Below are 55,464 nucleotides of genomic sequence, written 5' to 3' on the forward strand. Positions count from 1 at the left end.
ATCAGTTCCAGGTTTTCCATGCCCATCAGGAAAATCAGAGTATTTTGAGCCTCGGCCAGATTCTTCCAGGGAATATTTGAATTTTCCTTATCCGCTCTCTCATGGCCTGTAATTACGGTAAAGGAGGAAGTGAGGCCGCGATGGGTAACGGGAATCCCGGCATAGGCCGGTACGGCAACCGCTGAAGTGACACCGGGAACAATTTCAAAGGGAATCCCTGCTTCAGCTAAAGCTTCCGCTTCTTCTCCCCCGCGTCCGAACACAAAAGGGTCTCCTCCTTTAAGCCTGGTTACCGTCTTGCCTGCGAGCCCTTTTTCGACCAGCAAGGCATTGATTTCTTCCTGAGTCCTTACCTGAGCTTTTGGTGATTTACCTACATATATTTTCTCACACTCAGGCTTGGCTTGATTGAGCAGATGAGCGGAGATCAGGCGGTCATAAATCAGAACATCCGCTTTGGCTATACATTCCAAGCCCTTTATGGTGATCAATTTCGGATTGCCCGGTCCGGCGCCGACAAGATAAACATATCCTTTTTTCATCGTTATCCCTGGATCTCCTTTAATAGATTATTCGCGCCTAAACATTTGATTTGGGCGGCGGCGTCTGCTCCTGTCTGTTCAGGATCAAAGCCCTCTGCCGTCACCTTTAAAATATTTTTGCCGTCCATACCGGCAACCATACCGGTGACTTGTATCCTATCCTCCTGAACTTTAGCCAAAGCGGCAATCGGAGTCTGACATCCCCCTCCCAGGCTTCTCAAAAAAGAACGTTCTGCCCGTCCGGCCAATTCCGAAGGCCTGTGGTTAAGAGGCTGGAGTATTTGCCTGATCTCTGTTCTGTGCGATGCTGTCTCAATGGCAATGATCCCCTGGCCGACAGCAGGCAGGACAACATCTTCAGCCAGAAATTCCGTGATCCGGTCCTGCCAGCCCAAACGCAGCGCACCGGCTGCCGCCAGTACAATCCCGGCCATATCCCGGGAATTTTGCAGCTTGTCCCAGCGTGTATCCAGATTCCCCCGCAGATCGCAGAAATTGAGGTCCGCCCTCTGATATTTTAATTGACACTGCCGTCTTAAACTGCTGGTTCCGATCATCGACCCGGCGGGCAATTCAGCCAGAGGAAGCCCTTCTTTACCAAAGAATACGTCTCTGGGATCATGGCGTTCCCCGTAAGCGGCAATACTCAGGCCCTGGGGCAATTCAACAGGAAGATCTTTCAGGCTGTGCACCGCCAGGTCTATTTCTCCGGTCAATAAAGCCTGTTCCAGCTCCTCGGTAAAAAATCCCTTGTCCCCAATCTTGGGCAGCGGAATATCAGGAATTTTATCCCCTTTCGTTTTCTTCGGGACTAAGACGCAGTCTATCCCGGGATAAATCGATGTCAAGGAATCCTTGACCCACTCGGCCTGCCAGATGGCAAGCTTACTTTCTCTTGTGCCAATGCGAATGGTTTTCATTGTACCTTCTCCGCCGCTCGAATATTTGTCTGATTATCCGGTGACAATTCTTCCTCAGGATCAAGATCAAATAACTTCTGCAGGGTCTCGGTATATAAATATCCCTGCGGAGTATTGGCTGCCTCATGAAGCTTGCTCAAAGGAAAATGCAATAACTGCTTGACGATGGAATCAGCTAACCGGTGGATTACCTTCCCCTGTTTGGGAGTCAGTCCATCCAGTTTGGCCAGCGCTTTGGCCAGGTTAATCTTCTTGATTTCTTCCCCCCGCTGCTGCAGGGCGGTAAGGGTTGGCGCCACAAACAGGGCATTGTGCCATTCTTTATACCTGGCCATTTCTTCCCCAATCATTTTTTCAGCTTCGCCGGCGGCGATTTCCTTGATTTTATGATTGCTCTCCGCAACCTGGCGCAGGTCATCGATATCATAGAGACTGACCTGATGGACTGCCCGCACTTCCGGGTCAATATCCCTGGGAACCGCGATATCAATAAGAAGCAATGGCCGGTGTTTTCTTTTTTCCATAAGCATCTGTATTTTTTGCCTGTGTAGCCGGACAAAATTTTTGGCAAAAAGGGACAAGATTTTTGGCAAAAATTACACCGTTTCTCAGAAGTATTTCCGAGGTATCGTTCGCTTGCATCGACCGCCCCGGAGGGGGTGATTCATGCAAAAGAGCGAGGCCATTTAAGACATCCGGGAGGGAGCAGCCGCGAGGCCGCCCCTCCTTTTGTCTTGCCCGGTTTAAGCGGTCTATGCGCCTTCCACTTCAGCCGCCAGATACTCAGCCACCGGGACGATGTACTCTTCAGGGAGGGACTCGATGTCCCTTTTCTCCCTCTTAATGAGTGCAGCGTATACGGGAATCATGTAATTCTTGACTGCTGCCATTACTGCCCGCCTCCTTGTGTTAGTGTATTGACACGCTCTTCAAGCGCGGCAATCCTTGCATTTGCTTCAAGCAATTCCTCAAACAGTCCGGCCACGGCCTCATAGAGGTCGATATTTAGTTCTTGGGCCTTTTCTACCTTTTCCCTCTTGATTTCAGAGAGAGGCTTTGGATTTAACAATTCAGGCATTACTCAAACGCACCTCCAAATCCATTTATTGAGACTTCGCCTTCATATCCGGGGTTTTTGACAATATGGAAGCGGATGTTTACGCCCCATCTTGTCGCCGTTTTCTCCGCATTGATGAAGTTATAGACTCGGTTGATGAAGACCTGCGCTGTGATGTCTTCCCATGTCGGATTGTCGTCAAAAGCGTTATTACAAGCGTACACGTAGGCCTCCGCGCCCTCGATGTGCCATGTTGGAGTGACAAGGACTTTGGTTGCCATCGCATCGGTCTCGAACGGAGTCGGGAACTCGAACAGGATTTCCGTCTCGTTCTTGCTGAAGTTGAAGACTCTAATCGACGTCGCAAAATTGGTGTCTACAGCCTCAATCTTGAGGGAGTGTGACCCGTTTGTCAGCATGAGCCACTTTTCCTCCGTGAGGGTGATTGTGGCCTCTGTGCCGAGCTCTGCGGTGTATGCTCGGATGACAGTATCGTCAATTTTTTCGGTGATAATCACCGCATCGCCTTCGACGTCGTTCACAATGTAGGTCTTTGAGAAGGCTCCCGTCTGTTGACCGAGGTCTTCATCCACTCCCGAGATGCTCGGCGCGGCGTTTACGCGCTTGAAAGTGTATGTCCTGTACGCCGTGCCACCCTTGCCGTCGCTGACCTCAATCCGAGCCGTGTTGACCGAGTTGAGAGCTAAGCTGAAGAGCTTTTCGTTCGTGATTTCAAGCGTGAGCGTCTGTCCTTTCGGGGCGTTGTTTATCGTTCTGAGCGTTTCAGTATTGAGTTTCTCGACAACTGTCAGTGTGTCTCCGTCCGTGTCATTAACCGTGTACTCAATCTGAAAGCCGAGGTTTTTATCCCCGAGGTTTTGGTCACTTCCCGAGACGGTCGGAGCTGCGTTCACTCTTTGGAACGTCCATACTCTTGTAGCCGTGCCGCCCTTGCCGTCATTGACCGTTACGGAGACGGTATGAGTGCCGAGGCTGAGGCTTGTGACCGGGACGTTGATGCTGTATGTTTGCCCCCGGACTGCATTCGTGAAGGTGTTTGTCTGCACGCCGTCGCGGTATTCCGTTACTGTGAGCACGTCGGACGCATCGGTGTCATTGACCGTGTAGGTGATTACAAAGTCCGCGTTTTTGTCCCCGAGATTTCGGTCTATGTCAGAAATCAATGGGGCAGTATTCAGTACTTCAAGGACGGGCCGCCAGCCGACGATGTCGGTGCGATTCGACTGCCCATTGTTGTTCCAATAGCGGGCCGAAATGTAGCCGCGAAGCGCACGGGTAGCGGTGTTGCCTGTGTAGGTCTCTTGACACCATGAATACATACCCGCCCAATGCCAAAAATCGCCATGAGTGCTCGTGTAGTCAGCCGTTGCAAGGGTAGAGTCAAGGTCTGCCGAAGTGGGAGCAGGGAGCCCTGTGATGACCTCCTCGCGGGTGACGAATCTGTCCCACTCGTTTGTAGCCGGAGAACCGCCGGAGTAGGCGTCCGTTCCGCTCCTGTAGTTGCTGCCGCCCGTCAGAGCTCTCAGCTTGTACTCGGCCCCGTCAATAGTGATGGTTTTGCCAAAAATACGATTGTCGCCGTTGAGGTCGTCCCACGACACATTAGCCAGGATGACCCTGTCACAAATAAGAAGGGTCTTGTCTCCGTCCTTGATTTTGTGCCATTTGAGCTGATTCGCTTCAGTTCCCGGAGTGTTGCCGATAGTCCAGCTTGACATCGTGGTCAAGGTGTTAAAGTCGGCAATGTCTCCGACTGTACTCTGACCTGTCGGCGCGGAGCTGATGCGCCACGGTTTAGTGGGGCGAGGTTGGATTACTCCGCTCTTGTACAGGCCGCCGAGATTGATTGTTCCGAGATATTCTGCCAAAATAAATCTCTCCTTCCACTTTGATATAGGGGTATGGTGCGAAAATCTTCTTGCAGAGGTTGAAGCTGCATGACCAGCGTGCATATCCGAGCCATGAGCTCACGGCCTGAACGACTTCCTTCTTGGTCATTTCCCCGGCCTTTTGCTTTTCGTCCATACGCTTAATGCGTCGCTTCATCGCCTGTTTTGATTTATCCCTCAATAGGCGGTGAGTCGTCCAGATTTTGAAGCCATAGGCATTGACGCCCTGCTCCAACGGGAAAATCTTGGTCTTTTGGTTAGTCTCAAGCCCGAGTCGCTCCTCAAGGAACGTCTTGATTTTTTTGAGGTACTCCTGGGCCTGTTCCTTCGTTGGCGTCACGATGCAAACATCGTCCATGTACCGGGTGTAATACTTCACCTTGAGGAACCTCACGCAATACTGGTCGAGCTTGTCGAGGTAGATGTTCGCCATGTCCTGCGAGGTCACGTTCCCGAGCGGTATTCCTTTTTCTCCTTCCGGGCTTGAGTCAATGATTTTGTTAAGGAGCCGGAGAAGTTTTTCGTCCTTGATTTTCTTTTGAAGGATTCTCTTCAGGATGTCCCTGTCGATAGAGTAAAAGAACTTTTTGACATCTATTTTGAGAATCCATCCTCCGCCGTGCTTCCATTTGCACAACCTCATGTTATGCTGAAGGTGTTCGACCGCCCTGTGATTCCCTTTGTCCTCTTGGCAAGCAAACGAGCCTTTGATAAATACCGGCTTATAGACTTCCTTGAGAACGCTGTGAACCGCGAATTGCACGGTCTTGTCCCGAATATGAGGAGCGGAGATATTTCTCTCTTTCGGCTCGAAAACCTTGAATCGAATGTACTTCCCGACCTCATATTCTTCATCCTTGAGGTCTCGCCACAAGTGGACGAGATTCCTCTCCCTGCACATATCGAAGATGACGGCTTCCTTTTGGAATTTCCGCGCTCCTCGTTGTGTCTCACGGTATCCTTTCGCTATGTTGTCGTAGTCAACAACTGCGTCAAACAGCGGGCTTTTAGTAGTGTTCGTCATAATGGCATCCCTTTCATGAAGCGGCTTGGCAGTTATGACATTGTTCATGTGTTTACACCGTTTCCACAGTGAAGGATTGCCCCTCCCTTGAAGTATAACAAGGACTCGCCGATGAAGCCGTGACCGCATCGGACGAAAGACTTACAGGGCGGGCCGCCAGCCGACGTTGTCGTTGCGATTCGACTGCCCATTGTTGTTCCAATAGCGGGCCGAATTGTAGCCGCGAATCGCACGGTTAGCGGTCAAACAGGGACAACCCTGTGAGTAGTTACTTTTTCCCGTAGTGGGCCTTTATCAGACCCCCGCATATGCGCCCGAGCTCGGAGATTTTCTCTTGCAGCTCATAGGCTTTCTTTTGGGTGATGTACTTCTGATTCCTCGCCATCCCAAAATGAATGAGCAGGAGCTTCAGGTCTGCGTCCACCTCCCGGAGGTAATGGATGCGGTCATCCGTCTTGAGTGCGCTGTACATCATAGTGTTTCGGATGACCCTGTAACATGCCTGTTTTATCTCTTGGCAGAGGCAAAACTTCTCGGACTGCGGGAAGTTCCTCAAAAGGGGATAAATCCTGTCAAGGAAGATTTCAGCTTTCTTCTGAAGCATGGAAGGCTCCACGAATCAAACACCTCTTTTCCCGCAATCTCTCAAGTTCTTGGACGTCTCCGTAATACTCGCATCCGTAGTCGGTGAGCTTGATTGTCGCTTTCTTGTCTGTCCCTGTGATGATGCCGGAGATGATGAAGTCATCATCCTTGAGGCCGGAGCAATCACCGTCGCATAAAGGAACCAATTCACTGAACAAGTTCCCTATCATGCAGCTCAGCTCCCTCCTCGGGCACGCCACTTTATACATAGATTTTCCGCGCCACCGGGTCATAGATGCCGTTGCTGAGCTTGATGTTGCTGAGCGAGCTGAAGTTCTCAATAAACACGTTGTTGGTCATATTATTCAAGGTTGCATCCTTGACGACCTTGAGCTCAGCCTGAAGCTGTGCAATAGAGGCATCCTGAGTTATGGTCTGCGCGGTGACTGCCTGGATGCCGTCGTCCATATGACCGAGATTGTTCTCGCTCAGCGGCGTCCCGTTCTGGATGACTTCGCCCGTTTCCTCGTCGACGACATGGTCTTTCCATCCGACTTTGCTATAAGGATTCAACACTTTCAACCTCCATTTCTGTAAAGCGGTACTTAAAGGCTACATAGAGCCCCTTGCTTTGTGGTTTCGTAAAGACCCTGTCGGTCAGCGCGACCACATCGCCGTCATTGTCGACGAGCTGCACGTTTGAGACGCTGCCGACAACCGCATCGTCAAAGTAGACGTAAATCTTCACGACGTCTCCTTCAACGATAGACTTGAAAATCGGCCTTGTCTGCGGAGCTCCGTTGAGGCTGTACGCCGCATGATGGATAGAGCTCGCGAACCTTTGGGCCTGTTTGTTTAGGCCGATGCCCGTCAATGTCTTCATGGTCATTCATCTCCTTTCGTCATGGTTTTCTCTGATGCGAGAGGATAAGTCACTTCACCATCGCGGGCCGAAGACTTGACCTCCGAGACGGAATCAAAGCCATAATAAAGCGAACAATTCTCCTCGTGGTATATCCTCCGCGATGTCATTGTCCGGCCTGTCAGAGGATAATCCTTGATAGCTCCGCCGCTTTGGGACTGAGCCACGCCCGCCGAGGCGACCATATGGCCGACACACACCGCGATCGGGAAGACGCCGCACACGATAGTCCCGCAAAGGGGATAACGGGAAAATCCCGTCTGCTCCTTGGAACGGATTCCGATGACGTTTCCGCTGTCCACACCGTAGTTAGGCTTTGCACTCGCTTCCTTGACCTTCATCACCTCGGCGTCTATGATGCGGATGTCATTGACGCCACTCGGATTCTTGCCCCGGAGGAAGATGATAAACTCAGCCCATCTCTCCGGGTCTGTCTTATAAAACGGCTCTATGTAGGATTGTTCATATCCGAGAGCCTTGAGGGCAAGGAGGACGCCCGGCCTTGTCCCGGCCTGCTCCGCGATAATGGCCTTCATGGAAAGCCGTGTCCTGTAGGCTTCGGCATCCTCGCCCTTGAGCCGGGGCATTTCCCGGTCTTTACCGTGTTCCGGGAGCATGACCTCGCTTGCGCTGATGACCATTGACTCGGCCCGCACCCGGAAGATGTCCCTCTTGGTGTCGTCAAACAGCTTCCCGACGACCTTGAAAAAGATATAGAACTGATTCGCTGCCTTTTTCCCTTTCCTCAGCGGAGTAAAGAGGAGGCTGAACATGTACTCGCCGAACCTCTCAAATCTCGCCATCGCCTCACGTCCTTTCCACTGTCACCGATACCTCACCGAGGATGATGACCTTGTCGCTGTCAAGGAAGACGTCCTCACTTGGAACCGTAACCTTGACATTGCGGACGGATGCGACCTTGCTTTTGACAGCGTGGACGATGTCGGCGTGAGTGAGCTCGTTGAGCTCCCGGTTTTTCCGTATCTGAAGCAGCTCCGAGATAGCAGCCTTCACGCTGTCGGCGATGCCGTCATCCGAAACGGTGTCCGGGATGGTCACGGTTACGGAGACAGGCTGCTCTATGGTCGTAGAGCTCTTCACGAGCACGTCGTCATAGTTGCCGATAATCTTGTCGACCTCGGCCCGCACCTGTGCAAGGAGGCCCTCCGTCGCTTCTCCCGCCGTCCCTGTGACGATGATGTCGACCGTTCCTTGACCTCTCGGGTGCATATCGTTCACCTTGACAAAGAGCACGCCCGGAACCTGTTCACAAGCGTTTTGATACTTCTCGGCGATGGGCCTTGTGGCAAGCTCAGACCACGAGCGGAGGGTGCGCTCCCGGAGGCTCTCAACGTCCTCAATGTCGCTGCCTTCCCGGACTATCCAGTCAGAACCATTGGAGACCGTGCAGCCGCCCTCTAAATGCGTCAGGGAGCGCGTTATCTGCCCGGGTGGTACATTGTACCTTGAGCCCTCCCGTTCGGCCTCCACGAGGACGCCGACCGTCTCCGCGCCCTTCTGAAGGACGGTATCCTTCAGGACAAAGAATCGGAGCTCCTCGCCGTTGACGTCCTTGATGGTCTTGAAGACGTGCCCTTTGGCAATGCGAACGGCCTCCGCGCCTTCTCCCCTTGTCACAGTGACATAGCCTTGCGTTTTGAGGGCTTCCTTTTGTTTCTTGCCGAAGTCCGCCGCTTTGAGCTTGAGCCATATCCCCTCAGCATGAGCGACAAACATGTTATTGAGCACACGGCGGAGGAGGTTGATGAGCTCGATGCGGATGCGGAGGACTATCATCAAGAGGGTGTAAAAGATGCCGCCCGAGCTGAAGTTCGTTATTGAGAAGCCCTCGCTTTTAAGCTGCGCGACCGTCTCCTCCTTGAGCTTCTCGATGTCCGGGACGGGAAGAATCTCGTCAAGAACCTTTTCATCAATCAATTTCAATCACCTCCACATTTACCCTGTCGACCGTGACGCTCACGCTGTAGGTCTGAGAATCCCCGATAAAGCAAAAGGTAGTGAACACCTTGAGCGCGTCATCCTCAAGCTTTACCTCGGTTGAGATGGTCTCAGAGTCGACGATTTCTCTTCTTTCAAGCTTTTCTCTTATGCGCTCCCCGACCTCTATGATGGTGAGCTCGTCGTCCTCGCTCTGCACGAAGTCGAGAAGCGACCATCCCCACTCAGTATCATAGAAGAGCTCGCCCGCCTGTGTCATAGCCTCAAGCCGGATGTCCTGCATGATGCAGTCGAACCCGGACACAAGAGGCGCGTCGCCAGTGGCCGCCTGGGTGAGCTGCCACGAGGGGTCAAGCTTAATGTCTGTGTCGTTTAACCCTGCCATCAAACCACCTCCCCGATAATGCACGGATTGAGCTCACCGTACAGAAGGCCGACCGCGACGGTTTTCCCGAGCTCGACGTTTACCTTGGAAAGCACTCCGGGAATCTCCGGGAAGCGTTCGTCAATCTCGCCCGTTTTGTCAAGAATCTTGAGGCTGTATTCGTACCACTCGCCCGTGGACGCTGCTCTTGTGACCCTTGCACGCATAAGGCCGGGGAGCTGCAAGTGAGGGAAGTCGGCGGCGAGCTGCTTTGCTATTACACTTTTGACCATTTCCTCAAGCATTGCTCTCCCTCCTTCGGTTAAAAATAGATGTAGGTGCGGATGAACCCCGCCTCGTTGGTAGTAAAGACGACCTTCTTGACCTCGAACTCGCCGGACACCTGCGGGTGTGAAACGCTTATTTTGTGCGAGTGCTTGATGAACGGTGCGGAGACCGTTTCGAGTTCCCACACGCCCCCCGGCCTGTTGAGGGTGATGATGTTCGTCCCGTACTCAAACGAGAAAACCTTTGTTTGTTCGGGCTTCTCTCCCCAATAGAAGACTCCGCCCGAAAAGAAAAACTTCTCAGCGATTCCCCATGCGGCGTGTATCTCGTTAATGACCGAGACCACGTTCTTTTGAAAGATGGGGATTCGCGCCTTTGCCGGATGTGCCGCCGCCGAAAGCTTCATCTTCTGAACCCCGGCCTTTGCGAGGCAAAAGGAGATAATCTCCTGCGGCGTCGCATCTAAAAACGTGTTGTTAATGGCCGTTTCCTCAAGGAGAATCATGTCGTCCTTGAGGAGGATTTCGTTCATGTAACCGCCGCTGTCATACGGCTTGGTGATATATCCTTCGAAGACATCGTCGAAAACCCCGTTGTAACCGAGCTGGATGAGGGCCTTTTCTTTGACGTCGAGAGTGAGCTTCTCTTTGAACTGCCGGGTAAACCTCACCTTCGCCCAATCAAAGTAACTGTCTTTGCTTGAATAAACCTCGATTTCTACGCCTTCCCTGAAGGTGTATTTCCCGAGCTCTACGCTGATTTCGGGATAGAATAATTCAGCCGTTTCCACTCTTAGAATCACTTCCTTAGTACGGCATCATTGAGAGCCTGTTCGCATAGGCCGTCGTGCTTACGTCATCCACAGCGGGGGAGTTGTTGGTCTTGGGAGCCGTCCCCCGGCTGCCGCTCAAATAGCTTTGATATGCCGGGTCGAGCTTGCTTACCGCCGATGAGGTGCTCGTCTGCGAGCTGCCGCTCTTGGATTTTGTCGCCGTGATGGTCATTGGATTGTACGACCAGAACTCAAGGCTCACCGTGAGCTGCTCCTTTTTGCTTTCCTCCTTCGAGCTGAGGCTCTTGAAGATGACCTTCTTGACCCGGCGCGCTGCCGTGTGCTCGTTGATGATTTCATGAACGACAGGCTTCTCCTGTCCTGCCTTTTTGAAAAGGTTTTGTATCTTGTCGAGCTTCTCTTTCCTCGTGGCGTTGGGGCCGTCTTCTAGGATGAGCTCAATCGTCACCTTTGCGTCCTCGTACCCCTCTGCCTGTTTCGCCTTCGCGGAGCTCCCTTCGACTGTCTGCTCTTCGATGAGAGCGTCATCCCTGACCTCTATACTCTTGATGAGGCCGGGGAGGATAACCCCGCTCACTTTAATCGAACTGTCGTCGACAAATATCAAGATTATCCCTCCCCTTCAGCGACGAGCCCGTTGCTGTTGACGTAGTCCTCAATCTCCTTGAGGAGCTTGAGGAGCAGCGGGAGCTCTTTGATTTTGGAGAAGTCCACGTTTAGGAGCAGTTTCTCGATGATGATGCGCCTGTCTCTTTCCGTGGTCGTCTCCGATGTTTCTTTCTCCCGGGAGATTTCCTTGAGGTTGACCTTCTTGACAGGCTCCCGGCCTCCTGTCGTGTCAATTTTGCCGAGCCCCTTCTCCACGGCTTGAGCCGGGAGGTCTGCACCCTGTTCGATGCCCTGCGCCAGCGTGGACATTGTCCTGTGCCCCGAAAGCGTCAGCTCCGCGAGAGGCCCTTCCTTCGCATCCGAGAACGGAAGAAGCTTTCTAACCTTCTGGAAGATGCCTTTTACCGCCTCGACGGGCTTCATGGCCGCGCTCTTGATGCCTTCAACGAGGGTGTCGATGATTCTCGCGCCGCTTTCCCTGAAGAACGCCGGAACACCCATAAAGAATTCCTTGATTGCATTGATGCCGTTGACAAAGCCTTCCTTGATGCGGGTCCACATATTCGAGAAGAAGGCGACTATTGAGTCCCAATGCGTGATAATGAGCATCGGAATCCCTATGAACGGCAGGAATGCGGCGATTGCTATTTGCAGCCAGGTCGGCATCCCCGAGAAGAGATTCCGAATCCAGTCAAACCCGGCCTTTATGCCGTTGACGAAGCCGTTCCAAACGCCTTGTATCCACGAGACCACCGAGTCCCAATTCCGCCAGAGTAGAATAATCGCGGCCACTAAAGCGACGATGCCTATAATAATCCACGTGATAGGATTCGCGAGCAGGGCCGCCGTGAAGCTCCACACCGAGGCGATAAGCTCGGGCATCGCTGTCACCGCCGTCGTGATTGCTTGCTTTGCCATCCCCACAAGGCCGAGGGCCATGTTCTTTAATGCCGTGACCCCGTTAATGGCTGCCGTCCTCGCCATGCTTGCGATATTGACGGCGACGTTTCTGATGCCAGTAACCGCCGACGAGGCAAAGGTCTTAACCGCGCTGAAGCCTCTCTTTAGACCGTCCCCGGCATACAGGGCCTTTATTTGGATAGTTGTAAGCAGGTCGGGGATTCCCCGTATCGCCCGGTAAAAACCTGTCGCAAGTCCCGCCGTCTTGGTGAACACAAGCCCCACGCCGCCGACGACCGCGATTGTCGTCCCGGCCACCATCAGGAAGCCTCCCAGTGCGAGCACAATAATCATGATGACTTTGACGAGCTCCTGATTCTTCTCAATCCATGAGCCAACCTTTGTCAGGACTTCCTCGCCCCTGCCGAGCAGTTCGTTGACGGTGGGGAGGAGGCTGTTGCCGATGGACTCCTTGACGTTCTGGATGCGTTGCTGTAACCGCTGGTACTTCTCGGGCTCCGTGTCGTTGATAGCCGACGCCATTTCCCGGGCGGCCCCGACTCCTTCGCCCATCGACGAGTAAAGGCCGAGGATGTTGTTCTGCAAGTCTCCCGTCTTGGAGTACATGAGGTCAATGAGGGCGACCGCCTCCGTATCACCGAAAGCTTTTTGCAGTTGCATTTTTTCGGCTGCGTCCATCGTCTCTCCGAACTTGCCCCGGAGTTTACCGAGGATTTCCGGCATAGAGAGGAGCTGGTTGTTCGCGTCCGTGAACTTGAGGCCGAGCTCCTCGCCGCCTTTGACAGCCGAGCGGAGGAAAGCTTTGTATTTCGTTCCCGCCTCGGCTCCGCTCATTGTGGCCTGAAGCATACCCAATATAGAGAGCTGCTCCTCAAGGGGCACGTTGGCCGTCGTTGCCGAGGCCCCGAGGGTCTGAATCGCTTGTGCCATCCCTGAGCCCGTGGTCTTGAAGTTCTTGACCGAAGCCGCAATCCCCGCCGAGAACACTTCCCCGAACTCCATATCCGAAAGGTCGGAATAGAAGTTCTTGTATATGCCGTAACCCGTGGCGAAGAGGTTTGTCATCTCCGCGATGCTGGACTTTGTTCCCTTCGCGGTGATACCTGCAAGCTCCGTATACCCGGCGACGCCCGCATCCGTAAGGGAGGAGATGCCGCTCTTGATGTCATAGGCCGCCGTGATGAAGTCGGCTTTCGATGTCCCGGCCCACTGTTCGGAGAAGCTGCGCGCCGCATCCTCAAGGACGCCGAGGTCTTTGACGCCCACCGAGGCAAGCTCACCGAGAGCCCTTTTTGTCGCGAAGGTTGCCTCCACCGGGGCGAGAGCTGAGGCGGTTATCTGTGCGCCGATACCCGCCATCGCCGCCCCGGTCTTGGTCATGTCGCCGAAGGTCTGCTCCATGCTCTGAAGCTTCGAGACAGAGCCGCCGACCGAAGACTGCACACGGCCCATCGGGCCTGTCAGGTGGTCGACCATGTTCATAATGAGGGACAGCTTGAAAACGGATTCTAAGCTCACACTATTCCTCACCCCTTTCGTATGGTATAATTAGGCAAAGGAGGGATTACCATGACCTTGATAATCGTAATGCTCAAAGTTCTCATATTCGCCCTGTGCGCCGGAGCTGCCATCTCCGTCCTTGTATATGTTCCGCTTATGGTCTATACGATTCCCTATGCCTTATGGGTAGGCCATCAAAACACGATGGGAAGGCAGAAGGACAAGGACAAAGAGAGCATCTTCCAGGCCGGGAGGAACGCGACCAAACTATATAAAGCATGGATTACCAGACAAACACCGACCCTTTGATAAAGAGGTCGGTTTTTTATTCCGAGAACACCTTCGAGATAGCTCTCGCAACAATGTCCTCCTCAACCTCTTCGATGTACCTTGCCCGGGCGAGGAGCGCAAGGAATTCATCAAAATGCAGCTCCCCGATATTATCCGGCAGAAGAGCAGGGGGGACGAACCTGTAAATCTCAAGCGTCGCCGCCTCAACAAAGTCCGTCCTCACCCTCCCGAGCTGCTCTTCTACAGCTTCATTAAATTTGCGGTCTTAGACAGCCCGAGCATGGAGAGCAGCTTTTCGCCCGCGCTCAAGGTAAGGGCCGGGTATTCCTCAAGGTCGGCCTCCAATCTGTCGCGGTGCTCAGGGATGATGTTGTCAAACATGAAGGCCTTGAGCGCCTTCGTCATTCCGTTGGCCGCCGTCTTAACATAACGGTCATAGCTCGCCGTGGTCGGCTTCTTGAAGATATAGGAGACCTCAATCTCCGTGTCATCGTCCGGGGTGAGGGTTAAATCAAGCTGATAAACCTTGCCGTGTTTTGTCTTGAGCTCCTCGGTGTTAAGTGCTCCAGACCCGCCTTTTTTAACCTCGGCCTCGTTGGTTTTGATGCTCTTGTCTTCCATTGCATAATCCTCCTTTGACATTTATTTTGAGATATTACAGGGCTTTAACGCCGTCGCTCTCGATTCCGTCCACGATAAGCATGTCAAGGTCAACCTTGATGCTTTTGTCTCCCTGCGCCGCCTTGTTGCTGCGTTTGGTGAACGTGACGGTATTGAGCACATCGCTCCTTGTGCGGTCTCCCTCGTTGGCGTAGGAGACGACAATCTTCGGGATGACCAGCTTGAAGAGCGGTGTCCCTTTGCTTTTGCAGTAGTCAAGCAGCGCGTCATAATCGTCGCGGAGGAGGCTGACCTTGCCTTCGGCCTTGTAGTTGCCTTCTCCGTAGCCTCTCGGTTTCTGACCCTTGCCGTAGGCGAGCTCCTTTTCCAGCTCGTCGTCGTAGGAAATTTCCTGAAACTCAATCGTGAGACCCGGGAGCTTAATATCGACGTCGGCCCAATCGTATGTTTTGCCGTTTACTTTCAATGACATCCTAATCAAGCCTCCTTTCTTAGCTTGCGCTCGGCTTCGTTCTGCCGAGGTCGACTTCGATTTCCCTGATGTATCCTCTGGACACATAGCGGATGGTGACGGGCATTTTCTCGGTCGTGATGATGTCCTGTCCTTCCGGGACTGTGATTGTGGCCGAGGAGATTTCCTTCAGCTTGACCATCTCGTCGAGAGGAGTCTGCATGAACTTCGCCCTTGTTTCGAGCTCGTTTTGCATATCTTCAAGGTCGATGTCGTCCTGCAAGAGCTGAAGGCCCTCTTTGCGGACTTCCTTGATGATTTTGTTCTTGACCCGGACATCCTCGGCATAACGGTAATCCGAGCCGTCCGGGGACATCACGCGAGCATTGGTGACAAAGTAGTCCTCAAGCCCGTCGTATTCCCGGAAGGTGAGGTATTTTGCGGCATCAAGCAGCTCGATATATTCCTCAATCCCCGCGGGCCGGAGCTCTAGCATCTTGCTTTTAGAGATTCCCATGCCCGCCGTGTCCCGGGTCTTGCCGATACTCTGATGAACTTTGGTCTTGGAGTACAGGCCGCACACGATTCCGGCGTTGTTGATTTCCCTTGTGATGCCGTCCATGCCGACATAGAGGGAGCGCGCTGCCACGACCTGAATGTCGGTGTTCTTGATGTCCTTCTTGTCGGCCTCAAGCCTCAAGGCGTAGTCGGCGACATCCTCCTCGTTGTCCGGGACGTATGCCTCAAGCACAAAGAGGAGGGGCTTGTGATAGGTTGCCGCGAGCTCCCGCTGCTGCTCCGATACCGCCGACCATAATGCTTTCTGCGATTCCCCGACGATATGAACCAATTCATAGGGCTCGTTGAAGTTCTTGAGCTTGTCAATGGCCGCCAGCGCGTCGGCGTTGGTCATGGTGGGGGCCGTTGTCTTGAAACGGAAGACGTCGCCCACAAGGAAGGATGTCTCCTCATTCGGCTGCGCACCTTCCGTAAACGTCACAGTCAGGCCCGTCAGGGGGATTTCGAAGGCTCCCGTCAGCGGCACGGTGGACTCGTCGGAATAGCTGTACCCGCCATCAATCGAATACACGAACAGGGCGGTATTTCTGCGGCCTTGCCCGGTGATTCTGACAATTACGTCAAAGGCATTGTAAGGACTCCCGTCAGCGGTTAGGGAACCCGAGCCCGTGCCTGTCTTTTCGACCATTCCCCGGCTTCCTGCCGTGGATGCCGAGACCGGGATGCAGTAAATCCGGTTGGAACCGTTCTCCACCGAATCCATGACCTTGTCAGCAAGCGGGCTCAGGCCGAGGCGTTCCTTGATTTTCGCCGCCGTCATGTTGCCCGTAATGATGATAGGCGTGTCCGACGTAACGGGGGAGACACCGATTTTCACATGGACACCCTCGCCCTTTTCGGTTGCCAGTCCGAGCAATCCGTCAGTAATGTTTGTTGTGACATCTCTAAGCATTTACTTCACCTTCTTTCCGATGGGACTGCCGGAGAATTTTCCGACCGCTGCGTCGAAGTCTTCCTCCGTGACCATCTTGCCCGGCTTCCATCCGAGGGCGGCACACATACCGCTGAAGATGGGGGCGGGCGTTTTTTTCTTGTCTTTGAGCTCCTCAATGCTAAATAGCTTCGGAGCTGCTGTGTCAGCCGTTTCCGGCTGTTGGTTTTTACTCGCCATCTTGAGTCTCCTTTCCCTTGATAACTGATTCGACTTCGACGTCCGTGAGCTTCGCGAAGTCTGTGTCCTTATAAACGCCGCCCATGAATTTGACTTTGACATTGACGGCGACTTTTGCCTTCAGGATGCTGTCATCCTCGTCAACCCATTCCGCCTCCACGACCTCAATCGGGGTATAGTTCCCGTCGATATAGATGCCTTTGTCAAGGGCTCTGAGAAACGCTTCAAAGAACTCCTCCGTCTTCTTGGGGTCGGGGTCTCCGATTATCACGCTGAAGGTCGTCTCCCGGGAGAAAACCTTTCGCCTCTTGTGCTGCGCGCCTGTTTGGTCACTGTATAGTTTTTTTGCGCCGCTTCGGTCGAAGGTTTCCTCCTCGAAGAGCACGGCCCCGATATGGGCCTCCTGTGATGCCCGGAGCTTTTTCATGCTTGTGTAGGGCTTCGAGCGGATTCCTGCTCCCTTCAGCTTTTCGATGAGGTGTTCCCTGCATTCCGTAAACATTTCTAATCCTCCCTGAAGTAATCCTCAAGAGTGCCCTTGATTTCCTGCATGTCGTCATCGCTGAGGCCGAGGAAGGGACGGGCCGGGATGTTGATTCTGACGGTGACTTGCTTCTTCCGTATCCAGCGGCCATCCACTTGAAAGACAAGGCCCTTCGAGGTCTTGGCCCGGATGGTGATTCTCCTGTTCTTGGCCCCAAGCTGATGCGTCGATGCATATATTTTGTTCGTGCCGACCGCGAACCCGGAGGCGTCGGACGTAGTCTTGATGGAATTCTTAAGCCCTGCGCTTTTGACGAGCGTGACGCCGCCTTCCTGCGCCGCCCTGATGGATTGCTTCCATTTCTTCCCGTCCGGGCCTTTTTCCGTTCGGAACCGTTCGACGGTCGACTCGCGGATAGCCTCGGCAATGGAGGCGTTAATGCCTTTCTTGTCGATGTCCGCGAGCTGCCGGAGCCTTTTCATCAAGCTTCTTGTGTCGCCGTCAAGTCTGATGCTGTACATTTACATCCCCTTCAGCTTGTCGCGGGAGAAGAGGCGCGGACTTGATGCGACCGAGAAGCCTGTTCGCGCTGCGGTGGTGGTGTCGACGGCTCCGATTTCGACCTTACCCTCCGCCAGCAGTTCAAAGAACCGAATCGCCGCCTTGTAGCGGTTTAAGTAGTTCTTTTCTCTGTCACTCTCGTCGATACCGATGCGGGAATACAGGTTATAGACGGCGATGTCCTTTGCGAACTTATTGATAACCTGTGGGACAGGGGAGAGAGGGAGAGGGTATCTCTTAGCGAGGTATCCGTCAATCTCCGCCCCTGCGTCCGCGATTGCCCCTTCAATGATGGGGATGATTTTCGCCTCACGCTCGGCCTCGTCTTCTATGTAGTCGCTGCCGATGATGGTGTTGAGGGCATCATCCTTAATCATGGAGCGGACTTCTGCGGTCTCACAATATGCCACGCCGACTCACTCCTTTACTGTGCTGTACCGTCGCTGCCGTAGGCCATTTGCCAGAAGGCATACCCGGAATTTCCGCGAGAGTCGGCTCCGTAGAGGAATTCTTTTCTCATGAAGACGTTCTCGTCGGTCTCGTTGGTCAGGCTCACAAACTTCGGCTTCTGTCTCTCTTGGTAAATGAGAGGCTTGATGGGCTTCTTGGTGCAAAGCAGGAACCACATCGAATCATTTCCGGCCAGGTCGGGAACAACCAGCGGCTCCGCCGTTCCCTTCAGGATGTTGGTTGTGCCGTCAATCTGGTCGGCGAGAAGAATCTTCCTCGCTTCGGTCTCTAAGGCCGGGCCAACGACGAGAAGGTCGGGGACAATCTTGAGAGGCTTGCCGTGTTCGTCCGTTACCGACATGATTGCCGCCCTCGCCGCTGCATAGGATTCCGGCGAAAGTTTGGCCGTTCCCTTGTTGCTGAAGGTCTTTTTGCCGACCTTGTGGGCGTCCGAGAAAAACGGCAGCCCATCATAGCATTTGTTTGTGAATCCGCCCGGGAGCAGTACGAAGACAAGCTCGTCGGGATGCAGGGCCGCGCTCTGACCGAGGGACTGAATCGCCGGAGTGTAGAGCCCGACACGGTCGTCCTCGATGTCGTTGCGGGGAACGCCGACCGTTACCTCGAAGTCCTTGTTCTTGATGGTGTAATCGGATGCCGTCAAACTTTTAATCTGACGGTCTCCAATCCATTCCCGCATCATGGGGATAGTGCCGAGCCATTTGTAATTCTCTTCCCCTGTAACGGAAGGGACGACCGTCGCCACCCTGTCATAGAGGGGCTTTGTTTCGTCAAAGGCTTTGGCAAAGATGGTCTTGAACCCGGTAAAAATGCCCCGGAGTGCTTGCTGATTAACTATCATAGTGCTTTAATCCTCCTTTTCTCCCTGTTATAGGGTTTCGACGGCGACGCCGTCGTCTGTTACTGCGATGACTTTTCCTGCCCGGGAGCTGCCTGTCGCCAATGCGGTCACGGTGCAGTCGTCGACGATATAGCAGTCCTTGAGGACGTGTTCGGCTTTTATTTTGTTGGCTGCTACCGTGGTATTGTCCCAAACGAAGACGCCTCTTCTGACCTTGACGGTCTTGTCTCCGGCTGCGCCTCCCGTGTTGTCGACGTATTCCTCGGCGCGGCCCGCTGCCGTAAGGCCCTCGGCCTTGACAGCGGCCTTTGCGTTGCCGCTCGCATCGAGCACGACAAGCCCGCCGTCATAAATGACCGCACCTGCCGCCACCGGGAGGACGACAATTCTCCCGCCTTCTGCAAGCTCCGGCGTGTTCCTTCCTGCTGTGAGTGCCATGTTATCTCACATCCTTTCCGTACTTCTTGAGGTCGTCCTCGCTGACGCCAAGCTGCTTGCAAATGAGCAGCGTCGCCTCGTCGAAGGTTTCCTCTTTGTTCGCCTTGGTCTCGATGTCAAGCTCGCCCATCGGGACGCCCTGGGGGGCCTTCTCAACGAAGGACTTGAATCCCTCCGGGTCTTTGAGTGCGTACTGCGTCGCCCAATCCTTTTGAGCCGGAGTCAGTTTCCCGGCCTTCAGGGCCATGAGGACGGCGTCGTCTGCATCCCTGCGGGCGATTTTGTCCTTGAGCTCTTTGAACTCCTTCTCAGAAACAGAGCCCTCCGGCTTCTTGTTTGTGAGCGCCACGATTGCGGCGGCCACGTCTTCGGTCTTGGCTCCGGCCTTCAGCCCGAGCATCTCGCAAATCACCTTGTTTGAGACGACCTTGCCTTCATCCTCCGAACCGCCTTCAGGATTCTTGTTCTCTGTGCCCTCCTTGAACTTCTTGGCATCCGCGACGGCTGCCTTGAGGGCTTCCGTGACCTGCTCTTCGGTTGCGTCCTCACCGAGTCCGAGCAGAGCCGCGAGCTTTTTAATGATGTCCATGTCGTTACCTCCTTCATAATCATCAAGTTTGATGGAATTGATTATCGGAAACATCCCGTCAATGGCGGGTGTGTTCGTCAATGCTGCCGAGTGTAGGACTATTGCCTTGCCGTCCGACTTGCGGACGAGGACAACGGGCGAGAGATAGCGGTATTCCCGGTTTTCGAGATACTTCTTTCCCTGCGGAGTCCATTCCACTTTAGCCACAATCGCTCCGTCCTCAATGGATAGGTCTTTAATCCATCCGCCCGCCGGAGCCTGTACATCTTTGAGCGTCTGATGCTCATAGTCAATCACGATGTCGTTACCCCGTTCGAGAAAAGTCTGCTTCATCAAACGGAAGCTTTCCTCATCGACGTCGAAGTCGCCCTTTTGACTCTTGACGTGTCCGAGGGGGAGGAGCTTCACCTTCTCGGGTGCTCCGTTTACTTCTGACTGACCGCCTCTACAGGCGAATAATTTTGCCATTTGCTCACCTCGCTATCACCTTGCTTTTTAGAATCGCTTCTAACCCCGTTAGCACGCGTTATAACGCCCGTTAGAATTCTTTTAGGTATATTTTGCCTTACTCGATGGATAAACTACTAAATTGGGCCTTTTAACGCTTATTGTTTGTCTTTGGCTTTCACGCTCCTCTCAAATGCCTTCTTCAAGGTTTCCGGGTATCCCTTGAGGTCGGGTGTAAACTGCACCTTCGCGGGATTCGTCGAGAAGCTCGGGTCGGGCAGGATGTTCACGAAGCGTCCGTCCCGGAGCTCTGCCGCCTTCGGATTCTCTGTCTCCACCTTGAGCCCCCGCTGCTCGACCTGTCTTTTGGAGAGCGAGCGCACGGTGCAGCGGCATCGGAAGCCGTTCGGCGGATACCATGTGTCCCATACCGGGGAATCTGCCGGGAAGACCCTTCCGTCCATCGCAAGGTGTGAGGGACGGGTGCTCGTGTCGTTCACTGCGTCATATATCCAATAAGGCCGGAGCTTCAGGACATCCGGGTCGGTCATTTGCCTGTAGTGCCCGACTTGATACGCCGTTTGAATGTTCGTCCTGAAGATATTGTCCGCTTGGAAGTTCGTAATTCCTTCGTACCCTTGAGCCTCAAGGAACCCGTTCATTCTGTCCCGGAAGCTCCGCATCGTTTCTCCTTCCTCAATCGCCCGGAGGAGCTCGTCGTGAAACTTCTTGAGAACTTGAACCTTTGTATAGCCCGAGACGGTGAAGGCGAGGGACTGATACTCCGCCGCGATTTCCGAGAACTGCTTCGCTGTGACAGGGATTTTACCCCTGAAGTATTCGACCGCCTCCTCGAAGGTTATCTCCTTGTTCCGGGAGATAACGCTCTCAACTTCATTCATCCCGTATCACCCGCCCCTCAAGGTCTGCATATAGCATCGCCTTTTGAAGGAGCTCCTCAATGTCTTTGACATCCATTTCCCCGGCAAGCCGCTCGACGAGCTCCTCGTTTTCAAAGAGTTTCTTGACAGCGTCGAGGTCTTCGGTGTTGTCAAGCATCTTGAGAACGGGAGCGAAAAGCTTCTTGAACAGGCCCGAGCTCTGTTTGATTGCCGCTGCCGTGAGGCCGTCGATGCGCTGCTGCGTTCCCGGCTCTCCGGCTGCCTGTCCCTTGAGTTCGACCTTTTCGGCTCCGGCTGCCGTTGCTTCATTGGTGACGACCTCCGCCGTTTGCTCCTTCATCGGGATGGGTAGGGCGGAGCCTTTGCTCGGAGCTGCCACTTCCTCACCGTTTTCCGGCTTCGGGATGGAGAACTTCTTATATAGGTGAGAGGTCGGGACTTTGAGCCCAATACTGCAAATCAGTTTCTCATAGATGTCGACCGTTTCCTTGAGGTCTCCGGCCTCCTCGCAATCGTAACGGATGTACGGAATGCGCCTGTCCTCGCCAAAATTGAAGAGGACGAGGGGTCGGATAAGGTCACGGCGGAGCGTCGCGGCAAGAGCCTTGCAGTCTGCGACCGTGAGGTCGTGACGGACTTCGTTGTGCGTCTTGCTTTGTGCGTAGCTGCCGCCCCCGGAGTCGCTGGTGAGCGTCTGTCCAAGGATAGCTTTTGACATCTGCTCGTCACAGTACCGGGCGAGCCGTTCGTATATGTCGAGGCTTGATGTCTTGCTGGACTCCTTGAACTCGATTTCCGTCCCGTCCGGGATGATGCCCGCCGCATCGGAGCCGATCTGAACGAGGGCTCGCATGAGAGCGGCCTTGTCTTCCTCGCTTGCGCCCTGGGCGTACTTGCCGAGGCGAAGGGGCATCCCGAAGACCTCGCAAAAGCTGACCCAATCCTTCAGGTCGTAGTTTTTGAAGAGGTACATCCACGCGACGACCCTCAGAACGCCCGCCCTTGACGGGTGTCCGCTGCGGGCCTTGTAGCGGTGGATTATAAACTTGTTCTCAGGGACAATGATGCCGCTCGGGTATTCCTTGGTGACGACTTTGAAGTTGTCCTCCGCATCCCAAAAGAAACGCTTCTGATGTCTGTTCTTGATTTCCTTGACAACGACTCGGCCATCGTCATAGTCCCATATGATTTCAGAGACCGCGATGCCTTTGCCGATTGCGTCAAGCAAGTCCATCGCCATGTCCTCGAAGTTTTCGAGGCTCTCGATTTCCTGCGCCACGAACTCGGCGATTTCCTTGTCCCGCTCGTCATCCGCATCAAAGGGGATAACTTCAAAGTCGAGGCCCGTGACGGCGTTCTTGCGGGTCTGAAGCTGCGAGAAGAGATGCGGGTCTTTTTCCTCCATCTCCTCGAAGAGCTCCATCTGCCGGAGGACATCCCCGGCGTCCGCTTCCTTGAAGATGGTTGCCAGCTTGACGGGCGTGAGGCCGTTGCTCGGGTAGTCCGAATATTTGTCCTGTACCTGTGCGACCGCGATTTCCGTGAGGTCGGGCCTTCTCAGGGCCGGAGCTTTCGTCTGCTGCTGCCTTTGTTTCTTTTTGCTCAATCCGTCTCACCTCCTTAATACGAGCCGTTTCTGAATTTGAGAGCCCGGCTGATGACGGACTTGTAATCGACCTTTGTCCCGACCTTCAGCTCAAGGGCGGCCCTCACGGCCATCTCAAGAGCGTCCGGCCCGTCGTCGTTCTTGCCCATCGGGTATTCCTTCATCTGCTGAAGGAGGGTCTTGTGCTTCTCGTTGAATTTGATGTACCCGTTCTTGACGAACGGCTGCAAGGACTGAATTCTCAAGTCCTTGTTTTGGATGCTGTTGACCTCCTCAATCGGGAGGTACTCTCCGGCCTCCGCGCTGCGCTGCGCCATGACGTCCTTGAAAAAGTGCTGAAACTGCACCGTCTCGACCCGGAACTTGGCAAAGGGCTTTTTGTAGTCACGCCGGAGCCGCTTTGAGGTCTCGATTGCGTCTTCGATGATGACATCCGGCTTGCGCTTCTCAATAGAGGCGACGACCACATACATATAGCCCGTGCGGGTGTCCTTCGCGAGGCCGATGATTGCCGACGTGTCGCTCTTCTTGTTCTTGCCGAGGGATGGGTCATTCGCCCCCACAAAGAGGAAGCGGCCATCCGAGAAGTCGACCTCGTCGTCTTTGTAATAACTGAACCATTCCTCGTTGAATGCACAGCTTTCGGGGTCGATAGGGTCGTTCTGGATTTCACTGTTGAAGCTGCTCTCGCCTTCAGATACCCGGATAACCATGAGGTCGTAATAAGAGAGCTTGGCTTCCCACAAAACCTCCGTCCCTTCGAGCATCTCCTCGCGATTCGCCTCAAAGAACGCCTTCGCGTCTTCCTGCCTGTCGTCATTGTTTAGGTCGGTATAAATTGCCTCCCATGCCGACCAGAGCTTTTCATTCTTTGCAAAACTGATGACGCCCCTATACTTGACCGTCTTGTACTGCGGATTCTTCGCAACATTGGCGAGCAGCGCGTCGAAGTGGAGGAGCGTCCCGATATATACAATGTCGGTGTAGGTGTCGCCCGCCTTCGACACGGCCTTATAAAACCAATTGCGGAGCTTTTTCCGTTGCTCCGGGGTGTTGACGTTCTCGTCGTTTTCGAGGTCGTCGCAAAGGATAAGGTCAGGACGCCATTGCTTGTGACGCCGTCCACGGATTTTCTTGCCGCTGCCGATAGCCTCAATCTTCACGCCGTTTGAAAGCAGGATGACTCCGGCCTTCCAAACCTTGCCCTGCATATCCCCGAAGTCTTCCCGGAGAGCTGCGTTTTCCTCATACTCCGTCTTGATGTCGGTGAGGAACCCCTCGGCCTGTTCGGAGCTGTCCGAGAGGATGATGATGTAATGCTTGTAACCGTAGGCCGAAGCGTGGACGGTGTCCTTGAAGGTGAACGTCGTCGACTTGGCGTGACCACGGGGAGCCTCAATCGCTCTCCGGCATCCTTCCGCCCGGGAGATTTCTTTCGCGTCCCGGATTGCGTTCTTGCCCTTCATCACGCCATCCTCCCAAATGTCGTCAAGCTCCCCGTGAAACTTCGGGGACTCCCTGACAAAATAGTGGGGGAGGTATGCCCGGCCAAAATATTCAAGGTCGAAGGCCCCGAGGCGTTTCCTCAGTCCCTTCTCACCTGTGAGCTCGGCTCCGTCTTGGTACTCCTTGAAGAGCTGCGCCCGTTCCTTTTGGTGTTTGCCTTCCCGTGTCGCGTATGTCTCGAAAAGCTCCCGCTGATATTGCCTATTGGCGACCTCCTCGCGGTCTTCCGGCTCTTCAAGTTTTTCGATGTATTCCTTGAGGTTAATCATCTGTCAGTATCTTCTCACGGGCCTTTTGGAGGACTGCGTGCAGCTCTCGGGTGAGCTGCGGGTCTGACTTGATTGCCTTTGTCAGGTCGTCCTCAAGGGCCTCGAAAGCAAGCTCCATCTTAGTTTTATAATCCCGTTTGACCTTCTGCTCATAAACTCCCACACGGGAAAGGGAGGCGATGAGCCGCCCGGCCTTGTCAAGCGGCATCTCCGCGAAGTCATCCTCCGCCGTTGACACCCTCTGCATCAAGCCGTCCATCAAGACCATCCTCGACGCCTTTGTGAAGTCGAGGTCGGGATTTTTCTCGACGGCTGCGGCGATTGCTTTTGTCCGTTCAAGGGTCTCGGCGACACGCTGCGCCGCCTGATTCGCACGGATAGCATACCGCCCGACCGCGCTTTTGCTGACGTTGTAACCCTCCGACTTGAGCCATGCTGCAATCTCTTCGTAGGTGTTGGACGTGTCGAGGAGCTGCGCGTCGAGCTGCTCCTTGATGTCGTCCGGGAGCTGTGTGATTTTTGAGCTGACCCTTGTCCGTCTTCTCTCGGCCATTACACATCAACTCCCGGGTCGTCGATTGTCCCTTCGACGAGGTCAACTCCTTTTTTCGTGAGTTTGATGACCGCATCCTTGCGGTATGCGTTGTACGCATTAACCGACCTGTCGACAAAAGCGATGTATTCGCCCTCCTTCAGATAATCGAGATGCTTGCTGATGTCCGGGGAGACAATCATTCCGTCCGCGACGAGTGCGTTCGTTATCTGCCGGAGGAGCAGCGTGTTTTGATGACCCTTGACGAGGCTCCTGATGATATAGCCGCGAATCGCCTTATTGCGGCTAACCTCAAGCTCATTCATCTCATCCATGTTGTCACCCCTCCTTTGTTACTTTGTAGTGCAGTATCTTATCAAGCTTTGCGTTCATGTCGCCCATCTGCTTGTCGACGTTGTTGAGCGTTCGGATGAAGTCCTCCCTTAAGACATAGACAAGAGGGAGGTCACTCTTCAGCTCGGAAAGCTCGGTCTTGACCTTCTCAATGTCATCCGAGTTTTTCTTGATTGCGTCCTTCATGTCACCGATTGCGGTCTTGACCGCCCAACCAATGAGCGCGATGACAAGCGTCGTGATGGTCTGAAGCGCGAACATGAAAATTTGACTTGCTTCCATGCCCTCACTCCTTTATTGCGTCATCGCCTTCAGTTCGAGCACCTTCTCCTCAATGAGCTTGGAGAGATAGTCCTTGAAGCTGCCGAGGTTTTCCTCGATGATTTTTTGAGCCTCCGGCTTTAATGCCGCCGAGATTTCTTCCGCCGCCTGTTTTGACAGGGCGACAAGCTCGGAACGGTCGACCTTGCCGTCTTTGACGGCTTCCCTGAGACTCTTTGCCGTGGTCTGCTCAATGGCGGCCACGGTGACGGTCGTCAGCTCTTCGACATCCTGAAGGGCGTTGTTGAGCAGGCGGCGCGCTTCCTCGTCTTTGAGCTGCGCGGTTTGCGCCTTCACCTTTTCGGTCAGCTTTCGGATGCCGTATGTAGCATACGCCGCAAGAAGACCGATGAGGGCGAGGACGAGGGTGACGACGACATCGCTTGCCATTGTCTGAATGGTTTCCATCTTGACTCCTCCTTTGCAATTTTGGGAATAAAATAACCATAGGAGCGAAGCTCCTATGGTTAATGTTACCTTATGCCTTGTGAAGTTTATATGTGTAGCACTTCTGAGAATTGATTCTTATTACACGGCCTTTTCATCCCCCGGGCCGGGCAAATCAAAGAGGGAAAGCTGACCTTCGGCGTGGCCGTCGCCGCATAACTGTCGTACCCATCGCTCGGTTACATCGTACTTCTTGGCGAGCTCCATGTGATTGTACCCGTTGAACTCCTCTCTAATCCTCGCGTCTCTGACCGGGCGGACGACACTTTCAGTCTTCGGCAGGTATATCGTTGAACCGCCGACGAGCTGTGTGAGCTTGACGAGATTCTCGACGCCGATTGCTTCCGCTATTTCCCTGTAAAGGCCCTCGGGAATCTGTTCGAGCGTGAGCTCTTTTGCTAATGCGTCCATACCGCGACCTCCTGAATCTTATTTACACATTTTGCCGAGTATCCCGAAGACCTCCCCGATTGTGATTGTGTCCCCGAGCTTGGCCGACCAGTATTCCGGGCTACTGATGACGCCCGCCGCGACCAGCTTGTCAAAGCCGTCGCGCTGCCACCGGGGAACGCTTGACTCCTCCTGCGGCGTTTCTTGGGGAGGAGGGAGGACAACGGGCTCCTTCAATATGGCATTGAGTATCTTGATGATGTCGGCTCCGTAGCCGTTGCCCGGATACGCCCATCCGGCCCCGTTGGGATTGTCTCCGGCTCCCAGCCACTCAATATATATTGCGGAGCCTCTCTTGACTAAACCGAAGCGAGGGTCGACGCACGCCTGTTTTAACGCTTCTGTGCTGGCATACGCCTTCAGGTGTTGTATTTGTGCCCTGGCTCCGAGTCTCGGGCTCTCAAAGCTTGCGGCCTGTCCTTGGCTGTTTCCGTTTAAGGCTCCGATACCTGCGTAATTGTTTTGCTCAGGAAGGACGATGCCGCCATATTTGAAGCACCCTGTCTCCTTGAGGGACTGAGCCCAAGCAACATCCGCCCTCACACCTTCAACTTCTGCCTCCTCGACGAATATCTTCGCCAGCTCCTCAATAGTGCAGGAGGGAAGGAGAGGTTTTGGATTTACCTTCAGCGCGTAGGCTGCCATCTGCGCCGCCGTCGCCTCCGTCTTGCCCATGATGAGCGTCCCCTGTTCCTTTGGCTCTTCCTTCGGCGGCTGCGGTACAGAGGAGGAAAGAGGATAAACCTTTTGGCCCTTCTCATCAAACACGCTGTACCCCGGATTCTTGTCGCATTCCACCTTTGCATTCTCAAGGATTCTGTACGCTCCAACCTGAGACTTTGCATCCTCCCAAGTTTTCCGCACCCTGTAGAGCTGCTCTGCGGGAACTGCGCCCTTTTCAATGTACGTCACGCCGAGGAGCTCGCAAATGACCTTTACTTGAGCCTCAGCCATGCTTTCAAGGTTAGCGTCCACCTTCAGGAACGCCTCGTCCACTGCGTTGTCGTGGAACCCGTTTTCAATCAGGAATACGTGCGGCACGCCAGCAGCCACGGCGGAACGGATAACTCCGTAATAATCATATCCTTTGGTTGTCTCCGATTCTCTTGTCTTGGCTCCCCGGTCATTATTCCCCATGACCTTTGAGACCGCTGCCGAAAGTTTTCCGGCCCAAGCCTTGTCTTGGGCGATGCGGACTGAATAGAAGCACTCTACTCCACGGGCTTGACCATTGGCGGCGTTGGAGTGTTCGCTGATGAAGACGTCGCTCCCTTTGGCACGCTTGCCGCGCTCATCAAGACTCGGGTCTTCGTTTTCCGACCTTGTCAGACTGGCATCAATCCCGCACCTGATGAGGGCGTTTCTGAGGAAGTTTGAGAGCTTCCACATCCCGGCATATTCATAATACCCGGTAGGGCCTTTATTCACATTCCCCGGAGCGTGGCCGGGGTCGATGGTTACTTTTTTCATACCGATTCCTCCTTATAATCTCATAATTGGAGCAAATACCTTATCGACATACTCTCCGATGGTGTATTGTGCGCGACCCTCCGCTTTGAGGGCCTCCGTGAACTTCCTTGTCTCAAGCGCAATCTTGAGGGCCTTGAGGACTCCGACCTGCTCCGGCGTGACCTCTCGCATGTCCTTGCCGACCATGTTGAAGACGGCCTGGTAAAGGTAGAATGCGAGGTCTGCTTTTTCTTCGGCGGCCTCCCACTCTGTGAGGATTTCCTTTGCAAACTTCTTGCGGTTGAGCTTTGGCTTGTCGGGAGGGATGACGCCCTTTTCCTGAAGTCTCTTTTTAGCCTCAGCCCGGGCCGCCTTCTCGCGTGCGGTCATTTTCTTAGGTTTCTTTGTTTTCCCCGGCATCGCCTTCCTCCTTCCTGTCGACCATCTTCTTGAGGGCCTCAATGAGCTTGTGGCTCTGCGGAACTGTCAGCCATTCGATGCGGTCGACCTTGAACATCTTTTTGACAAAGCCGTTGATTCGGTCATTGTTGTTGTTCCATCCGAGCTCCCCGGTGAGGGCGTAAATCTTGCGGCGGAGCTTCTCGGTCTGAGGATTGCCGCCCTCGTCCGTCCGCTTGCCGCGCTCAGCCCGGTTGACATCGTCCTTCATGTTGGAGAGTACCCGGCACACCTTGTCGACTTCGCCCTGCGTCAGCTTCCTCATGCTGTCCTTGCCCGTCTCCCGCCCGATGATGCCGTACAGGTCTTCATCGTCAAGGGAGAGCTCCGGGGACTTCGCGAGCCCCCAAATGGTGCGGATAGAATAGCGGGGGCGATTGCGCCCCCCATATGCTTTCCCTGCCATAACACCGCCTCCTAACGCTGTAAAGCTTGCAGCTTCTCCCGGTCGGTCTCATACCAAAAGGTGTCTTCTTTTTTCAGCGACGCTCCGACCCGGAGGATTTCGTCCTCGGTGTACTTCTTGAGTATGTCCTTGTTGATGGTCTCGGTAACAACGATGCAGTCGTTCATCTTGCGGGACTTGAGGCTCTTGATGATTGCCGCGAGCTTTTCCTTCGCCTTCGGGAGTATAACCTTCGTGCTCATGCGGAAGCCCGTCTTTCCGAAGTTCAGCGTCTTTGTCTTGCCGTCGAGCTCTCCCCGGTGCTCCTCAACAAACGCCTTGATGTCCTTGCCGATAGCGGCGATGCGGTCTTGAATAGGTTTCGCCTCCTGCGCCGCCGTGAGCTTAATGCCTTGAATCTGCTTGTTCATTTCGCCCTCTATGTCCACGAGGTCAAGCTCAGCCTCGGCGATTTCCTTGAGGGCGGCGTCGACCTCTTCCCATGTCTTATAGACCGGGGCCTCCTTGATTCTTGTCCTTGCCATTACTTTTCACCTCTTTCGATGTCTGATAGTGTGACGGTTGCGAGTTTGCCTTCCGGGGTAGTGAAGCTCACCCCGACGACCTTCCCGGCCCGAACCTCGAACCCGAGGCCGAGCTGCCTGTGAAACAGTTCAAAGACTTCGACCGGGAGCTCCTCAACGGACTGAGCCTCCCTGATGGGGAGGCAGTTCATCGAGACCGCTGTGAGAATGTTCTGCTTGACCGTCGCCTTGCTGTCGAGCCCTTGTTCGAGGCAGGTGAGGCCGACCGTTACGGCCTCGTCGATTTTTAATGCCGCTGTGCTTCTCATTGTTTATCCTCCTTCCGTCCTTAAAGCATCATCATGTTAGATGCTTGATTGATGATGGTCAGCGTGATTCTGGACTCCCCGCGCTCCTTCATGATGCGGAAAACGTTGTTGAGCGTGCGGTCGAGGAGTCGGAAGCAGCCTGTTTGATGGTTGCACGCCCGGGACTTCAGCTCCGCAAGGGCGTCCTCCTCGACTTCGTAACCTTCGAGGAAGTTATCGACCTCCTTGCCGGAGAGCCCCTTGAGGCTTGCGTAAAAGTCGACGCGATTCGCGAAGCGGGTGAGGTAGGACTTTATCTGCGCTTCGAGCTTCGGCTCGCCCGCGATGACCATGCCGACATCGGACTGGTCGAATATGGCCCGGAGAATTTCCATCTTCTTTTGTGTGTACTTGGAGATGAGCTTGTCCGCCTCGTCGATAATAAGCAGATAACCGCGATTGACGTTGAAGAACTCCCTGATTCCGTTAACGCGCTTCCATATCGTCCCGTAGGTGGTAGGGATGCCGAGAGCCCTTTCGATGGACTCCACGAGGTCTCTTGAGCTCATGGTGTCGTCGCATTCGATATAGGCGACCCGGGGCATCTTGGAGTAATACTTGAGGGCGTGGGTCTTGCCGAAGCCAGACTTTCCGACCACGATGCCGAGCCCGATGTACTCCTGACAGGAATTGCATACGCCGATGATGTTCTGCGCGTCCCGGCTCTCAAAGAAGCTCTTCCGCTTTGTGAAATTGACGACCTTCGCTCTTTCGGCAGTTGCGGCAACGAGCTCCTCACCCGTTACCTCCGCGAGGAAGGCGGTGAGCTTCGCTTCAAGCTCCGTCGCGTCGCTGTCGTATTTCCCGGAAAGATACCGGGAGACCGTCGTCCGTGAATAGTTGATGGTGCTCGCGAGGTCTGTGATGGTCTTGCCTTCGCGTTTAATGTACTCGTTGACCTTGTCTGCAAGAGTTTTAATTTCGCCTGTGTAGGCTTTTGCTGCCGTTGCTTCCATTTTGTTATCCCCTTTCATTATCCGAGTGCTCTCAGTCTCTCAAGGACTGATTGAGCCTTTTGATTGAAGAACTCGTCATCGGAGTCCTTGTGCTGCTTTTGCTTCTTAGAAACACTTCCGGCCTTGAGCTCCTCACGGAACTCCTTATCGTCCGGGAGCTGGATAAGGTTGTCGTTCCTCTTAGCCCTGACCGCGAGGTCTAAACCGCCGACCACGGCGGGAGTGCCTTGTCCGTCCTGCACCCGGAGCTCGTATGGTGTTTGATACCACTCAAGGTCTTCTTTCGTCTCGCGAATCTGCCGCTTTTGCTTCTTGAGGTGCTCTTCGAGCGTGGCCTGTGACATGCGGGGCGCGAACTGTAGTAGTTCAGCCGAGACAGCCTCGCAAATCTTCTTGCCGTTCTTGTCAAAGACATAGAGCTTGGTGACGTCATCGATGTCCCATTTGATGTTGACGGTCTGCCCGATGTAGTGGCAGAGCTCATAATCCGTGTAGAGCGTGCCGAACTTGATAATCCCTTGATTGCGGACGAGGGCGGTGTCGGCCTTCATTAGGAGCATCGCTGCATATTCCCTCAGAGGAGCTGCTTTGACGTACCGCTCGGCGTTCTCAAAGAGCTCAATCGGAGTGACCCATTTCTCGCGAGCATCTTTAAGGCCCCGGTGTTCCCGGACGTGGTACTTCTCGTTCTTCCACTTTGTCCAGAGTGCGTAAAACTCTTCCATTGTGAGGAGCTCACCGCGCTCAAGCATTCCGGGGATGTCCTTCTTCCGCTTACCCGAAGTTTTCGACCCGGTGAGTGTGCCGACATAGGAGGCCATCCATTTTGTGAACATACTGCACACCGTCCCGAAGAAACGCTCCATTTGCGCCTTGCCCCACGGCTCATAAGGGAGAGACCTTGACCAGTCTTCAATCCCTATGGAGCGGTAGAAGCCTTTTGTTTCGCTGTCGAAGTCAAGTTCCTGCATCTTGCGCTCCTTGCGGTTTTGCCCTGTGTTGGTCTCCGCTGTGTAGTCCTTGCCGTTGTCAATGTGCAGGTGTTTCGGCACGCCGCCCGGATTGGAGTAGAGCATCTTGACGAGGCTTTCCTTGAGTATCTGCGAGTTGGCGTCGACACACATCACATCGCCCATGATGCAGCGGCTCCGTGTGTCAACCCATGCAACAAGCTTCGGTCGGATTGCCTTGATTTTCCCGTTCGGGCTTGTGTACTGCACCCAGCAGTCGAAGGTGTGGCCGTCGCCCTGTACGAACTCCATGACCGCGAGGGCCGAAGCGTCACGCTTACCCTTGAGCATCCGGGCATTTTTGAACTCTCTCATTCCGTTGGCGGCGAGATAGTGGGCGTTGCGTCCCCGGAGCTCGTCCATGATGTACTTGATATACCGGGCCACTGTCTTGATGGAGGGATAGCCTTCCCATCCGCTCTCCTTGGCGACCTCCTCGAATTTCGTGTAAAGCATCTCAATCGTGCCCTGATTCTGTGCGAAGTCCTTATTAAACCAAATGTTCTCAATAATAGCCTTCTGCTTGTCCGTCAAGCTTGGAAAGGTGTACGACTGCTTCGGTTTCCGGCATAGGGTGAGCACCTTGAAGAAGTCGAAATTCCGGCCCTCTTCCTTTTCAAGCTTCAGAGCCCACGCGCTCGCTTCGAGGTATCCCTCGGCGTAGCGGTAGAGCGTCCGCTGACTGACTCCAAGCCTTGCGGCGAACTCCTCGGCGAAAGCCGTGCGCTCACCTTCTCCATAAGCGACGAACTCCTGAATCTGCTTTGAGAGCTCGACCGCCTCATAATATTCCCGCTTGTGACTCTCTATGTACCAATTGAGGTCGATATCGAGATACCACGGGGCCTCTTGTGCCTTCTGTTCGATAACAACATCCCTCCCGTCTACTTTTTTTGCTGCCTTGTGGGCCTTCCTTGCTTTGGTGGAGAGGGAGGACAGGGCGACCGTTACCCGGTCTTTGCCGCCGTTCTCTCCCGGCTCCGTTAATGTCTTGAACGCTTTTGGATTGCGCTTGATTCTTTGGACTAATGTGTTGTACTTGATTCCTTCAAGCTCTGCCGCTGTTTCCAGTGTGACGAATGTTTCCGGCAAACCCCTCTCCCTCCTTTCACATTGAACCGTGTCCGCTGCCGTGGTATAATGGCAGGAGAAGATTTTTCGTGAGTCTTCTGGTAAGAGAGCCTGTTCGAGTGGTGTCGGTATGGCTCTCTTTCCTTTTGACCTGATTCCTCATGATGCCATCCCCCCGGTCACGCACTTTTTGTCACCTTTGCCGACTTGATTTTGCCGATGTGCTCCTCAACCTTCCTGAGCTCCTCATGAAGATAGGTGTTTATGTCGCTCAAGGTTTCGATGTTTGCCTGTTTTAAGCTGATGCAATCGAACAAGTCCTCAATATCCTTCTGGATTTCCTTTTGAACCTGCTCGGCTTGCCGCTTGAGCTCGTTCTGCTTCCTTTCCAGAATGATGAGCTTGGTCTCATCGGTGAGCGTCTTACCGCTCATCCCCATCCCGGCCTTGAGACTTTCCAGCTCAAAAAGAAATTCATTGACATTCTTCAAAGTTATTCCTCCTTCATGCTATTTTTTTAAACGATTCCGGGTCTAAATCAAGCACCCTCGCGATACCTTGGAGGTACTTATCCCCCGACCTGTCTCCGTATAGGATGAGATTGAGGTACTTGTTGCTTGTTCCGACCTCTTGTGCGAGCTGCACCTGTGTCATGCCTTTTTCTATGAGCGTTTTCTTAACCAACACGCCGAAGGCGGTCAGTTGTCTCTTGTTGCGCTGCATCAAGCATCCTCCTTCCTGCGCTCTTAGAATTACTTCCGTTTCAAAGTTTGTGAAGTGTTTCGAGTAGTTACTTCCACCTTTTGGCTCTATAATGAGATTGCGGCCATATCATAGAGAGGGGGTGGTAATAATGGATGCTAAAGCTTTTGCTCGTGAATTGGTTGCCGACTTCAAAAAGATGTACCCTGAATACTTCAAGGAAGAAAATGAGTTAATTCCTCAAATGGTCGGCGCAATTTCGCTTATCGCATCTCTGGCGATTGAGAAACATGAGCGGGAGAGTCACCCAAAACATAATTCTCAATCTCTTTGAGAAACTTCAACAACTTCGCGCCGTCTTTTTCGAAAGGGCAATCGCAAGGAGACGTCTGTTCCGAAGGCGTCTCTTTTACTTGCACCAATGCGATGAGCTCCTCGACAATCTCGCAGTCTCTGACCGCCTCGGCGAACTCCTTCTCATAGCCTTCCTTCGGGGTATCCATGCCATAGGTCTTGGAATAACAAAGGCGGTTATGCCATGCCATATCTTTCTGTTCTTTGAGGTACTGAAGGATTGTTTTCATTCCGTTTCCTCCTTTCGCCGCCGCTCTGTTTTCCGAGCGTTGCGGGGATTGTTCTTGTCTTACCCGAGTATTTGTGCACCACTTCGAGCCCTTCGGTCGTCGCCTTCACGACGAGCCAGTTCTCATAATTCAGTCCGGCCTCTTTAAGGCGTATCTTCTGAGCCCGTGTCGGACGCTTTCCGTGTTTCAAAATTTTACCTCCTTCCTGTTCAATTTTCTTTAATCTTCCTCTCAGGTGTGGTATGATTTCCTTGATATATTTCTCTATCAGTCTTATTTTATACAACAACTGAGAGGAAGTCAAGCATAAATCTCTCACTTGTTGTAAGAAGGGAGGATAAACGATGATAGAAATTGAAAAGGTAGGGGAAAGGATAGCGGCCCGTCTCGCAGAGCTCAATCAAATACAGGCCGACCTTTGCCGAGCAACTGGAATGTCTAACAACGCTATCAGTCAGTACGTCACAGGAAAGCGCACGCCTGACACGCTCTCGCTTTATAAAATTGCTTCTTCTTTGGGTGTTTCGATGGAATGGATTCTAACAGGTGAGAACAAACAAGGGAGGGTTAATACAACAAATGAGAGGGCGGGCTTAATGGAACTAACCAAAAAGGAGGCCGACCTTATTGCTATGTTTCGCGCGCTGGACGACCGCGACAAGGAGTATGTTAATAGCACTATTGAGATGCTTTACAGTAAAGCAGTTAAAAAGGGAACGTTATCCGGCTCGATGAGTGGAGGAACAGGGGAAGAGGCAGCCGCAAGTGAAGCTGTTTAATTTTTGTGCTTCTTTGATAGATTTATCTATCTGTTTTTGTCACATTGAAAATCGCCTTTGACGCGCCGATGTAAGTGCCGAAAACCCTTGATATTACGGCAATGTGACAGCTTTTTTGCGATTACATAGCTTTGTCACTTTGAATGAGCCGCCTTTTTGCCTCTTTTTGAGGGTTATCCGCACGGGCGCGCACGGGGAAAGTAACGCGCTGACACCTGAGAAATGCCGTATTTTCGCACTTCTTCGCACGCCCCGCCGCTGCATTTAACACTCACTAACGCTCCGTTAGCACGCCGACCGTCTCGACTTCATTGTCCTTTGATGTTATAATGCAAATATGAGCCGCGATGATGTCCTTTATCCCCCTTGCTGCTGGGGCTTCCGGGACTATCTGAGTGGCTCACACTTTGTAAAAATGCTTATTTTATGCGGTTTTCCGGCCTCGTTGATTAGTTGATAATTGACGCGATGCCCGACAACTCCACGACCACCACGCCCCCTCAAGGCATAAAAAAGACGACATCAATTCACTCGATGCCGTTCTCAATATTTCTGTCACGGATTTCCTTCCATATCCCTCACAAACCCGCATAAATACTGTCTTTTCTCGGTGTCTCCCGACACATCCCGTCTTATCCCGTTTTGTCAATTATCTTGTCTGAGTACATTGGGTGCCCGCCCCCTGCAGCAATTGGGCTCTGGCCTCCTCAAACTTGAGCTTGGAACGATAGTGCCGGTCAGACATCATGGCGTCGAAGGCATCGGCAACAGAAATGATTCTCGCTAAAAACGGAATTTCTTCTTTTTTCAGCCCTTCCGGATATCCCTTGCCGTCCACACGTTCATGATGGCATTTTACAATCGGCACAACCTCTTTAAACATTGATATTGCCGACAGGATATGCGCCCCTTTCAAGGGGTGCTTTTTGATTTCTTCATATTCTTTTTCATCCAGCTTTTCCGATTTAAACAAAATATCGTCGGATGTCCCAATCTTCCCAACATCATGAAATATGCCGCTAATACGCAAGAGTTCAAGTTCTTCCTGGGACAGGCCAAAGGATTGCCCGATCTTCACGGCAAAGTAGGCTACTCTTTCAGAATGGCCCCGGGTATAGATGTCTTTGGCATCCACGACGAGCCTCAGGGCTTCTATGGTGTCCATGTATCTTTCTTTCAGCTGATCATAGGTCATATTCAGCTCATCATTTTTGATATTGACCAGAGAATGCAGAAATGCATTGCTGATAGAAGAGGCGGCCTGGCTGGCATAGATCTCCAAAAGTTTGCTGCCTTCCTGGATGCCCTCCCCTTCCACGTAAATCACGCCAATATCCTGCTGCAGCTCATTAATTAATGGGATGATCACTTCCCGTTCTAATATAACAACCTTTTTGTCTACACGGGCACTGCCGATATGCTCCATCAGACTTGGATCAAGCATGACCATAAAATCCTCGATCTCAGTTTTATATTTGCCTATCCCTTTGTAGATACTGTTATTCCCTGAACTGATTCTTGTTACATCATCAACAAGAATAAAGGCGTTTTTACTATTAATCAGCGGTAATATCTCCGATAAAATATCCTCCAGGATATTATCGATCGGCTGCAGCTGATAGATTTTCGGAACAGCCTGCAAAATTTTATTGAGCCCTTCCTGGAAGATTCTTATTGTTCTCATCTGGGAAATGGACTTGATTCCCGATTCGACCAACAGCAGCAGCTGGTCAAGCCTGTCTCCCTTTTCACAGTAGCCCTGAATATCCAAGGCCTTGATTGTTTCCAGAGGAGGGGCCAGGTCTTTATGTCCGGTTAACATCAGGATATAGATATCTGTATTAAATTGCCTGATCTTTTCCACCACTTTGTCTCCGTGAATGGGGAACATTAAGAAGTCTAAAATTAATAAATCGAAATTCTCCTGCCGGACCTTTTCTATCGCTTCCAAAGGATCAGTCAGACCGGTAATCTGATAACCGCTCCTTTTTAATACCACGGATAAAGAATCAACAATACCCTGTTCATCGTCTACAACAAGGATCTTATAGTCTAAAATCGGATTGGCCTTTGACCTTCTCATCCTAAACCCTCCTGTCGCCGTTGTGTTTTCAAGCTGGGTATTGTGATATAAAATGTTGTGCCAATCCCTTCCTTTGATTCAAACCTCATATTTCCAAAAAATCTCCCTTTTATTGTAGAATACGACATATACAGACCGAGACCTGTTCCGTGTTTGCCCTTCGTGGTCAGCATTTCTTTAAAAAGCCGGTTTTGTACTTCTTCCGGGATTCCTTTCCCCCTGTCTCTGAGAACAAATTGAATCTCACTTTCCTTTTCGCTTATCTCCAAGTCAATTTCTCCCGCTTTTCCGTCATAGGCCTGGATGGCATTCATAATGAGGTTATCAATCACCTGTACCAGACTGTTCAGCTCCCCCTTGATTTCCGTATTCAACTCGATTTCGACCTTTGTTTTTAAAAAGCAATGATATCTTTTCAACTCGTGCTTCATTAAGACATCGATTCTTTTCACAAGCTCCTCAACTGTGAATTTATCATATTTTGAGTAATTCATCTGGACTGCCTGACCCTTTACTGCGCTGATCAGGTCAGTCATATACGAACAGTAAGGTTTCATTTTCTCGAGCCATTCGAGCATTTCACCGGCAATCTCATTATGATCCTCGGCCGTGACACTGTCATCACCTATAGAATCACGGTATTCCCCTGCCAGGTCTTTAAGGGCTTCTATCCCTCCCGCCAGAGACATGATCGGCGTATTGAGATTATGGGCAATGCCTCCGATCATTTGTCCCAGAGAAGCCATCCTCTCCTGCTCCATTAATATCTCTTGATTGCGTTGAATTGTTTCAATGTTTTTCTTGTGCTCCGAGATATCTTTGAATAAGAGAATTGTCCCTAAGAATTTTTCCTGGGAGAACACCGGGGTGATTTCAATATTAAAGTACCTGTCAAAATCTTTTCCGGTGATATGCTCTTCAAAAGATATACTGATTTTCTCCTTCCTGGCCTTATCCCCCAATCTCATGATTTTTTCTTTATTCATCCGGATTTCCGGGTTCGCTATGACATCAAGGATATTCCCTTTCCTCTTGATGCTCGTCAGACAATGAAATGTGTCCACAAAGGCTTTATTAAAATCAATAATCTCCCTGTTCTCATTAAAAACGATATAACTGTCGGAAATAAGATCGACTATCCTTTGGAGGGCGATCGGAACAATATTTAAAAACTGAAATTTAAATATAGCAAAGGCAAAAAAAAGCATGCTGATTGAAAAGGATATATTTTCTAAAAATACAGGCATGGCCACTATTTTTTGGGTGCTTAATATGATTACGACTAAGGGAAAAGAAATGCCCAGAAATAACAGGATAGATTGTTTGGAAAAAAATCCGGAATTCTTGATTGAAAAATACGAAAGAAAATGAAGCCCCAGAATGATGCATCCATAGGAATAGATTTCATGAAAAATGTAAAAGGGACCGTAAATGAATTCCGTACTGATAAAACTGTACTTCACAATAAACAAATGATGCTGATCATTCGTTAAGGCAAGGATGATGGAAATGACCGGAACGATAAACAGCAACAGGTATTTCCGGGAAAAGCCGATCCGGGTTTTGGCAAAAATAATTCCCGTAAAAAGCAAGGCTATAGGCAGGAGGCAAACTCCAATGTAATGAATGTTTTCCAAAATTAACAGGGTATTTTCCTGTTCCACAAGCAGTTGGATAAATCTGATGACACTCCAATACAACACTAAACCTGTCGTACCGAGGAAGGCATAATGGATTTGCTGCTTTGTCTTTATCTTAGCAACATAGATTGTCACGAGAAGGCTTAACAGTGTTGTGATTAAAGATAATCCTGTCAGCCAGTCAAATCTCAAAAGCATTGATCAAACCTCTTCATCATCCCGCTTCTTAACTGAGATAATTCATCCTTTGGATATAGTTTACTATTTTGAATAAATACTCCTGATCAACATGCGGCCATTGAAAATCCAGTTTTTCCAGATAGCCGGCGGAAATGTCTGAGACAACATGAATTGATACGGTGCAGGCAATCTCCCCTGTGCCATTCAAATAAAGCATTAAGCCGGACAATATGTCGTTTCTGCTCTCTTCCTCAAGGTCTTCAAGCAGCTTTTCCATCTGCTGCTTATTCATGTTCTGCATAGGAATACCCTTCTTTAACAACACTTGTACCAGATCCTGCATCACGATTTTGTGGTGATTAAAAATATGAAAAACTCTGTGGTCGGACTCTTCTGTCTGAGCGATTTTTATCACAGCCCTGGCCGATAAATCAACCGGAGAAAACTCGATCTCTTCTTTGAGCAATTCATGAGAAACCGCTCCCAGCCTGACCATAGACCTGATTGCCCTGTAAAAAGCGTTTTCCCCAATGTTCTGTTGGAAATGCCCGTCACAATATCGTCCTGTCAGGTTGCCCATCCTGAATACTGTTGCCTTCAGCCCTCTTTTCATTGCCTTGAATACTAAATTTTCCGCTTCGAATTTACTTCGGACATAAATATTTCCGAGATAATTTTGTCCTACATAAAAATCATTTTCTGTATAAGTACAGCTTACCGGGTTTTCAACTAAATAATTTCCGGTTACAGCGTCTGTTGAAATATGATTCAGCTTTATGCCGAATTGACAAGCGAAATGACAAATTTCTTTAGTGCCATCAACATTGATTTCCTCGATCTCACGATAATGACCAAAATATTTTACTACCGCTGCCGAATGGACGATGGTGTCAAGTCTTTTTCCTAACCTCTGATACTCTTCCCGATCAAATCCCAGTCTCTTGAGGGATATATCCCCTTTCACCGGAATGATTCTTTTTCCGATCAGCCCCTGATACTTATCCCTGTAATAAAAGTTCAAATTTTCTCTCAATCTCTTTTCGGCCCCCTGGTCATCCTCTGCCCGGACAAGACAATAGACCGTGCTTTCCGTTCCTTCTATCAGCTCGCTTAAAAGGTGGGCACCCAAAAATCCCGTTGCCCCGGTCAACAAAACATGTTCAATCTCCAGCTCCCGGATATTTTCCGGTTCCGGTCTTGGCTCCAGGACCTCGATATCATCCGGGCCAGCTGTGCCGCCGGCCTTTTCCCTCCTGCCGATCCTGTCCGACAGCTCCCGGATGGTTGGATAGGTGTAAAAATCAGCGGCCGAGATCCCCCAATTACGATCATAGACTTGGGCAAAGACCGTCATCACGGCCAGGGAATCCCCGCCCAGATCAAAAAAGCTGTCATCAATGCCGATCCGGTCAATTCTTAACGCACCGCAAAACAGTCCAACCAATTCCTGATCAAGGCTGTTTCTCGGCCCGGCATATTCCCCCGCATCTTGATTTCCCGCAACAACCGGCTGCGGTAAATTTTTCCGGTCAATTTTCCCGTTTGCTGATAAGGGCAGGGCCTCCATTCTCACATAGAAGGCAGGCACCATATATTCGGGCAATGATAAAGCGAGAAAGCGCTTGAGTTCCCTGGAAGGAATATCTTCGTCCGCGACATAGTAGGAGCATAGATATTTTTTATCTTGCTGTTCGAGCCCGATCACAACATTTTCTTTTATTTGGGGATGGGCCTGCAGTTTGTTTTCTATTTCCCCGAGTTCAATCCTAAAGCCCCTGATTTTGATCTGATGATCTATTCTGCCCAGATACTCGATATCTCCCTGAGCATACCACCTGACAAGATCGCCGGTTCTGTACAGCTTTTCACCCTGAACAAAAGGATTGGGGATAAATCTCTCCTCTGTCAGTTCCGGTTTATTGACATATCCTCTGGATACCCCGACTCCCCCAATAAAAAGCTCCCCAGGAATCCCAATCGGCAAAAGGTTCAAGTGCCTGTCCAGAATATACAGTCTGATATTATCGATCGGTTTCCCAATCGGGACTGAGCTGAGCTCTGTCTTCGGCGAGCATTCAAAGCTTGTCACATCAATCGCGGCCTCAGTCGGGCCATAGAGATTGGAAAGCCGGGTCCCATTTGTGGAATAAAGCAGTCTGTTGAAGCGTTCCGCTTGCTGCAAGGTCAGTGCTTCCCCGCTGGCGAAAACCTGTTTCAGGCTTTCTAAGGCTTCGTTATTTTGATACCCTTCTAAAAATTGGAGAAAGCTGCTCAGCATGGAGGGAACAAAATGCATGGTCGTAATCCGGTATTTCTCAACAGACTTGATGATTTGGAGGGGGTCTTTTTCCCCCCCGGGCTCCAGCAGGCATACTTTGGCCCCGACAAAAGACCACCAGATCAGTTCCCATACGGAGACATCAAACGTGTAAGTGGTTTTCTGCAGGATCGTACTGCCCTGATCCAAGGGGTATTTCTTCTGCATCCAATTGATCCTGTTAATCAAACCGCGGTGCTCAATCATAACCCCTTTCGGCCGGCCGGTCGACCCGGATGTGTAGATCACATAAGCCAGATCTGCCGGCGCGTTGATTTTTCCCGGGTTTGAGGCATCCCCGGCAAACAGTGTCCGGTCTCTGAGATCAATGACTTCAACACCCAGCTCTCTGCCACTGACCCCGTCCAAACAGGTAAGCAGGATTTTCAGGCCGCCGTCCTCAAGCAGGTACTTTATTCTGTCCTGGGGATATTGGGGATCAATCGGCAGATAGGCGCCGCCCGCTTTCAGAACGGCAAAAATGGCGATGATCATTTCCAGGGACCGTTCAAACAGGATGCCGACAATACTGTCCGCTTTGACTCCTTTTTCCCTCAGAACTCTGGCCAATTGATTTGACTTTTCATTCAATTCCCGGTAGGTTAACCTTTCCTCCCTGAACACAACCGCCAGGTTGTCCGGACTGCGCAGGACCTGTTCCTCAAACAGCTCCTGGACCGTTTTGTCCGCGGGAAAGTCCGCTTCGGTTTCATTGAATTTAGACAGTATTTTTTGTTTTTCTTTTTCGGAGAGCATTTCAAGCCTGGATATTTTCTTGACCGGATTGTCCAAAGCATGCCAGAGGAGACTGATCACATGGCTGTGCATGAACTCTATTTCCGTCGCATAGAACATGTCCACCAAATAATCATAATCAATGATTAAGCGTCCGTCATTTTCTCTGTCATTAAGATTAATGATCAGGGATTCAATCTGATGTCCGGTAAAATGCCATCTGGTAATGTATTTTTCCAAGCTCTGCTCTTTCATAAACTTGGAGTTTTGGTAAGTCAGGACAATATCAAACAGGTCGTCCGAGGTTCCCCGTCTTTCCCGAACTTCTTTCAATATCAGGTCATAGGGATATTTTTGGTGCCTGAAGACCTCTGTCAGCTCTTTTGTGATTTGTTCCACAAATTCGTCAAAATTCATCTCCTCTTTGATCTGAAATCTTAACGGAACGGCCAGGTTGGCAAACATCCCCGCCGTCTCTTTTTCCCGGGCATTTGATCGGTTGAGGAGGGTGGTCCCGAAAACAAGATCCTCTTTATCGGTGACCCTGTTCATATACATGGCTATGGCAGCCAGAAACAGGCTGAATTCGGAGACTCCTCTCTGAGCGCAGTATTCATGAATCTTGGCCGTCAATTTCTGAGGGATCAGCAATGTTTTCCTGCGGGCCCGGGTGCTGACCATTCTACCTGTTTTTCTGCTCTTTAAAGCTGTCATCTCCTGCCAGTCCGCAAATTTTTCCGTCCAATAAGCTTTGTCTTTTTGAAATCTGGAGGACTTCTGGTACTTTTTTTCTCTTTCTAAGTGGTCCAAAAACGAAGGCCTGCTTTCTCCGGATATCTGCTCACTGTTTTTCAACGCGGTATAGTACCCCATGACGTCATTTCCCATGAGAGCCATCGTCCAGGCATCGGAGATCAGATGGTGAGTCTTGACAAAAAAACCGCCGTCGTGATCATTAATTTTCACTAAAACATAAGAGAACAAATCGGATTCAATCATATCCATGGGCATGCTTGTCTGCTTCTCATCCCATTTGAATAATTCTTCCAGGTTCCCTTTGAAATCGAGAAGCTCAAATTGGTGATATTGATATTCAGAAATGTATTGCCGGGGTTCTCCGGCAATCTCGGCTATCCTGAGCCGGAAAGCGTCGTTTTTCTTCACGTAGAGGTTGATTGCCTGTTCCAGCAGGCCAAAGTCAACATTACTGAATATCCTCAGCGTTGCCGCAATATTTCCCATGCTTGTCTGCGGGAACAGCTTTTCACTATACCAGATACTCATTTGAGGATGTGTCAGGGGATGGTATTTTTCTGTGGCAGTAATCTCTTTTGGGCTGTTCATAAAACAGTTATCTCCTCCAATTTATCCGAAGGATTTCGTTTAATCGACTTATTTCTTAAATCATCTTCTATCTTTCCGTTTTTCTGAGCATATTAATTTTATTCTAACACTTGTATTTTCCTGAGGCAATTTTCAGGAACAAATAAAAATCCCCCGATGCCCCTTAGGAGACAAACGGATAGGCAAATTCCTTCTGAAGAAATTTGCCTATCCGTTCACTATCCTGTCTAATATCTTTGCTTTAATGTCAGAACAAAAGGAACATGATTCAGCATCATAATTCCCAGCGGCATCCCGATGACGGTAATACACAATATTAATGCGATACTTACCCAAAATCCGGTAAGATGCCAGCCCAGAAAAATAAAATATAAAGCCCGGATCGGGAACGGGAATTCCTGTTTAGTCGTCAGAAGATCTCTACTTACTGCATTGATGGCAGATACCGGCTTTAGGGTCAGGATCTGGGGGAGCCGGTTAAACATGATCAGCCCCAGAGGAAGCCCGATGATTGACAGGCATAAAAGATAAGCCGCTCCGCTCCATAAGACGGCGGCCCACCAGCCAAACAGGATAAAGTAGACGACTCTGATGATCATCCTGTCTCCTCTTTCTTTTTCAGCATTCTCGCCCATTTCACCAATTCCCGCATAAGGTTGTCGATGGCTGTCCGGCTGCGGTCATCAGTCAGGTTCCCCTTTTCATCAAATTTGGTATGGGCGTTGATGATAAAAACCTCGGGCTTATTTAAAGGAAGAAGGTCCAGGACCACACACACCTGGCGAAGATGGTACTGAGCACGCGCACCACCAAAAATGCTTGGCGAAGCGCTCATTATCCCAACCGGCTTCCCTCTCAAAACAGGGTTGTTTTCCCGGGAAGCCCAATCCAAAGCGTTTTTCAGAACAGGAGGTATAGAATAATTATACTCCGGTGTCGCAATCAGCAAGGCGTCGGCTTCAGCGATCCGCTTTTTAAAATCAGCGACAACCTGAGGGACACCCTCTGCTTCTAAATCTTCATTAAAAAAAGGAATCGGGGTTAAATCAATTATCTCCAGCTCCGCCCCGTCATTCAATAATTGCCTGGCTGCCCGCAGGGCGGCCAGGTTATAAGAATTTTTCCGGAGGCTGCCGGTAAAGCCGAGAATCCTGATTTGCTCTTCCATAAAAGAACTCCTCCGTGCTCATTCTTATTTCACAATCATAACCGGGCATTTAGCCTTATGCAGCACCCGCTGGCTCACACTTCCCATTAACGAACCGCTTATCGCACCGTAGCCGTGATGCCCCATAACCAAAAGGTCAATATTTTCCTCTTCGACTTCCTTCAGAATTTCCGTAACCGGATGTCCTGCAATCACTTTCTTTTTGAACAAACCATTAATCTTAAAGCCCTCTATTGATGCTTCAAGAACAGCCTCACCGCTTTTGTTCAGTTCGTTTTGGTCAACCGCTACTCCGTATGATGCTTCCGAGAGCAAAAAATCAGTGGCGAGTGGGACCACATGAAGAAGTTCCACTTCGGCCTTAAATCGATCAGCCACCTCTAGCGCCGTGCTTAAAGCCCTTTTAGAAAAATCCGAGATATCAGTTGGTACCAGGATTTTTTTAAACATTTAATCCCCTCCGTTTTCAAATACATCATTTTAGATCGGAAAAGCCTGCTGTTTCCCTTTTTTTAATCTTAATACTTTATTCTTCTTTTATCCATATCTAAAGTGAAAAAATATCCGGTTTATCCGTATAACCCTTGTCGATCAAAGGCCGGCACCAGCCTCTCCCTGACCGCTCTCTCCAGCAGGACGGCGACGGCTTCCCGCCCTTGTTCTCCCAAGTCTGCCGAAAACTCATTGACATACAGGTCAATATGAGCCCGGACAACTTCGGGAGACAGCTCCTGGGCATGGCTGAGAATATAGTCCCCTGACGCCGCCGGATATTCCCGGGCATACTGGAGCGACGATCTGATCCAGCCCGCAACAGCCTTTAAATCCAGGGACCGGCGGGCAATAATCGCCCCAAGCGGAACCGGCAGGTTTGTATCCGTCTCCCACCAATTGCCTAGATCGATCAACAGCTTCAGCCCGTACGAAGGGTAAGTAAAACGGGCTTCATGAATGACCAGCCCCGCATCAACGGTCCCGCTTCTTACAGCGGGCATAATTTCCTGAAAAGGCATTACAACGGTTTCCTTAACCCCGCCCGGGACATGGCGCGCTTCCCACAGTCTGAACAATAAATACGCGGTGGAGCGCTCACTCGGTATTGCCACCCTTCGCCCGGCCAATATTTGTCCGGCTGAGTTTTCCCCCGCTAAAGACCGCTTCTTTTCCTCAATGATCCTCTCCGATGTCAGAATAAGCGGACCGCATCCCCGGCCCAGTGCTCCTCCGCAAGGCAGCAAGGCATATTCCGACAGCACCCAGGGCAAGGCGGCATAGGAAATCTTTACGACATCCGGCCCCCCGATGCTTGCCGCCAAACGATTGGTTGTATCGATATCCGCATAAGTCACATCAAGCCCGGGGGCTCCGTCAATCAGATCATTCACCCAGGCGTGAAAGATAAATGTGTCATTGGGACAAGGTGAAAACGCTATTTTCATCACAATTCCTCCGCCAGTACCAGATAAGCTTTTTCTAAAACAGTTAAGGCCTCTTTGATCCGCCATCTGCCGGAATCCCGCGGACCCACTTGATTGGATATTGCACGAATCTCCAAGGAAGGCAAGCCAAAGAGGCTTGCTGCCCAAGCGGCGCCATAGCCTTCCATTGCCTCAGCCGCAGCGCCGGGTACCCGGCGGGAGAGCTCCGCCTCCCCCTCCGCGGTTCCGGTTGCTGTGGTCACTGTAAGGACCGGTCCTGAACAAACCTCTAACCCGGCCTGCCGTAATTTATCCGTTACCTTTTTCGCCAGGCCGGCAGGGGTTTGGACTCGCACAGGTCCATAGCCAAGCTCAGCCAGACTGCAAAACCCTTCCTGAGTATTAACGCCCAGGTCCGCCGCAATGATGGCTTCTGAAACAACGATGCTTCCCATTTCCGCTCTGCCGGCGAAGCCTCCGGCTATGCCAGTGCTGATGACCAGCTGATACTGACCGGATGCCAGCTGCTTTGCCGTTTGGGCAGCAGCCGCCACAGGCCCTACCCCGGCCGCGAGAACATCATAAGGACCGCTGTTCTGCCGCAGTCCGCGCAGTACGGCTTCCTTCTCCACTGCCACGGCAGCGACAATCAGCACACGCTTGTTTCCTGAATCCATTTTTTAAGCTCCTTATATTTGTTCCAACACTTTTTTCAAGGTCTCGATATGGTGATATTCATCATCCAGATTATGTTTGATGACGTCCAGTGTCTCCTTATCCCAGCGGACCGAGCTGATGATGGCCTGATAATCTTCAACCGCCTTTGTCTCCGTCCAAATGCCCATGGCTAAGATCGCTTTTTTGCCCCGCAGCCGGGAGGAAAGCCCTAAAAACATTCCCAGCAGGGCGTTGAAAAACCTTGTCGGACTTGGCCTGCTTCCAAATTCATATATTTTGGCCTGAAAATCCTGAACATGAGTCATCTCATTGGTCATTGCCTGAATAATGAGGCGGTTGAAATCAGTGTTCTCAGCGGTAATTTGCATCCGGTAAATATTAACGGCCATCATCTCAAAAGCATGCAATTTTCTCAGTGCTTTTCTTACTTTCGGTAATTGGTCGGATTGGACATGATCCAAGCGGCTGTAAATTTCCTGCGGTTCCATTTCTGTTCGAATCAAATATTTTTCCATGATAATCCCCTTCTTTCCCCTGAAATCGAAAAATCTGATCATGCTGATTTCATCTCTTATCATTTCTATCTCTTTTTCATTTTACCTTCTTTATTATGCTTCCTAACTTAAATTTATTTTAATTAAGCATGTTGTATCCGGTCTAAAATAAGGATAAATTCCGATCCCTCACCCACTTTACTTCTCACCCTGATCTTCCCTTTATGGCCAAGGATGATAGTTTTGGCGATCGCCAGCCCCAAACCGTGACCGCCTTTGTCTTTTGTTCTGGATTGGTCGGACCGGTAAAATCTATCGAATATTTTTTCCAGCTCTGCCTTGGTCATTCCTATGCCGCTGTCTCTGATGCTGATCTCCGTACTTTTCTCTTTGATATCTAAACTGATGGAAACCGCCCCGCCCGGAGGAGTATATTTGATCGCATTGTCAATAAAGATCCGCACCGCCTGTTTGAGCATATTGCGGTCGGCGTATACGGATATTTCTTTCTCAATTTCAAGATTAATTTTATGGATGGTGTCAATAATCTGCGTCTCTTTGCCGATCTCCTGCAGCATTTCTGTGAGGCTGAATTCCTCTTTTTGAAACACAAAGGTGTTATTGTCGTGCCTGGCCAGAAACAACAGCTTATCAATAAGTCCATTCATGTTTTCCGATTCATTTTTAATCGCTTCTATGGATTCCCGCAAGACTTCCCGGTTATCTTTCCCCCAGCGGTCCAGCATGACCGCGTAGCCCTGAATGACTGCTATAGGAGTCCTCAATTCATGGGAAGCATCGGAAACAAACTGTTTTTGCTTATTGTACTGGTCTTCAATCCTGTTCATCATCTCATTGAACGTAAGAGCAAGTTCCCTGAGCTCATTTTTTGATCCGCTCACATTCAGACGCAAATTGAGGTTCCTCTCCGAGATATCCCTTACCGTTTGGGTCATTTCCCCTATGGACTGGAAAATTCCCCTGCCGGAAAGAATCACCGCCCAAACAGAAAAAAGCAGCGCCACAGAAAACACATAAAAGATTATTCTGCCAAGCTGATAGGCTTCCAGCAGTTCCCCTTTGATATCCGAATACAGGACAACCGTAATCAGCGTACCTGAGCTCAGCACAGTTTTTTTTACCGGCAGGAAAAACTGGTCTTTGGTCCAAACGGGGACGATCTGACTCGGACCTGTTTGTTCGAGCAAATCGGTCTCCGAAGCAAAGATCAGCCCGTTATTGAAATCATAGACCTGGATGGGAATCAGGTGCTCCCGGGAATAGGCTTTGATCTCTGCGTTCTCTATCCGGCCTTTATTGAGCAAGGGAGCCAGACCTAAGTAGTCCTGAGCTACTCCGGCCTGGATCTTTATTCCGGTGAAAACAAGAATAACCCCTATCCCGGAAACCAAACTGGTTGTCAGCAAAATCTTCAGGTACCTTAACGATAGTTTAAGGCGGATGGAATATTCCGTTTTTTCTTTAAGTGTCTGATTACATAATTTTACCAATACGATGGGGAAAAGGATTATTTTAAAGATCATTTTTATGGGAATGACTGTTCTTCTTTCATTCTTCATCCTGTTTAAAAATATACCCAACTCCTCTCACCGTATGAATAAAGCGCACATCGAACTTCTGATCTATTTTATTGCGCAAATACTTGATGTACACATCTGTGACATTGGTATCCCCATAATAGTCATACCCCCAGACATGATCAAGAATCTTTTCTCTGGATAGCACTATTCCTTTATTTTCCATTAAATATTTTAACAGTTCAAATTCTTTCTTGGATAAGGATATCTCTTTGCCCTCAAAGGTGACTCGGTGTTCATCCCTCAATAAAACAAGCCTGCCTGCCGCTATAACAGCGGAGCTTCCCTCTTTTTTGCTTTTTCTTTTTAAAATCACCCTTATTCTTGCCAGCAATTCCTCGATCGCAAAGGATTTGGTCATATAATCATCGGCCCCGCTGTCCAGACCCATAACCTTATCCGAAACATCATCTTTGGCGGTCAGCATGATGATCGGCACATCAGATTCCTTTCTCACCCGCCTGCATACTTCAATCCCACTCAATTCCGGGAGCATCAGATCCAGGATAATTAAATCAACATTGCCCGCAGCAGCCTTTTCATAACCGCTGCGGCCATCGTGGGCAACTTCCACGGCATAACCCTCATAAGTCAGCTCCAGCTCCAGGAAACGGGCTATTTTCACTTCATCTTCAATGACCAGGATTCTGGTTTTCATCATAACCTCCGGTAGGGATTCCGATCTGAGCAGCAGAAATTTTCAACTTCATTATAAACTGAAATGAACCTGTCAACAACACAGGTTCATTTCTTCAAGCATCCTCTCGGAACGTGTTTAACCAATTCTCCTCCCAGTCAGGTTATTCAACTGTAATCTCATTATAATCCTCATCTTCTTTTTTCTTTTCAGGCCTGTTTTCCTCTTTATGCCCGGTTTTTTCATTTCCTTGCACGTCTTGATTCTGGTCAGGGGCTTTTTTTTCCGGTTTTTCATAGATTTTTTCAGTTGCTGTCCGAACCTTGCTGCCCAGCTCATCCACCATGGCGCTCAAATTCACGTCCTGTCCCTCTTCTTTTCTGATCCTGATCTTATACCCCATCAGGTAAACAGCGACAAGAACAACCGGCCAGGCCCAAAAGGCGGGAATGGTAACGAAGACAGCAAGGATCAGGATATTGACAGGAATATTCAATATTGTCGTATTCTCTTTTTCAATCATGAATCTTGTCAGAAACCCTTTGCGGATAAGTTCTTTTACTCTCGCTTTCCCCTGTTTCCTTTCCTGATGCTTATGCTTGTCCCTGTGCCCGTATTTCTTTTCGAACTCTACAATGGCTTCAAGCAGATCACCGTTATTTTTCCCCAGAAGCTCTTTGGCTTCCTGATAACTGCAATTGGTTCTTTTCCTCATCTCATCAATTTGTTCCATACTGATATTCATCCTATCCACTCCAATTCATTAATATGGGTTTATTCTAAATAATCCCGATTAATCAGTACTTATAAGAAGATTAAAATTTGATGAGAAAATCATTAAGCAGACGAAAGAAAGTTTCCGTCTGCTTAATGATTTAGCGCCATTGAAGATGTTTCTTACATTCCTCTAGGTATAAATGTGTTGCAGTTGGTGTCTCTGGATGTTGAAGCATCTTTGTTCTGAACTTCAATGATTTCAGCGGTACAGTGATCTCCTGAAGAATAATATCTGCAGGTAGACACTTCACATTTGATTCCTGTATTGGGAGAATCCATTTTTTTCACCAATCTTGTACACCTCCTCTCATTTTTTTAGTATTTAACAGATAAGTGGAAAATATACTTTTTGACATTAATCAACAATAAATGATCACAAAAAAACCCTCATCCATTCCGGAATGAGAGCTTATTTCCTTAACGCCCGGCTTACTTCCCGGTATCCGCCAAAAGAGCCTTGACATAATTGGGCAGGGCAAAACATCCTTTATGAAGCTCAGTATTATAATAATTTGTTTGCAAGCCCAGATTGTTCCAGGCTTCCTCATCAAGCTTGCCCACAGGGTCATATTTTTTGGAGGCAAAACCAAAGAGCCAATGTCCGGAAGGATAGGTGGGAATATGAACCTGATAGACCCGGCAAACAGGAAAGAACTCCCGAATGCACTGATGTGCTCTTTGCATGGACCGGGCATACTTGTCGTAATAGGGGCTTTCATGCTGATTGACCAGGATGCCCTCTTCCGTTAACGCCTTATCGCAATTCCCGTAAAACTCTTTTGTAAACAGACCCTCTCCCGGTCCAAAAGGATCTGTGGAGTCGACAATGATCAAATCATACAGGTTTTCCCTGGAACGGACAAATTTCAACCCATCTTCATAATAGATGCGTACCCGCGGGTCATCAAGCTTACAGGCTGTCTGGGGCAGATACTGCCGGCAAACATCGACAACCATTTTGTCGATTTCCACCATATCAATGGATTCAATACCTGGGTAACGGGTCAGCTCCCGTACTGTTCCGCCGTCACCGGCGCCGATAACCAAAGCTTTTTTGATCCTGGGATTTGTTGCCATAGGCACATGAACGATCATTTCATGATAAATAAACTCATCCTTTTCCGTCACCATAATCAGCCCGTCCAGAGTTAAAAATGTCCCGAACTCTTTAGATTTGAAAACATCAATCCTCTGAAACTCGCTCTTTGCCGTATATAAATGCTGATTGACCTTAACCGAAAACCGGACGCTTTTTGTATGCTGTTCCGAATACCACAGTTCCATTGTTTATTCCTCCACTACTCTGATCTTCTCAATGGCCATATCGGCAGTGCCTGTCAGGGAACTGCCTTTGGTTTTGGCATAGGAAATATATTCAATGATCTCCCTGGTGATCCGTTCCCCCGGTGCCAGAATCGGAATACCCGGCGGATAAGCCATCACAAACTCGGCGCTGATAAAACCGGCGCTGTCTTCTATCTTTAGCGGGTATTGTTCAGCATAAAAAGCCTGTTGAGGGGTAATGACGATTTCCGGATTAATATATTCATGATCAAGCATGCCCGCCTGATCACGCAGATAAAGTCTCTTAATTTCCGCCAGGGCGGCAACCAGCCGTTCTAATGCCAATGCCCGATCGCCCACGGAAATAATCGCCAGAATATTGCCGATATCGCCAAATTCGATCTGAATTCCATAATCGTCCCGGAGAATGTCATAAACCTCAATACCTGCCAATCCGATATTCCTGGTATGAACAGAAAGTTTGGTGTGATCGAAGGCAAACACCGAATCGCCATTGACCATTTCACCGGCAAAGGCATAATATCCTCCTATTTTATTGATTTCTTCCCGGGCATAGTTCGCTAGAGCGGAAACTTGAGCAAAGATATTTTTTCCGTCCAGAGCAAGATTACGCCTGGAAATATCCAGTGAAGACAAGAGAAGATATGACCCGCTGGTCGTTTGGGTAAGATTAATAATTTGCCGGACATGTCCGGGATTGGGCCGGGAACCAATAAGCAGAAAGGAGCTCTGGGTCAGAGATCCCCCTGTTTTATGCATGCTGACTGCCGCCATATCCGCTCCCGCCGCCATGGCGCTGACGGGCATTCCTTCCCCAAAATAGAAATGGGTCCCGTGAGCTTCATCAACCAGAACATCCATATTATGACGGTGGGCCAACTCGGTAATTGTCCGCAGATCGGTGCAGATCCCATAATAAGTAGGGTTATTGAGAAATACTGCTTTGGCTTCCGGATGATCAGCGATCGCCTGCCTGACCTCCGCCACAGACATCCCCAGAGGTATCCCCAGCTCCTTATTAATACCCGGGTTGACATAGACCGGGACGGCTCCGCTGACAATCAGGGCATTGATGGCACTGCGATGAACATTACGGGGAATGATGATTTTATCCCCCCGCTTGCAAACACTCATGATCATGGCCTGGACCGCCGAGGTTGTCCCATTGACCATAAAAAAAGCATGTTGGGCCGCAAAAGCATCTGCGGCCAATTCTTCGGCTTCTTTAATGACAGATACGGGATGAATCAAATTATCTAAAGGCTTCATTGAATTCACGTCTACCGAAAGGCAGCTCTCACCCAAAAATTCCTTGAGTTCAGGGTTTCCTCTGCCTTGCTTATGGCCGGGCACGTCAAATGGAACTACCCGCATGGATTTGTAGTGTAACAGTGCTTCATAGATTGGAGCCTTGCTTTGCCTGAGCGCCGGCATGAGAAACCATCGCCTTTCCTTGCCTCTGTTCAATCCTGCTATAAGTTTATGCCATTTTTTCCGTTAAATCTATTCCCGGATTGTGTTCTCTACCTAGGACAAGCGGTCCTTAAAGTCCGTGTACCCAAAGCTGCGGATGATTTCATCGGTTCCGCCCGCCGTCCGTAAAATAATGTCGGGCAGCCTCATTCCATTGAAGGTATTGTTTTTCACCATAGAATAAATAGCCATATCACAGAAGACCAGACGGTCCCCGGGGAATAACGGGCGGTCAAAAGAATAATCCCCGATGATATCTCCGGCCAGACAGGTAGGCCCGCCCAGACGGTAAGTATATTTCTTTTCCCCCGGCTGCCCCGCCCCAATGATTTCCGGACGGTAAGGCATTTCCAGCACATCAGGCATATGACAGGCTGCGGAAGTATCCAGGATAGCGATATTCATCCCATTATCCAGGATATCCAATACTGAGGACACCAAAAAGCCGCTGTCCAGAGCTACTGCCTCACCGGGCTCCAGGTAGACGGTCAGGTCATAGGTCTGACGCAGCCGGCTGATGGTCCGGACCAGAAGGTCAAGATCATAGTCCTCGCGGGTAATATGATGGCCGCCGCCCAGGTTCAGCCACTCCAAATCATATAAGTATTCCCCGAACCCAGCTTCAAAGGCTTTCAGGGTTTCTGCCAGCGCATCCGCGTTTTGCTGGCACAACGTATGCAGATGCAGTCCGGAAATACCGGCAAGCTTATCCGGTTGAAAATTGGCCTTTGTTACCCCAAGCCGCGAATGGGGCGCACAGGGATTATAGAGATCAGGACCATTTTGTGTAGAACATTCGGGATTTATCCGCAAACCGCATTTTTTTCCCGCGGCAAGCGTCCTCCTGCCGAATTTTTCCCACTGGGCAAAGCTGTTGAATACGATATGATCGGCAACAGCCAGAATTTCCTCGAATTCATCGTCCCGGTAAGCCGGGCTAAAAATATGCACTTCTTTGCCGAATTCTTCGCGGCCCAGCCGGGCCTCGTATAATCCGCTGGCTGTTGTTCCACAGAGATACCGGGCCAGCAGGGGATAAACACGGAACATGGAGAATGCTTTCTGCGCCAGCAAGATTCTTGCTCCGCTTCGTTCCTGTACGCTTTTTAAGATCTCCAGATTTTTGACAAGCAGCTTTTCTTCGATGACATAGCTGGGAGTCGGCACCAGCGCAAACTCTTGGTTCATTACGGTACCATCGCCGGCTGGAAATCTTCTTCCCAAGGCAGCCCCCATTTGTTGAGGGCCTCCATAAATGGATCAGGGTCAAACTCTTCCACATTGTAAACACCGGGTTTCGACCAGGTGCCGTTCATCACCAGCATTGCGCCGATCATGGCCGGAACCCCGGTAGTATAGCTGATTGCCTGGCTCCCCACCTCACGGTAGCACTCCTCATGGTCACAGATATTAAAGAGATAGTAGGTTTTTTCCCTGCCGTCTTTGATTCCCTTAAAAATACAGCCTATGTTGGTTTTACCCTTGGTACGAGGTCCAAGAGAGGCAGGATCAGGCAGAACGGCCTTCAAAAACTGCAGGGGGATAATCTCCATCCCCTGATAATTGATCGGCTCAATGCTGGTCATGCCTACATTTTCTAAACAATTCAGATGGGTCAAATAGTTTTGGCTGAAGGTCATAAAAAAACGGATGCGCTTGATGCCCTTGATATTGAGGGCCAGACTTTCCAGTTCCTCATGGTGCAGGAGATACATTTCCTTCAGGCCTACTCCCTTGAAATCATATTCACGTTTGATTTCCATCGGTTCAGTGGTTATCCAGCGTCCGGTTTCCCAATACATGCCTTTTGCCGTGACTTCCCGAATGTTGATTTCCGGATTGAAATTTGTGGCAAAAGGATAGCCATGATCTCCCCCGTTACAGTCAAGAATATCGATTTCATGAATCTCATCGAAATAGTGCTTCATGGCATATGCGCTGAAGACACCCGTTACTCCCGGGTCAAAGCCGGAACCCAGCAGGGCGGTAATCCCCGCTTCTTTGAACTTCTCCCGGTAATCCCATTGCCATTTATACTCAAAATGAGCGGTATCCTCCGGCTCATAGTTGGCGGTATCGACATAGCTGGTCTTGGTGGCCAGACAAGCGTCCATGATGTGCAGATCCTGATAAGGCAGGGCCAGATTCAGTACGACATCGGGCTTTTCTTTGCTGATTAGGGCAATAAGCTCATCGACCTTATCCGCATCCACCTGAGCGGTAGTGATTTTGGTTTTGCCGCCGCCCAGCTTTTCCGCCAGGGCATCGCATTTTGCCTTTGTGCGGCTGGCTATACAAAGCTCACTGAAAGCCTCCGAATTTTGACAAATTTTGTGAATGGCCACACCGGCTACACCGCCACAGCCAATAACAAGTATTTTTCCCATTTTCGTTCCTCCCCATCTCTGTGTTGACTCCGAAACAGTTTACAAATAAAAAACGCCCAGATGCTGCGACTGCAAAAAACAAAGCAGTACACCACACCTAAGCGGAACGATCATAAAAAACCTATTATTTGGCTCTACCAAACACCAGAGAAAAATCAGGCGGTTTCATGTAGAGTTATTTATTCAGCTTTCGAGGTTTCAGAGTCTATATAGCAAGGAATTACTTTTACTACTCTTATTGATCGCTTCACAAGTGTGATGTGAGCCCCGGCTCAATC

67 protein-coding genes (1 of these 67 only partly in view) are annotated in these 55,464 nt (G+C 50.8%); 3 read left to right on the plus strand and 64 right to left on the minus strand.

The window, feature by feature from the left end:
- The 18 genes from cobA to SGLY_RS15680 form a co-directional block, all read right to left on the minus strand.
- Window positions 1–542, minus strand: partial view of a uroporphyrinogen-III C-methyltransferase gene (cobA, locus tag SGLY_RS15600; RefSeq protein WP_013626151.1) — the 5' portion only. It extends 970 nt beyond the left edge of the window; the window shows 542 of its 1,512 coding nt (coding positions 1–542); the start codon lies at window positions 540–542; the stop codon falls past the left edge of the window.
- A 2-nt stretch (window positions 543–544) separates the two neighbouring features.
- On the minus strand, window positions 545–1,462 hold the full coding sequence (hemC, locus tag SGLY_RS15605; RefSeq protein WP_013626152.1) for a hydroxymethylbilane synthase: 918 nt from the start codon (window positions 1,460–1,462) through the stop codon (window positions 545–547).
- Window positions 1,459–2,055 (minus strand): glutamyl-tRNA reductase, encoded by a 597-nt coding sequence (locus tag SGLY_RS15610; RefSeq protein ID WP_083811252.1) that lies wholly within the window; start codon window positions 2,053–2,055, stop codon window positions 1,459–1,461. The genes hemC and SGLY_RS15610 overlap by 4 nt, the downstream gene beginning before the upstream one ends.
- Window positions 2,056–2,214: 159 nt before the next feature.
- Complete coding sequence (locus SGLY_RS18195; RefSeq protein WP_013623800.1) at window positions 2,215–2,352, minus strand: CD1375 family protein; 138 nt, start codon at window positions 2,350–2,352, stop codon at window positions 2,215–2,217.
- Window positions 2,352–2,540: a hypothetical protein gene (locus SGLY_RS15615; RefSeq protein ID WP_013623799.1), complete on the minus strand. Its 189-nt coding sequence runs from the start codon at window positions 2,538–2,540 to the stop codon at window positions 2,352–2,354. The genes SGLY_RS18195 and SGLY_RS15615 overlap by 1 nt, the downstream gene beginning before the upstream one ends.
- Window positions 2,540–4,408, minus strand: coding sequence for a hypothetical protein (locus SGLY_RS15620; RefSeq protein ID WP_242822952.1), 1,869 nt, complete (start codon window positions 4,406–4,408; stop codon window positions 2,540–2,542). The genes SGLY_RS15615 and SGLY_RS15620 overlap by 1 nt, the downstream gene beginning before the upstream one ends.
- On the minus strand, window positions 4,335–5,501 hold the full coding sequence (locus SGLY_RS15625; protein WP_013623797.1) for a reverse transcriptase/maturase family protein: 1,167 nt from the start codon (window positions 5,499–5,501) through the stop codon (window positions 4,335–4,337). Before SGLY_RS15625 ends, SGLY_RS15620 begins: the two co-directional genes overlap by 74 nt.
- Window positions 5,502–5,721: 220 nt before the next feature.
- Window positions 5,722–6,057, minus strand: coding sequence for a diversity-generating retroelement protein Avd (gene avd, locus SGLY_RS15630; protein WP_013623796.1), 336 nt, complete (start codon window positions 6,055–6,057; stop codon window positions 5,722–5,724).
- Window positions 6,038–6,268: a PDZ domain-containing protein gene (locus SGLY_RS15635; protein WP_013623795.1), complete on the minus strand. Its 231-nt coding sequence runs from the start codon at window positions 6,266–6,268 to the stop codon at window positions 6,038–6,040. Before SGLY_RS15635 ends, avd begins: the two co-directional genes overlap by 20 nt.
- A 31-nt stretch (window positions 6,269–6,299) precedes the next feature.
- Entirely contained in the window at window positions 6,300–6,614 is a 315-nt protein-coding gene (locus SGLY_RS15640) for a hypothetical protein (protein ID WP_013623794.1), read from the minus strand.
- Window positions 6,598–6,921, minus strand: coding sequence for a hypothetical protein (locus SGLY_RS15645; protein WP_013623793.1), 324 nt, complete (start codon window positions 6,919–6,921; stop codon window positions 6,598–6,600). Before SGLY_RS15645 ends, SGLY_RS15640 begins: the two co-directional genes overlap by 17 nt.
- Window positions 6,922–6,923: 2 nt before the next feature.
- Complete coding sequence (locus SGLY_RS18280; RefSeq protein ID WP_013623792.1) at window positions 6,924–7,763, minus strand: hypothetical protein; 840 nt, start codon at window positions 7,761–7,763, stop codon at window positions 6,924–6,926.
- A gap of 4 nt (window positions 7,764–7,767) precedes the next feature.
- Window positions 7,768–8,898, minus strand: a complete 1,131-nt coding sequence (locus SGLY_RS15655; RefSeq protein WP_013623791.1) for a baseplate J/gp47 family protein — start codon at window positions 8,896–8,898, stop codon at window positions 7,768–7,770.
- On the minus strand, window positions 8,891–9,304 hold the full coding sequence (locus SGLY_RS15660; RefSeq protein WP_013623790.1) for a hypothetical protein: 414 nt from the start codon (window positions 9,302–9,304) through the stop codon (window positions 8,891–8,893). Before SGLY_RS15660 ends, SGLY_RS15655 begins: the two co-directional genes overlap by 8 nt.
- On the minus strand, window positions 9,304–9,588 hold the full coding sequence (locus tag SGLY_RS15665; protein WP_013623789.1) for a hypothetical protein: 285 nt from the start codon (window positions 9,586–9,588) through the stop codon (window positions 9,304–9,306). The genes SGLY_RS15660 and SGLY_RS15665 overlap by 1 nt, the downstream gene beginning before the upstream one ends.
- 17 nt (window positions 9,589–9,605) lie before the next feature.
- Complete coding sequence (locus tag SGLY_RS15670) at window positions 9,606–10,361, minus strand: serine/arginine repetitive matrix protein 2 (protein ID WP_013623788.1); 756 nt, start codon at window positions 10,359–10,361, stop codon at window positions 9,606–9,608.
- A 16-nt stretch (window positions 10,362–10,377) separates the two neighbouring features.
- A complete protein-coding gene (locus tag SGLY_RS15675; RefSeq protein ID WP_013623787.1) occupies window positions 10,378–10,971 on the minus strand; it encodes a splicing factor 3b subunit 2 in 594 nt (197 codons plus the stop codon).
- Window positions 10,972–10,973: 2 nt separating this feature from the next.
- Entirely contained in the window at window positions 10,974–13,376 is a 2,403-nt protein-coding gene (locus SGLY_RS15680) for a phage tail tape measure protein (RefSeq protein ID WP_242822953.1), read from the minus strand.
- An 87-nt stretch (window positions 13,377–13,463) separates the two neighbouring features.
- Here SGLY_RS15680 and SGLY_RS15685 point away from each other — a divergent pair, with 87 nt between their 5' ends.
- On the plus strand, window positions 13,464–13,703 hold the full coding sequence (locus SGLY_RS15685; RefSeq protein WP_013623785.1) for a hypothetical protein: 240 nt from the start codon (window positions 13,464–13,466) through the stop codon (window positions 13,701–13,703).
- A gap of 16 nt (window positions 13,704–13,719) precedes the next feature.
- Here SGLY_RS15685 and SGLY_RS15690 read toward each other — a convergent pair whose 3' ends face one another.
- The 28 genes from SGLY_RS15690 to SGLY_RS15825 form a co-directional block, all read right to left on the minus strand.
- Window positions 13,720–13,908 carry a hypothetical protein gene (locus tag SGLY_RS15690; protein ID WP_013623784.1) on the minus strand — a complete coding sequence of 63 codons (189 nt, stop codon included), beginning with the start codon at window positions 13,906–13,908 and terminating at the stop codon, window positions 13,720–13,722.
- Window positions 13,909–13,925: 17 nt separating this feature from the next.
- The gene (locus tag SGLY_RS15695) at window positions 13,926–14,306 is read right to left on the minus strand and encodes a DUF6848 family protein (protein ID WP_013626153.1); all 381 of its coding nucleotides are present in this window, start codon (window positions 14,304–14,306) and stop codon (window positions 13,926–13,928) included.
- 34 nt (window positions 14,307–14,340) lie between these two features.
- Complete coding sequence (locus SGLY_RS15700; protein ID WP_013623782.1) at window positions 14,341–14,778, minus strand: hypothetical protein; 438 nt, start codon at window positions 14,776–14,778, stop codon at window positions 14,341–14,343.
- Window positions 14,779–14,797: 19 nt separating this feature from the next.
- Window positions 14,798–16,228, minus strand: coding sequence for a DUF2586 domain-containing protein (locus tag SGLY_RS15705; RefSeq protein WP_013623781.1), 1,431 nt, complete (start codon window positions 16,226–16,228; stop codon window positions 14,798–14,800).
- Window positions 16,229–16,447 (minus strand): hypothetical protein, encoded by a 219-nt coding sequence (locus SGLY_RS15710; RefSeq protein ID WP_013623780.1) that lies wholly within the window; start codon window positions 16,445–16,447, stop codon window positions 16,229–16,231. It lies immediately after the preceding gene.
- Window positions 16,437–16,949, minus strand: coding sequence for a hypothetical protein (locus SGLY_RS15715; RefSeq protein WP_013623779.1), 513 nt, complete (start codon window positions 16,947–16,949; stop codon window positions 16,437–16,439). The genes SGLY_RS15710 and SGLY_RS15715 overlap by 11 nt, the downstream gene beginning before the upstream one ends.
- A gap of 2 nt (window positions 16,950–16,951) precedes the next feature.
- Entirely contained in the window at window positions 16,952–17,452 is a 501-nt protein-coding gene (locus SGLY_RS15720) for a phage virion morphogenesis protein (protein ID WP_013623778.1), read from the minus strand.
- Window positions 17,453–17,902 (minus strand): gp436 family protein, encoded by a 450-nt coding sequence (locus tag SGLY_RS15725; protein WP_013623777.1) that lies wholly within the window; start codon window positions 17,900–17,902, stop codon window positions 17,453–17,455.
- Window positions 17,903–17,916: 14 nt separating this feature from the next.
- Window positions 17,917–18,804, minus strand: coding sequence for a Mu-like prophage major head subunit gpT family protein (locus tag SGLY_RS15730; protein WP_013623776.1), 888 nt, complete (start codon window positions 18,802–18,804; stop codon window positions 17,917–17,919).
- 27 nt (window positions 18,805–18,831) lie between these two features.
- Window positions 18,832–19,242, minus strand: coding sequence for a hypothetical protein (locus SGLY_RS15735; protein WP_013623775.1), 411 nt, complete (start codon window positions 19,240–19,242; stop codon window positions 18,832–18,834).
- 1 nt (window position 19,243) lies between these two features.
- A complete protein-coding gene (locus SGLY_RS15740; RefSeq protein ID WP_013623774.1) occupies window positions 19,244–20,299 on the minus strand; it encodes a phage protease in 1,056 nt (351 codons plus the stop codon).
- A gap of 137 nt (window positions 20,300–20,436) precedes the next feature.
- Window positions 20,437–21,180, minus strand: coding sequence for a phage head morphogenesis protein (locus SGLY_RS15745; RefSeq protein WP_013623773.1), 744 nt, complete (start codon window positions 21,178–21,180; stop codon window positions 20,437–20,439).
- A complete protein-coding gene (locus SGLY_RS15750) occupies window positions 21,173–22,786 on the minus strand; it encodes a DUF935 domain-containing protein (protein WP_013623772.1) in 1,614 nt (537 codons plus the stop codon). Before SGLY_RS15750 ends, SGLY_RS15745 begins: the two co-directional genes overlap by 8 nt.
- Before the next feature lie 14 nt (window positions 22,787–22,800).
- Window positions 22,801–24,561 carry a phage terminase large subunit gene (terL, locus tag SGLY_RS15755; RefSeq protein WP_013623771.1) on the minus strand — a complete coding sequence of 587 codons (1,761 nt, stop codon included), beginning with the start codon at window positions 24,559–24,561 and terminating at the stop codon, window positions 22,801–22,803.
- Window positions 24,554–25,114: a DUF3486 family protein gene (locus SGLY_RS15760; RefSeq protein WP_013623770.1), complete on the minus strand. Its 561-nt coding sequence runs from the start codon at window positions 25,112–25,114 to the stop codon at window positions 24,554–24,556. The genes terL and SGLY_RS15760 overlap by 8 nt, the downstream gene beginning before the upstream one ends.
- Window positions 25,114–25,428 carry a hypothetical protein gene (locus SGLY_RS15765; protein WP_013623769.1) on the minus strand — a complete coding sequence of 105 codons (315 nt, stop codon included), beginning with the start codon at window positions 25,426–25,428 and terminating at the stop codon, window positions 25,114–25,116. Before SGLY_RS15765 ends, SGLY_RS15760 begins: the two co-directional genes overlap by 1 nt.
- A 4-nt stretch (window positions 25,429–25,432) precedes the next feature.
- The gene (locus tag SGLY_RS15770) at window positions 25,433–25,729 is read right to left on the minus strand and encodes a hypothetical protein (protein ID WP_013623768.1); all 297 of its coding nucleotides are present in this window, start codon (window positions 25,727–25,729) and stop codon (window positions 25,433–25,435) included.
- 12 nt (window positions 25,730–25,741) lie between these two features.
- The gene (locus SGLY_RS15775; RefSeq protein ID WP_013623767.1) at window positions 25,742–26,176 is read right to left on the minus strand and encodes a hypothetical protein; all 435 of its coding nucleotides are present in this window, start codon (window positions 26,174–26,176) and stop codon (window positions 25,742–25,744) included.
- Window positions 26,177–26,296: 120 nt separating this feature from the next.
- Complete coding sequence (locus SGLY_RS15780) at window positions 26,297–26,626, minus strand: Mor transcription activator family protein (protein ID WP_013623766.1); 330 nt, start codon at window positions 26,624–26,626, stop codon at window positions 26,297–26,299.
- An 18-nt stretch (window positions 26,627–26,644) separates the two neighbouring features.
- On the minus strand, window positions 26,645–28,135 hold the full coding sequence (locus SGLY_RS17275) for an N-acetylmuramoyl-L-alanine amidase (protein ID WP_013623765.1): 1,491 nt from the start codon (window positions 28,133–28,135) through the stop codon (window positions 26,645–26,647).
- 12 nt (window positions 28,136–28,147) lie between these two features.
- Window positions 28,148–28,534 carry a hypothetical protein gene (locus tag SGLY_RS15790; protein ID WP_013623764.1) on the minus strand — a complete coding sequence of 129 codons (387 nt, stop codon included), beginning with the start codon at window positions 28,532–28,534 and terminating at the stop codon, window positions 28,148–28,150.
- Window positions 28,509–28,979, minus strand: coding sequence for a regulatory protein GemA (locus tag SGLY_RS15795; RefSeq protein WP_013623763.1), 471 nt, complete (start codon window positions 28,977–28,979; stop codon window positions 28,509–28,511). The genes SGLY_RS15790 and SGLY_RS15795 overlap by 26 nt, the downstream gene beginning before the upstream one ends.
- Before the next feature lie 11 nt (window positions 28,980–28,990).
- Window positions 28,991–29,503 (minus strand): host-nuclease inhibitor Gam family protein, encoded by a 513-nt coding sequence (locus SGLY_RS15800; RefSeq protein ID WP_013623762.1) that lies wholly within the window; start codon window positions 29,501–29,503, stop codon window positions 28,991–28,993.
- Window positions 29,503–29,811, minus strand: coding sequence for a hypothetical protein (locus SGLY_RS15805; protein ID WP_013623761.1), 309 nt, complete (start codon window positions 29,809–29,811; stop codon window positions 29,503–29,505). Before SGLY_RS15805 ends, SGLY_RS15800 begins: the two co-directional genes overlap by 1 nt.
- Window positions 29,812–29,831: 20 nt before the next feature.
- Window positions 29,832–30,806 (minus strand): AAA family ATPase, encoded by a 975-nt coding sequence (locus tag SGLY_RS15810; RefSeq protein WP_041444955.1) that lies wholly within the window; start codon window positions 30,804–30,806, stop codon window positions 29,832–29,834.
- A 17-nt stretch (window positions 30,807–30,823) separates the two neighbouring features.
- The gene (locus tag SGLY_RS15815) at window positions 30,824–32,908 is read right to left on the minus strand and encodes a Mu transposase C-terminal domain-containing protein (protein WP_013623759.1); all 2,085 of its coding nucleotides are present in this window, start codon (window positions 32,906–32,908) and stop codon (window positions 30,824–30,826) included.
- Window positions 32,909–33,066: 158 nt separating this feature from the next.
- Window positions 33,067–33,378, minus strand: coding sequence for a hypothetical protein (locus SGLY_RS15820; RefSeq protein ID WP_013623758.1), 312 nt, complete (start codon window positions 33,376–33,378; stop codon window positions 33,067–33,069).
- Between the two features lie 13 nt (window positions 33,379–33,391).
- Complete coding sequence (locus SGLY_RS15825; protein WP_013623757.1) at window positions 33,392–33,610, minus strand: helix-turn-helix domain-containing protein; 219 nt, start codon at window positions 33,608–33,610, stop codon at window positions 33,392–33,394.
- Window positions 33,611–33,740: 130 nt separating this feature from the next.
- On the opposite strand from SGLY_RS15825, the gene SGLY_RS17980 reads away from it, so the two are divergent.
- The gene (locus SGLY_RS17980; protein ID WP_148228055.1) at window positions 33,741–33,923 is read left to right on the plus strand and encodes a hypothetical protein; all 183 of its coding nucleotides are present in this window, start codon (window positions 33,741–33,743) and stop codon (window positions 33,921–33,923) included.
- A 197-nt stretch (window positions 33,924–34,120) separates the two neighbouring features.
- On the opposite strand, the gene SGLY_RS15835 is transcribed toward SGLY_RS17980, so the two are convergent.
- On the minus strand, window positions 34,121–34,363 hold the full coding sequence (locus SGLY_RS15835; protein ID WP_013623755.1) for a DUF6906 family protein: 243 nt from the start codon (window positions 34,361–34,363) through the stop codon (window positions 34,121–34,123).
- Window positions 34,364–34,517: 154 nt separating this feature from the next.
- Between SGLY_RS15835 and SGLY_RS17280 the strand changes: the two genes are divergently transcribed.
- On the plus strand, window positions 34,518–34,952 hold the full coding sequence (locus SGLY_RS17280) for a helix-turn-helix domain-containing protein (protein ID WP_013623754.1): 435 nt from the start codon (window positions 34,518–34,520) through the stop codon (window positions 34,950–34,952).
- Window positions 34,953–35,601: 649 nt separating this feature from the next.
- Here SGLY_RS17280 and SGLY_RS15845 read toward each other — a convergent pair.
- The 17 genes from SGLY_RS15845 to SGLY_RS15920 form a co-directional block, all read right to left on the minus strand.
- Window positions 35,602–37,035, minus strand: a complete 1,434-nt coding sequence (locus SGLY_RS15845) for a DUF3369 domain-containing protein (protein WP_013626154.1) — start codon at window positions 37,033–37,035, stop codon at window positions 35,602–35,604.
- Window positions 37,032–38,873 (minus strand): sensor histidine kinase, encoded by a 1,842-nt coding sequence (locus tag SGLY_RS17285; protein ID WP_013626155.1) that lies wholly within the window; start codon window positions 38,871–38,873, stop codon window positions 37,032–37,034. Before SGLY_RS17285 ends, SGLY_RS15845 begins: the two co-directional genes overlap by 4 nt.
- A 28-nt stretch (window positions 38,874–38,901) precedes the next feature.
- Window positions 38,902–43,251 carry a non-ribosomal peptide synthetase family protein gene (locus SGLY_RS15855; protein ID WP_013626156.1) on the minus strand — a complete coding sequence of 1,450 codons (4,350 nt, stop codon included), beginning with the start codon at window positions 43,249–43,251 and terminating at the stop codon, window positions 38,902–38,904.
- A 227-nt stretch (window positions 43,252–43,478) separates the two neighbouring features.
- A complete protein-coding gene (locus SGLY_RS15860) occupies window positions 43,479–43,850 on the minus strand; it encodes a YccF domain-containing protein (protein WP_013626157.1) in 372 nt (123 codons plus the stop codon).
- Window positions 43,847–44,419, minus strand: coding sequence for an NADPH-dependent FMN reductase (locus SGLY_RS15865; protein ID WP_013626158.1), 573 nt, complete (start codon window positions 44,417–44,419; stop codon window positions 43,847–43,849). Before SGLY_RS15865 ends, SGLY_RS15860 begins: the two co-directional genes overlap by 4 nt.
- Window positions 44,420–44,443: 24 nt before the next feature.
- Window positions 44,444–44,869 (minus strand): universal stress protein, encoded by a 426-nt coding sequence (locus tag SGLY_RS15870; protein ID WP_013626159.1) that lies wholly within the window; start codon window positions 44,867–44,869, stop codon window positions 44,444–44,446.
- Between the two features lie 119 nt (window positions 44,870–44,988).
- Window positions 44,989–45,858, minus strand: coding sequence for a 1,4-dihydroxy-6-naphtoate synthase (locus tag SGLY_RS15875; protein ID WP_013626160.1), 870 nt, complete (start codon window positions 45,856–45,858; stop codon window positions 44,989–44,991).
- Window positions 45,858–46,514: a futalosine hydrolase gene (locus tag SGLY_RS15880; RefSeq protein WP_013626161.1), complete on the minus strand. Its 657-nt coding sequence runs from the start codon at window positions 46,512–46,514 to the stop codon at window positions 45,858–45,860. The genes SGLY_RS15875 and SGLY_RS15880 overlap by 1 nt, the downstream gene beginning before the upstream one ends.
- A gap of 12 nt (window positions 46,515–46,526) precedes the next feature.
- Window positions 46,527–47,030: a demethoxyubiquinone hydroxylase family protein gene (locus SGLY_RS15885; RefSeq protein ID WP_041445506.1), complete on the minus strand. Its 504-nt coding sequence runs from the start codon at window positions 47,028–47,030 to the stop codon at window positions 46,527–46,529.
- 122 nt (window positions 47,031–47,152) lie between these two features.
- Window positions 47,153–48,589: a sensor histidine kinase gene (locus tag SGLY_RS15890; protein ID WP_041444856.1), complete on the minus strand. Its 1,437-nt coding sequence runs from the start codon at window positions 48,587–48,589 to the stop codon at window positions 47,153–47,155.
- On the minus strand, window positions 48,579–49,265 hold the full coding sequence (locus SGLY_RS15895; RefSeq protein WP_013626164.1) for a response regulator transcription factor: 687 nt from the start codon (window positions 49,263–49,265) through the stop codon (window positions 48,579–48,581). Before SGLY_RS15895 ends, SGLY_RS15890 begins: the two co-directional genes overlap by 11 nt.
- A gap of 142 nt (window positions 49,266–49,407) precedes the next feature.
- Window positions 49,408–49,989 (minus strand): DUF4342 domain-containing protein, encoded by a 582-nt coding sequence (locus SGLY_RS15900; protein WP_013626165.1) that lies wholly within the window; start codon window positions 49,987–49,989, stop codon window positions 49,408–49,410.
- 152 nt (window positions 49,990–50,141) lie between these two features.
- Window positions 50,142–50,300 carry a DUF1540 domain-containing protein gene (locus SGLY_RS17690; protein ID WP_083811275.1) on the minus strand — a complete coding sequence of 53 codons (159 nt, stop codon included), beginning with the start codon at window positions 50,298–50,300 and terminating at the stop codon, window positions 50,142–50,144.
- 150 nt (window positions 50,301–50,450) lie between these two features.
- Entirely contained in the window at window positions 50,451–51,305 is an 855-nt protein-coding gene (gene speE, locus SGLY_RS15905) for a polyamine aminopropyltransferase (RefSeq protein WP_013626167.1), read from the minus strand.
- 3 nt (window positions 51,306–51,308) lie between these two features.
- Window positions 51,309–52,760 carry an aminotransferase class I/II-fold pyridoxal phosphate-dependent enzyme gene (locus tag SGLY_RS15910; protein WP_013626168.1) on the minus strand — a complete coding sequence of 484 codons (1,452 nt, stop codon included), beginning with the start codon at window positions 52,758–52,760 and terminating at the stop codon, window positions 51,309–51,311.
- 93 nt (window positions 52,761–52,853) lie between these two features.
- Window positions 52,854–53,987 (minus strand): carboxynorspermidine decarboxylase, encoded by a 1,134-nt coding sequence (nspC, locus tag SGLY_RS15915; RefSeq protein WP_013626169.1) that lies wholly within the window; start codon window positions 53,985–53,987, stop codon window positions 52,854–52,856.
- The gene (locus tag SGLY_RS15920) at window positions 53,987–55,186 is read right to left on the minus strand and encodes a saccharopine dehydrogenase family protein (protein WP_013626170.1); all 1,200 of its coding nucleotides are present in this window, start codon (window positions 55,184–55,186) and stop codon (window positions 53,987–53,989) included. Before SGLY_RS15920 ends, nspC begins: the two co-directional genes overlap by 1 nt.
- Between the last annotated feature and the right edge of the window lie 278 nt (window positions 55,187–55,464).

This window comes from Syntrophobotulus glycolicus DSM 8271 (assembly GCF_000190635.1).
Classification (GTDB): Bacteria; Bacillota; Desulfitobacteriia; order Desulfitobacteriales; family Syntrophobotulaceae; genus Syntrophobotulus; species Syntrophobotulus glycolicus.

Bases quoted from the DNA above. Each gene is read 5' to 3' on its own strand.
- SGLY_RS15895 (WP_013626164.1), bottom strand. From the start codon at position 49,265: ATGAAAACCAGAATCCTGGTCATTGAAGATGAAGTGAAAATAGCCCGT.
- SGLY_RS17285 (WP_013626155.1), bottom strand. From the start codon at position 38,873: ATGCTTTTGAGATTTGACTGGCTGACAGGATTATCTTTAATCACAACA.
- SGLY_RS15745 (WP_013623773.1), bottom strand. From the start codon at position 21,180: ATGAATGAAGTTGAGAGCGTTATCTCCCGGAACAAGGAGATAACCTTC.
- hemC (WP_013626152.1), bottom strand. From the start codon at position 1,462: ATGAAAACCATTCGCATTGGCACAAGAGAAAGTAAGCTTGCCATCTGG.
- SGLY_RS15710 (WP_013623780.1), bottom strand. From the start codon at position 16,447: ATGGCGAGTAAAAACCAACAGCCGGAAACGGCTGACACAGCAGCTCCG.
- SGLY_RS15760 (WP_013623770.1), bottom strand. From the start codon at position 25,114: ATGGCCGAGAGAAGACGGACAAGGGTCAGCTCAAAAATCACACAGCTC.
- SGLY_RS15700 (WP_013623782.1), bottom strand. From the start codon at position 14,778: ATGTCATTGAAAGTAAACGGCAAAACATACGATTGGGCCGACGTCGAT.
- SGLY_RS15695 (WP_013626153.1), bottom strand. From the start codon at position 14,306: ATGGAAGACAAGAGCATCAAAACCAACGAGGCCGAGGTTAAAAAAGGC.
- SGLY_RS18195 (WP_013623800.1), bottom strand. From the start codon at position 2,352: ATGGCAGCAGTCAAGAATTACATGATTCCCGTATACGCTGCACTCATT.
- SGLY_RS15800 (WP_013623762.1), bottom strand. From the start codon at position 29,503: ATGGCAAGGACAAGAATCAAGGAGGCCCCGGTCTATAAGACATGGGAA.
- SGLY_RS15660 (WP_013623790.1), bottom strand. From the start codon at position 9,304: ATGGCAGGGTTAAACGACACAGACATTAAGCTTGACCCCTCGTGGCAG.
- SGLY_RS15665 (WP_013623789.1), bottom strand. From the start codon at position 9,588: ATGCTTGAGGAAATGGTCAAAAGTGTAATAGCAAAGCAGCTCGCCGCC.
- SGLY_RS15900 (WP_013626165.1), bottom strand. From the start codon at position 49,989: ATGAATATCAGTATGGAACAAATTGATGAGATGAGGAAAAGAACCAAT.
- SGLY_RS15855 (WP_013626156.1), bottom strand. From the start codon at position 43,251: ATGAACAGCCCAAAAGAGATTACTGCCACAGAAAAATACCATCCCCTG.
- terL (WP_013623771.1), bottom strand. From the start codon at position 24,561: ATGATTAACCTCAAGGAATACATCGAAAAACTTGAAGAGCCGGAAGAC.
- SGLY_RS15625 (WP_013623797.1), bottom strand. From the start codon at position 5,501: ATGAACAATGTCATAACTGCCAAGCCGCTTCATGAAAGGGATGCCATT.
- SGLY_RS15845 (WP_013626154.1), bottom strand. From the start codon at position 37,035: ATGAGAAGGTCAAAGGCCAATCCGATTTTAGACTATAAGATCCTTGTT.
- SGLY_RS15790 (WP_013623764.1), bottom strand. From the start codon at position 28,534: ATGCCGGGGAAAACAAAGAAACCTAAGAAAATGACCGCACGCGAGAAG.
- SGLY_RS15810 (WP_041444955.1), bottom strand. From the start codon at position 30,806: ATGGAAGCAACGGCAGCAAAAGCCTACACAGGCGAAATTAAAACTCTT.
- SGLY_RS15765 (WP_013623769.1), bottom strand. From the start codon at position 25,428: ATGGATGAGATGAATGAGCTTGAGGTTAGCCGCAATAAGGCGATTCGC.
- SGLY_RS15825 (WP_013623757.1), bottom strand. From the start codon at position 33,610: ATGCAGCGCAACAAGAGACAACTGACCGCCTTCGGCGTGTTGGTTAAG.
- SGLY_RS15730 (WP_013623776.1), bottom strand. From the start codon at position 18,804: ATGATAGTTAATCAGCAAGCACTCCGGGGCATTTTTACCGGGTTCAAG.
- SGLY_RS15705 (WP_013623781.1), bottom strand. From the start codon at position 16,228: ATGCTTAGAGATGTCACAACAAACATTACTGACGGATTGCTCGGACTG.
- SGLY_RS17275 (WP_013623765.1), bottom strand. From the start codon at position 28,135: ATGAAAAAAGTAACCATCGACCCCGGCCACGCTCCGGGGAATGTGAAT.
- SGLY_RS15615 (WP_013623799.1), bottom strand. From the start codon at position 2,540: ATGCCTGAATTGTTAAATCCAAAGCCTCTCTCTGAAATCAAGAGGGAA.
- SGLY_RS17690 (WP_083811275.1), bottom strand. From the start codon at position 50,300: ATGGATTCTCCCAATACAGGAATCAAATGTGAAGTGTCTACCTGCAGA.
- SGLY_RS15865 (WP_013626158.1), bottom strand. From the start codon at position 44,419: ATGGAAGAGCAAATCAGGATTCTCGGCTTTACCGGCAGCCTCCGGAAA.
- nspC (WP_013626169.1), bottom strand. From the start codon at position 53,987: ATGAACCAAGAGTTTGCGCTGGTGCCGACTCCCAGCTATGTCATCGAA.
- SGLY_RS15715 (WP_013623779.1), bottom strand. From the start codon at position 16,949: ATGTTTACGGAATGCAGGGAACACCTCATCGAAAAGCTGAAGGGAGCA.
- SGLY_RS15775 (WP_013623767.1), bottom strand. From the start codon at position 26,176: ATGGAAACCATTCAGACAATGGCAAGCGATGTCGTCGTCACCCTCGTC.
- SGLY_RS15645 (WP_013623793.1), bottom strand. From the start codon at position 6,921: ATGAAGACATTGACGGGCATCGGCCTAAACAAACAGGCCCAAAGGTTC.
- SGLY_RS15735 (WP_013623775.1), bottom strand. From the start codon at position 19,242: ATGGCACTCACAGCAGGAAGGAACACGCCGGAGCTTGCAGAAGGCGGG.
- SGLY_RS15720 (WP_013623778.1), bottom strand. From the start codon at position 17,452: ATGTACAGCATCAGACTTGACGGCGACACAAGAAGCTTGATGAAAAGG.
- SGLY_RS18280 (WP_013623792.1), bottom strand. From the start codon at position 7,763: ATGGCGAGATTTGAGAGGTTCGGCGAGTACATGTTCAGCCTCCTCTTT.
- SGLY_RS17280 (WP_013623754.1), top strand. From the start codon at position 34,518: ATGATAGAAATTGAAAAGGTAGGGGAAAGGATAGCGGCCCGTCTCGCA.
- SGLY_RS15795 (WP_013623763.1), bottom strand. From the start codon at position 28,979: ATGGCAGGGAAAGCATATGGGGGGCGCAATCGCCCCCGCTATTCTATC.
- SGLY_RS15635 (WP_013623795.1), bottom strand. From the start codon at position 6,268: ATGATAGGGAACTTGTTCAGTGAATTGGTTCCTTTATGCGACGGTGAT.
- SGLY_RS17980 (WP_148228055.1), top strand. From the start codon at position 33,741: ATGGATGCTAAAGCTTTTGCTCGTGAATTGGTTGCCGACTTCAAAAAG.
- SGLY_RS15740 (WP_013623774.1), bottom strand. From the start codon at position 20,299: ATGGCAAAATTATTCGCCTGTAGAGGCGGTCAGTCAGAAGTAAACGGA.
- SGLY_RS15680 (WP_242822953.1), bottom strand. From the start codon at position 13,376: ATGAACATGGTCGACCACCTGACAGGCCCGATGGGCCGTGTGCAGTCT.
- SGLY_RS15920 (WP_013626170.1), bottom strand. From the start codon at position 55,186: ATGGGAAAAATACTTGTTATTGGCTGTGGCGGTGTAGCCGGTGTGGCC.
- SGLY_RS15880 (WP_013626161.1), bottom strand. From the start codon at position 46,514: ATGGATTCAGGAAACAAGCGTGTGCTGATTGTCGCTGCCGTGGCAGTG.
- SGLY_RS15780 (WP_013623766.1), bottom strand. From the start codon at position 26,626: ATGGACGCATTAGCAAAAGAGCTCACGCTCGAACAGATTCCCGAGGGC.
- SGLY_RS15890 (WP_041444856.1), bottom strand. From the start codon at position 48,589: ATGAAGAATGAAAGAAGAACAGTCATTCCCATAAAAATGATCTTTAAA.
- speE (WP_013626167.1), bottom strand. From the start codon at position 51,305: ATGGAACTGTGGTATTCGGAACAGCATACAAAAAGCGTCCGGTTTTCG.
- SGLY_RS15770 (WP_013623768.1), bottom strand. From the start codon at position 25,729: ATGGAAGCAAGTCAAATTTTCATGTTCGCGCTTCAGACCATCACGACG.
- SGLY_RS15910 (WP_013626168.1), bottom strand. From the start codon at position 52,760: ATGCCGGCGCTCAGGCAAAGCAAGGCTCCAATCTATGAAGCACTGTTA.
- SGLY_RS15860 (WP_013626157.1), bottom strand. From the start codon at position 43,850: ATGATCATCAGAGTCGTCTACTTTATCCTGTTTGGCTGGTGGGCCGCC.
- SGLY_RS15875 (WP_013626160.1), bottom strand. From the start codon at position 45,858: ATGAAAATAGCGTTTTCACCTTGTCCCAATGACACATTTATCTTTCAC.
- SGLY_RS15685 (WP_013623785.1), top strand. From the start codon at position 13,464: ATGACCTTGATAATCGTAATGCTCAAAGTTCTCATATTCGCCCTGTGC.
- SGLY_RS15870 (WP_013626159.1), bottom strand. From the start codon at position 44,869: ATGTTTAAAAAAATCCTGGTACCAACTGATATCTCGGATTTTTCTAAA.
- avd (WP_013623796.1), bottom strand. From the start codon at position 6,057: ATGCTTCAGAAGAAAGCTGAAATCTTCCTTGACAGGATTTATCCCCTT.
- SGLY_RS15805 (WP_013623761.1), bottom strand. From the start codon at position 29,811: ATGAGAAGCACAGCGGCATTAAAAATCGACGAGGCCGTAACGGTCGGC.
- SGLY_RS15885 (WP_041445506.1), bottom strand. From the start codon at position 47,030: ATGGAAAAATATTTGATTCGAACAGAAATGGAACCGCAGGAAATTTAC.